Consider the following 55,464-nt stretch of genomic DNA (forward strand, 5'->3'; position numbering starts at 1 on the left):
GGGGCCAGAGCTGGAGTCTCAGGAAGATGACATGCGCAGCAGCATAGTCCACTGGCTGGAAGAGCTGAATCCCAAGCAACGTGAGGTGCTGGCTCGCCGCTTCGGCCTGCTCGGTTACGAGCCGGCCACCCTGGAAGATGTAGGGGCCGAGATTGGTCTGACCCGGGAGCGGGTGCGCCAGATCCAGGTCGAAGGGTTGCGCCGCCTGCGGGAGATACTGCTGGGGCAGGGACTCTCCATTGAGGCCCTGTTTAGAACCAATTAATCGTTAACCAACGGACGGCTATTATGCCGACGACAGACACAACAAAGGGGCCAGAGGCCCCTTTTTCATTGCGAGAGGATCCTTGGGATCACACGGGATCCAGGGTATCCAGCGGCCAGCGCGGCACCGCCTTGACGACCAGCGGCTCGAACACACCCGCTTTCAGGCGCTGCATGCCGGCATAGGCGATCATGGCGCCGTTGTCGGTGCAATACTCGGTGCGCGGATAGAACACCTCGCCCTTGAGGTTTTCCATCAGCTCGGCCAGCTGGGCGCGCAGATGACGGTTGGCGCTGACGCCCCCAGCCACCACCAGACGCTTGAGGCCTGTCTCCTTCAAGGCGCGGCGGCACTTGATGGCCAGGGTATCGACCACAGCATCCTCAAACGCCCGGGCGATATCGGCACGAGTCTGCTCATCATCGCCGTTGGCGGTTATGGTGTTGGCGGCAAAGGTCTTGAGGCCGGAGAAGCTCATGTCGAGCCCGGGTCTGTCCGTCATGGGACGGGGGAAGGTGAAGCGTCCCGTGGTGCCTTTCTCGGCCAGACGGGAGAGCAGGGGGCCGCCCGGGTAGTCCAGTCCCATCAGCTTGGCGGTCTTGTCGAAGGCCTCGCCGGCGGCATCGTCGATGGATTCCCCCAGCAGTTGATAGCTGCCGATGCCGTCGACCCGCACCAGCATGGAGTGACCGCCGGAGACCAGCAGCGCCACGAAGGGGAATTCGGGGGCCCGCTCCTCCAGCATGGGAGCCAGCAGGTGACCCTCCATATGGTGTACCGCCACGGCGGGTTTACCCCAGGCCATGGCGAGGGAGCGGCCTATGGTCGCCCCCACCAGGATGGCGCCAACCAGACCCGGCCCCGCAGTGTAGGCGATGCCGTCGATGTCATCTTTACCCAGTCCCGCCTCTTGCAATGCGGCCTGGATCAAGGGGATCGTCTTGCGGACGTGATCCCGGCTGGCGAGCTCGGGGACGACGCCACCGTAGTCCGCATGCAGCTTGACCTGGCTGTATAACTGATGGGAAAGGATCCCTTTTTGATCGTCGAAGATCGCGATCCCGGTTTCGTCACAGGATGTCTCTATGCCCAATACACGCATTGCTAAAAAATTTCACTGCTAAAATGAGACGGCTATGGTAACCTTCGCGGGTTTTTTAAACCAGAGCGATCTCTGCGGGTTTACTTTCATTCCCTGTCCAGAGTATAATTTCGCACCATTTTAAGACATGCTGATCGACTGATGGTCAGCTAACAATATATCACTGAGGTGAAAGGCACATGCCAGTAATCAAAGTCCGTGAAAATGAGCCGTTTGACGTTGCTCTGCGTCGCTTCAAGCGTTCTTGCGAAAAGGCCGGTATCCTGTCTGAAGTTCGTAGCCGTGAGTTCTACGAGAAGCCGACTACCATCCGTAAGCGCGCCAAAGCGTCTGCCGTTAAGCGTCACGCCAAGAAGCTGTCCCGCGAAAACGCACGTCGTATCCGCCTGTACTAATCGGGGGATAATGCCGTGTCTCTGAAGGATCAACTCAAGGATCAACAAAAACTCGCCATGCTTGCCAGAGATAAGGCTCGCTTGGGGGCGATCCGTTTGTTGATGGCAGAAATCAAGCAGCGTGAAGTTGATACCCGTATCGAGCTCAATGATGAGGATATCCTCGCTGTCGTGACCAAGATGGTCAAACAGCGCCGCGATTCCATCAGCCAATTTGAAGCTGCCGGTCGTCAGGATCTTGCCGACAAAGAGTCCGCAGAGATCTTGGTGCTGCAGGAATTCCTGCCGCAACAGCTGACCGCAGACGAAATTGCTGCACTGATCGAGCAAGCCATCACTGAAAGTGGTGCTGCCGTCATGGCTGATATGGGCAAGGTCATGGCTGTCTTGAAGCCGAAGATTCAGGGGCGTGCCGATGTCGGCGCCGTCAGTGCTCAGGTGAAAACCCGCTTGGCGTAACAGGCATTTCTCTTGTTAGTCGAAAGAAGCCGTGCTTCCCTGTGAATGCGCGGCTTTTTTATTTTCCGAGTAATGAAACAGGACGGTTATGGCAGGCAGGATCCCACAATCCTTTATCGATGATCTGCTCGTACGCACCGATATCGTCGAGTTGATCGACTCGCGGGTGCGGCTGAAGAAGGCCGGCAAGAACTATCAGGCTTGCTGTCCTTTTCATAACGAAAAAAGCCCCTCTTTCACCGTCAGTCAGGAGAAGCAGTTCTACCACTGCTTCGGCTGTGGCGCCCACGGCAACGCCATCGGCTTTGTCATGGAGTACGACGGACTCGAATTCCCCGACGCCATCGAAGAGCTCGCCAGCATGCAAGGCATGCAGGTGCCTCGCGAGCAGAGCCTGGGCGGTTCTGGCAGTGCCCAACCCGCCGTCAGCAAGGATCTCTTTGAGCTGATGAACCAGATCGCCCGCTTCTACGAAAGCAACCTGAAGAGCGCTCCCCATGCGGTGGAGTACCTGAAGGGACGCGGCCTGACCGGGGAAGTAGTCAAGCGCTTCAACATCGGCTATGCCCCGGGTGACTGGGATCAGGTGAGGCGCCGTTTCGGGACCAGCCGGGATCACGAGCAGTTGCTTATCTCAGGCGGCATGCTGATCCCCCGCGACAGCGGCCCCGGCAGCTATGATCGCTTCCGCGATCGCATCATGTTCCCCATCCGTGACAAGCGGGGCCGGGTCATCGGCTTCGGTGGCCGGGTGCTGGGAGATGGCACGCCCAAGTACCTCAACTCCCCGGAAACCCCCATCTTCCACAAGGGGCGTGAACTGTTCGGCCTCTACGAGGTGAAGCAGGCGCACAAGGATCCTCGCCGGATCCTGGTGGTGGAGGGTTATATGGACGTGGTGGCGCTCGGTCAGTACGACATCGACTATGCGGTGGCTGCGCTGGGTACGGCCACCACCAGCGACCATATCCACACCCTGTTCCGCACCACGGCCGAGGTGGTCTGCTGCTACGATGGCGACAACGCCGGCCGTGAAGCAGCATGGCGGGCGCTGGACAACGCACTCTCCCATCTGCAGGACGGGCGCGAACTCAAATTCGTGTTTCTGCCAGATGGCGAGGATCCCGATTCTCTGGTGCGCCAGATCGGCAAGGAGGGGTTTGAGGCCTTGCTGGACGAGGCTCAGCCCTTCGCCGATTTCATGTTCGAACGTCTCGGGCGTGATGCCGCCCTTTCTGGTGAGGCGGGCAAGTTTGAAGTGGCCAACAAGGCCGCCGAACTGATCCGTCGCGTGCCGGAGGGCTTTACTCGCGAGGGATTGATCACCCGGCTCTCCAGCATGATGCGTTGGGGGGAGAACAAGCAGCGGATCGCCGAGCTGTTTGCCCGCAATAGCCAGCCCAAGGGCGAAGTCAGCAAGCCCAAGGCCGCCAAACTGACCCCCATTCGCCGTGCACTGGCTTTGATGGTGCAATATCCGGCGGTGACGGCTGAACTGCCGGCCATGCCGGAACTGGCCGGGCTGCGGGTGCAGGGCATCAAATTCCTGTTGCAGCTGCATCAGCAGATCCTGACTCAGCCAGGGATCACCACCGGCATCTTGCTGGAGCACTGGCGCGGCACCAAGGAGGGGGAGATCCTGGCTCAGCTGGCCATGCACGACCTGTTTGAAGAGATCAAACTCGACCAGGAGCCGGATATTCTGGGAGAATTGCAGGATACCTTCGTCGGTTTCATCAACCAGTTTCTGAAGCAACGAATCGAAGAATTGCAGGCCAAGGTGGCCCAGGAAGGGCTAAGCTCTGAGGAAACACAGGAGCTGATGATGCTGATCAGAGAGGTACAGATTGAGAAAAGAAATGAGAGCGGGGCTTGATATTTGAGTGATTAGTCCCAATATGAATACCGTTGCCCGAATCGACGGGATTAAAAGCAAACATTTTATAACCGCCTGGCCCCGACAATACTGCGGGCAGGGGTTTCTCATGACCGACGCCGCAACCAGACATAGCATGTCTGGCGGTTTTCTATTAGAATTGGCTATTTGCGCAGCAGCGCACTGTACGCGCAACCTAGCAACACCAACCGGATGAGTTCTATGGAGCAAACCCCGCAGTCTCAGCTTAAACTCCTCGTTGCCAAAGGTAAAGAACAGGGCTACCTGACCTATGCCGAGGTGAACGATCACCTCCCGCAAGACATTGTCGACTCTGACCAGATCGAAGACATCATCCAGATGATCAACGATATGGGTATCCAGGTAGTGGAAAACGCCCCGGACGCCGATGATCTGATCATGGCCGAAGGTGGTACTGCCGATGAGGACGCTGCCGAAGCAGCGGCCCAGGCTCTGGCATCTGTTGAATCTGAGATTGGTCGCACGACCGATCCCGTCCGCATGTACATGCGGGAAATGGGTACCGTTGAACTGCTGACCCGTGAAGGCGAAATCGACATCGCCAAACGGATCGAGGACGGTATCAACCAGGTACAAAGCTCCGTTGCCGAGTACCCTGAAGCCATCACTTACCTGCTCGAACAGTACGACAAGTACGAAGCCGAACAACTGCGTCTTTCCGACATCATCTCCGGCTTTATCGATCCGAACGAAGCGGACGACGTGGCGCCGACCGCCACTCACATCGGCTCCGAACTCAGTGAAGACGATCTCGCTGACGAAGACGAAGATGAAGACGAGGATGAAGACGAAGACGGCGACAGCTCCGACGACGATGGAGACGGTGGTCCGGATCCGGAAGTCGCCCGCGAGAAGTTCGGTGAACTGCGTGCCCAGTACGAAGTTACCCGTCTCTCCATCCAGAAGAATGGTCGCGCCCACGACGACACCCAGGCTGCCATCGCCCAGCTGGCCGATGTGTTCCGTCAATTCCGCCTGATGCCCAAGCAGTTCGATCGCCTGGTCAACAACATGCGGGAGATGATGGAGCGGGTTCGCGTGCAGGAACGCATCATCATGAAGCTCTGCGTTGAGCAGGCCAAAATGCCGAAGAAGACCTTCGTCGCGGCCTTCACCAACAACGAGTGCGAGACTGCCTGGTTTGAATACCAGAAGCAGGCTGGCAAGGCCTGGTCTCCCCGTCTGCTCGAGATGGACGAAGAAGTGCTGCGTTCCATCGGCAAACTACAGCAGATCGAAGAAGAGACCGGTCTGTCCATCGCCCAGATCAAGGACATCAACCGTCGCATGAGCATTGGTGAGGCCAAGGCTCGCCGTGCGAAGAAAGAGATGGTTGAGGCCAACTTGCGTCTGGTTATCTCCATCGCCAAGAAGTACACCAACCGTGGTCTGCAGTTCCTGGATCTGATCCAGGAGGGCAACATAGGTCTGATGAAGGCGGTGGACAAGTTTGAATACCGTCGTGGCTACAAGTTCTCGACCTATGCCACCTGGTGGATCCGTCAGGCCATTACCCGCTCCATCGCGGATCAGGCCCGTACCATCCGTATCCCGGTGCACATGATCGAGACCATCAACAAGCTCAACCGTATCTCCCGCCAGATGCTGCAGGAGATGGGTCGTGAACCGAACCCGGAAGAGCTGGCCATGCGCATGGGCATGCCGGAAGACAAGATCCGCAAGGTACTGAAAATCGCCAAGGAGCCCATCTCCATGGAGACGCCCATAGGTGATGATGAAGATTCCCACTTGGGCGACTTCATCGAAGATACCACCCTGGCCCTGCCGGCGGATGCGGCGACCAGCGAGAGCCTGCGCAACGCTACCCGCGAAGTGCTGGCCGGTCTGACTGCCCGCGAAGCCAAGGTGCTGCGGATGCGTTTCGGGATCGACATGAACACTGACCACACCCTCGAGGAAGTGGGCAAGCAGTTCGACGTCACCCGTGAGCGTATTCGTCAGATCGAAGCCAAGGCACTGCGCAAACTGCGCCACCCGAGCCGCTCGGAAGTGCTGCGCAGCTTCCTGGACGAATAGTCCTGAGGCACTGCCTGAGCCCTGTCTCAAAAGCCCCGCCATGCGGGGCTTTGTTTTATCCGGAAGCCTGGGTGCAAAAGATTAGCGGAATAGTGGACAAAAACTCGCCAAGTGGTTGATCTGCCTATGGACGGCTCATCTCACATCCCCTATAATCCACGCCGCAAAACCAAGATTCTGGCCCCTTAGCTCAGTTGGTTAGAGCAGTCGACTCATAATCGATTGGTCGCCCGTTCAAGTCGGGCAGGGGCCACCACATTCAGACAAAGCCGCTCATCATGAGCGGCTTTGTCGTTTCTGGCGTTTACCAGCGCCTGTCGAGATCCTCGGCGTAGAGTGCCATGGCGCGCCTGTAGGGGACGAGGGCAGGATCTGCAGTCGTCTCGGCCAGCACCGCCAGCAGCGTCTCCATCCCCTCCTTGTGGTGCCCCAGGTTGTAGCAGACCATGGCACGGAACACCCTGAACTCGGTGGAGTCCGGAAAGCGAGCCAACCCCTGGTCGAAAGCGGCAAGGGCCTCTGCATATTGCCCGGTGCAGCGAAAAGAGCTGCCAAGGCCGAGCCAGGCGCCGCGCAAGGAGGCCTCGCTCAGTCCCAGCGCTATGGCCTTCTGGTAGAGGGGAATGGCCTGGGCCTCGCGCCCCTGCATGTCGTGCAGGCTGGCCACTTCATAATGCAGTTCGGCGTGTTGCGGGTGCTCGATGAGTTGCAGCAGGCCGTGCTGGCGGGCTTCTTCGATCCGTCCCTCGGCCTTGAGGGTTTCCAATAGTTTCATATGCGCTCCTGCATGGGGATGTGGAGGCAGTATGCCTGCCCGTCGGCGAACTGGGAGCGGGGGGCTGGCAGAGGGGAGGCGTGATGGCGCCATCGGGCCCATGAAAAGGCCTCCTGCCCTGTGGGAAGGAGGCCATGGGATGCCCGAAGGTCACAAGGGCGTCACGCCCCTGGGGCTTACTGGGCGCTCAGGCTGTAGGCCAGGGTCTGGTCGTTGAAGCGCACCATATAGGCACCGACCACTGCGGTGGTGATGTCGGCTCCGGCCAGCTCGGCCACGCCGTCCTTGTTGGTGTCGCCGTAGTTCTGGGTCCAGTCACCCTTGACGTCGAACTTGAAGCGCTGGCCGCCGCTGGCATCACCGGCCCCGGTGAAGGTGACGCCGGCCTGCCATTGGTGATCCCCCACCAGCATCATGGGGGTGGTGCCCCAGCCATTGGTGGTGCCACGGATGTTCAGGCTGGCGAGGTTCTTGGCATAGCCGACGCTGACCGGGGTCAGGCTGTATTGCAGGGTCTGGTCGTTGAAGCGCACCCGGTACTGGCCGCTGACCGGGGTCAGTATGTCGGCACCCCCCTGTTCGGCCACGCCATCCTTGTTGGTGTCGCCATAGTTCTGGGTCCAGTCTCCCTTGACGTCGAACTTGAAGCGCTGGTTGGCCTGGCCGTTGAAGGTGGCCAAGGCCTCCCATTGGTTGTCGGCAACCAGCGTCATGGCGAGCGAGCCCCAGGCATTGGGGGTGCCACGCAGGTGCAGGGTCGGCAGCACGCTGTTGTAGGCGCCGTTGCTGTCGGTGACAGTCACAGTTGCGCTGGCACTGGCGGTCAGCCCCTCGGCATCGGTGACTGTCAGGGTGACAATATGGGTGCCCGGGGTATCGAACTGGACTGTCTCAGTGGGGGCGCTGCCGCCGGTAGACCAGCTGTAGCTCGCCACCCCCTCATCGTCGGTGGAGGCGGAGCCATCGAACACCACGCTCTCCCCCGTCTTGACGCTGAGGACCTTGGGTGAGAGGGCGGCGACCGGTGCCTGGTTGCTGGTGAGATGGGTGACCGTATAGCGCAGATCGCCTTCGCTCAGGGTGATGCGGTAGCTGCCCGCCCCGCTGACCAGGATATCCTTGCTGCTGCCCTTGTCGGCGATGCCGTCCCCTTCGTTGTCGCCGTAGTTCTCGGTCCAGTTGCCGAAGACGTCGAACTTGAAGCGCTGGGCGCCGGTGGCGTCACCGCTGCCGGTCAGGGTCAGGGTGGCGGACCAGACGCGGTTGGTATCGACTGTCATGGGGGTGTTGCCCCAGGCGTTGTGGGTGCCGCGCAGGTTCATGCTGCTGAACTTGTTGCCCGGCAGGGCGGTGCCGCCGCAGGGGCTGGCCTTGGTGCAGCCGGCGATGATGGCGGCGGCCTTCATGGCCGGCACGTTCAGGCTGGCCTTGCCGCTGCCGTCGACGGTGACATAGCCCCCGCTGCAGTAGTCATTGCCACCCAGGAGGTTGCAGTACTCGCCCGCCGGCAGGCCGGTCTGCACTGAGGCCACCAGGCTGCCGCTCTCGTTGTTGATGGCGACGAAGCCCTTGTCTCCCCGACCGAAGGCTATCTGGTTGCTGCCGTTGTCCCACCAGTGGCTGACAGCTTGCCCCTCGGTTCTGTTGTGGAACAGGGCCATGTTCATGATGGTCGGGCGACGCTGCTCGCAGTTCCACTGGCCGTCTGTGCAGGGCGTGCTGCCCGGCGCCCCCTTGTCTGTTTCATAGGTGCCCATGTTCTCGAAGCGGTAGCCCGACATCACCTGCTTCCAGCCATAGGGCCAGGCCATCATGAAGGTGTTGGCCAGCTCGTAGCGGGCACCGCTCATGAAGGTGAGCATGCCGCCGCCCCCGTGGCCGCGCTCGCGGTCGTGGTTGACCACGAAGACGAACGCCTTGTTGGAGGGGAGCAGGCCCCAGCTCTCGCCGAGGGTCTTGAGGTTCTTGATCTGGCCGTTGAAGTTGGCGGCCAGATCCGTGCCGTATTTGAAGTCGGTGACTGTGTCTATGTAGGTGTAGCGACCCGGCTGGATGTCTGCCGACTCTCCCCCGGCACCTATCACTTCCAGATAGGCTTTGGGGCTGCCCGCCTTGTCGAGTATGGCCTTCACCTCGCCGGGGGCCATGTGCTTGGCCGCATCGATGCGAAAGCCCGCCACGCCCCAACCCAGCAGGGTCTTCATGTAGCTGGCTATCTGATCCTGCACGTAGGGAGAGCCGGTATTGAGATCCGGCATGCCGTAGAGGGCGCCGTTCCAGACGTTGTTGCTGTCGCCGTAGTTGGTGATGTCACCGCTGTGGTGGAAGTCGTTGTAGCCGAACTGGGGATACTGATATTGCCCCGAGTTGTAGCTGCCGCCGCCGGTGGCTGTCCCGGTGCCCGAGGCCAGCTGGTTGAAGACGGCGTCGGCATAGACCTTGACCCCGGCCGCATTGCAGCGGGTGATCATGCTCCTGAGCTCTGCCTCGCTGCCGCCGAAGCTGTTGAAGTTCTTGAAGCTGACGGGCTGGTAGACGGTCCACCAGACCTGGCTCCCCTGCTTGTGTTCGGCGGGTGGAGTGATCTGGACGCCCCCGAACCCCTTGGGACCGAGCACTGTCTCGCACTCGTTGGCGATGTCGTTGAACTTCCATTGGAACAGGTGGACCATGACCCCTTCGGCGGCGGCTGTGTGGCTGAATGAGCCCAGCACCGCGGCGAGCATGGCGGTTCGAAACACTGTGTTGTGCATGACGATTTTCCCTTCGATCTTGTTATTGACGTGTCACTGTCATCATGTCGAACGGACCACAAACAACCTCGTTCGGCTCTGTAGCATTGATGAAATCGAGGAGATTGAAAATCGTACAGCCGGGATTAGTTAAGAAGTGTGAATGAAAATGCTTTCATGGTGACCGGGCAAAAGAGGGGGGCATCGCGCCGTTGAGGGGGGTAAAGCCGATGCTGCCGCCTGGAAGAGGTGGCCTTGCGCTTGGACACGCGGGGAAAGTAAGACGGGCACCGAGGTGCCCGTCTGCTTTAGGAATGGGGTTCCTGCTGACGCTCTGGCACCCGGCGCCGGCGGCGGGGCAGCATCCGGGTCACCAGGTTGCTGCGCTGACGCCAGGAGGTGTAGACGATGGCGCACAGGTGCAGGGCTATCATGGCCTGCAGTGCCCAGGTACACCAGACATGCCAGTCGTCCGCTCCCAGCTCGAAGCCGGTCTCGGTATTCTGGAACCAGCCGCTGCCGGCGGTCGCCAGCACCAGCAGCCAGAGTGCCCAGACCGCCAGCTTGCCGCTGCCGTGATGGCCGGGCGCCGCGGGGGCGCGCTCGCGCAGCGCCACCGCCTGCTGGCGGAAATCGTCCCGGCTCGGGATGAGGGCGCTCAGGCGGGCATGGCCCCGTGCCAGGGTGAGCCCCCACAGCAGGCGCAACCCGATCAGGGCCATTGCGCCATAGCCCAGCCATTCATGCCACTCCTCTCCCGCCTCATTGAGCCAGAGGTTGCCGATGCAGACAGCTGCCACACCCCAGTGGGTGAGGCGGACCAGACCATCCCAGTGGAAGGGATCAGCCTTTCTGCTTGGCATATTGGTGGTACTCCTTCTTCAGGTCGTTGACCTTGGCCAGATGGGCCTGGGCCTTCTCCTGATCACCGGCCTGCAGGGCCGCCAGGCTGGCATCCAGCTCGCTCTGCACCTTGTTCATGCCCTCGAGGAACTTCTCCTTCTTGGCAGCCGGCATGTTTCTCTCCTTGGCCACATCGAGCTGGGCCTTCATCTCCTTGATGTGTTTCTCCATGGTGGCCGCATCATCTGCCTTGACGGCCTGCTTGTAGTTGAAGCCGATCTTCTTCATCGGCTGCTCCAGATCGCCGGCCATGGCGGGCAGGGTCATCAGGCCAAACATCAGGGGCAGCAGCAGGGGACGCACAGTTTTCAACATGGGATTTCCTTATGAGACGACGATATTGCAGGTTCTTATGGCACTCATTTGAGTGCGGTATCATACAGCATGATGCCATGAAAGCGGGGCAATTGTATGGGGAAAGTGCGACCAATTGTGACGAAATGTGTGCATTGTGCTGTACATATGTAGTCAGAAGGGGGTGAGCCGGGGGCGGAAAATTGGCGACAACCCGGGGTCATTCGCCCGAGGCGGAGAGCGGTGCCAAGGGGATGGATGCCGCCTTGCCACCACCACATCGGGCTTAGGGGGAAGTCTGGGCCTGACTGGGCGGTTATCCGCGCCCCCGATGGCCTGGGCAGCAAAAAGGGCCCGCAGGCCCTTGTGTTCGATGGGGGAGGCAGCCTTTACTTGGCCTGCTCGCGCTCGATGGCGCGCCAGCCGATGTCCTTGCGATAGAAGACACCGTCCCACTGGATGCGACCCGCCAGCTGGTAGGCGCGTTGCTGCGCCTCGGCGACGGTGTGGCCCAGCGCGGTGGCGCAGAGTACGCGGCCACCGGCGGTGACTATGGTGTCTCCCGCCAGCTGGGAGCCGGCATGGAATACCTTCTCGCCGCTCGCCTCTTCCACCGGCAGGCCGCTGATGGGCTTGCCCTGCTGGGTAGTCACCGGGGTAACCGCCCGCCGCCAGCACCACGCCGATAGCGACGCGGGGATCATAGATGGCTTCGACCTGATCCAGCTTGCCGGCACAGGCGGCCAGACAGAGCTCCACCAGATCGGAGCGCATCCGCAGCATGATGGGCTGGGTCTCGGGGTCGCCGAAGCGGCAGTTGAACTCGATCACCTTGGGGTTGCCCTGGGGGTCTATCATCAGGCCGGCGTAGAGGAAGCCGGTGTAGACGTTGCCCTCGGCCGCCATGCCGCGCACCGTCGGCATGATCACCTGCTCCATCACGCGTTGATGCACCGCATCTGTCACCACGGGCGCCGGGGAGTAAGCCCCCATGCCGCCGGTGTTGAGGCCGGTGTCGCCGTCGCCGACCCGCTTGTGATCCTGACTGGTGGCCATGGGCAATACGTGCTCGCCGTCCACCATGACGATGAAGCTCGCCTCTTCCCCGTCCAGGAACTCTTCGATCACCACACGGGCGCCGGCGTCGCCGAAGGCATTGCCGGAGAGCATGTCACGCACCGCCGCTTCAGCCTCTTCGAGGGTCATGGCGACGATGACACCTTTGCCGGCGGCCAGACCGTCAGCCTTGATGACGATGGGGGCACCCTTCTCGCGCAGGTAGGCCAGCGCCGGCTCCACCTCGGTGAAGTTCTGGTAGTCGGCAGTGGGGATGGCGTGGCGCGCCAGGAAGTCCTTGGCGAAGGCCTTGGAGCCCTCCAGCTGGGCGGCGGCGGCGGTCGGGCCGAAGATGGCGAGCCCTTCGGCACGGAAGGCATCCACCACCCCTTTCACCAGGGGCGCTTCCGGCCCGACTATGGTGAGACCGATCTGCTGGGCCTTGGCGAAGGCCAGCAGGGCCTGGATGTCGGTCGCCTCTATGGCGACGTTCTCTATGCTGCCCTCGTGGGCGGTGCCGGCATTGCCGGGAGCGACGAACACCCGGGTCACCATGGGGGATTGCTTGGCCTTCCAGGCCAGGGCGTGCTCACGGCCGCCGTTGCCAATGATCAGTACTTTCATCGTATCGCTCGCTTCTATTTGTGATAACCGCCTGGGGCAGCGGTTGAAAATAGTCAGTTGAAAAGAGACAACAAAAGGGCCGCCAGTGGCGGCCCTGACTCATCAGTGACGGAAATGGCGCATGTTGGTGAACACCATGCACATGCCGTGCTCGTTGGCGGCCTCGATCACCTCGTTGTCGCGCATGGAGCCACCTGGCTGGATGACGCAGGAGATGCCCGCGGCGGCGGCGGCATCTATGCCGTCACGGAACGGGAAGAAGGCGTCTGAGGCCATGACGGAGCCCGCCACTGTCAGCCCTTCATCCTCGGCCTTGATGCCGGCTATCTTGGCGGAGTAGACCCGGCTCATCTGGCCGGCACCCACGCCTATGGTCTGGCCGTCTTTGGCGTAGACGATGGCGTTGGACTTGACGAACTTGGCGACCTTCCAGCAGAACAGCAGGTCCTTGAGTTCGGCCTCGGTCGGCTGACGCTGGCTGACCACTGTCAGATCCCCCAGGGTGACCATGCCGTGATCCCGCTCCTGCACCAGCAGGCCGCCGTTGACACGCTTGAGGTCAAAGCCCTGGGCCGGGGCAGTCCACTGGCCGCACTCGAGCAGACGTACGTTCTGCTTGGCGGCCACCGCCTCGCGGGCCGCCTGGCTGATGCTGGGGGCTATGATCACCTCGACGAACTGACGGGCGACTATGGCCGCCGCAGTGGCGCCATCCAGCTCGCGGTTGAAGGCGATGATGCCGCCAAAGGCGGAGGTGGGGTCGGTCTGGTAGGCGCGATCATAGGCACCCAGCAGATCCTCACCTATGGCGACGCCACAGGGGTTGGCGTGCTTGACGATGACGCAGGCCGGCTCGGCGAACTCCTTCACGCACTCCAGCGCCGCGTCTGTGTCGGCGATGTTGTTGTAGGAGAGCGCCTTGCCCTGCAGCTGGATGGCGCTTGCCACCGAGCCAGGTGCGGCCTGCTCCTCGGCGTAGAAGGCGGCAGCCTGGTGGCTGTTCTCGCCGTAGCGCATGTCCTGCTTCTTGATGAACTGGGCGTTGAAGGTGCGCGGGAAGCGGGACTCCTCATCGCCTTCCTTGTTGTCACCGTAGGAGGGGACCAGGGTGCCGAAGTAGTTGGCTATCATGCCGTCGTAGGCGGCGGTGTGCTCGAAGGCCGCGATGGCGAGATCGAAGCGGGTGGCCAGGGTCAGGCTGTTGCCGTTGCCATCCATCTCGGCGATCACCCGGCCGTAATCGGCAGCCTTGACGACTATGGTGACGTCCTTGTGGTTCTTGGCGGCGGAGCGGACCATGGTCGGGCCGCCGATGTCGATGTTCTCGACGGCGTCTTCCAGGGTGCAACCGGGCTTGGCCACGGTGGCGGCGAAGGGATAGAGGTTGACGACGACCATGTCGATGGGGGAGATAGCGTGCTGGGCCATGATGGCGTCATCCCGATCGCGGCGGCCGAGGATGCCACCGTGCACCTTGGGATGCAGGGTCTTGACCCGGCCATCCATCATCTCGGGGAAGCCGGTGTAGTCGGAGACCTCGGTCACCGGCAGGCCCGCATCGGCCAGCAGCTTGGCGGTACCGCCGGTGGAGAGCAGGGCCACGCCACGCTCGTTGAGTGCCTTGGCAAATTCCAGGATGCCAGTCTTGTCAGACACACTCAGCAGCGCACGGCGAATGGGTCGAGCTTGTTCCATCACACTATCGTCCTCAGCATAACGGGGACCGTTCCATGGGAGGCGAGGCTCAACACAGAGAGTCCCCAAATAAATGGAAGTGGGGGATTTCGCAAACCACTCTCGCCAAAAAGACCTGCTGTTGGCAAACGCGTTTTAGGAAATGCCCGCTTGACGCGACGCTCTCTTGTGGGCGCGTATTCTACACAAAAAATGTGAGCTGTGGTGGATTTTTTAAAGAGACAAAGCCTTGTGTGGTGCGGTGTTAAACGTTTTCTGGTGATTTTTTGTGAAACGTTTGTCTTTTCAGTGTTTTGATGGGAAAAAGGGCCGGGAAGAGATGTTTGGCTGCCCCTTTTATGCCCTTGGCTGGCAATCCATGGGCAAAGGGGCGATAGTGGATTCCGGTTTTTGTTGCGGCATATATCCAAGTTTGGCGGGAGAGGGACATGTATCGGATCGGGGAACTGGCCAAGGCGTGCGGGGTGAAGGCGGACACCCTGCGCTTTTACGAGAAGAACGGACTCATCTCGCCGGGGATCCGCAACGAGTCGGGTTATCGCCTCTATGGGGAGCAGGACAGGCGGCGGCTGGAGTTCATCATCCGCGCCAAGTCGGTGGGCTTCTCCCTGGCGGACATAGGTGAGCTGCTCGCCCTCGACACCAACAAGGCCAAAGTCACCTGTCAGGAGGTGAAGGCGGTGGCCGACACCAAGCTTGAACAGGTGGAGCAGAAGATTATCGAGCTGACTCGCTTTCGGGAGAACCTGAAGGCGCTCTCCGACATCTGCTGCGGCGGCCCTCGCTCGGCGGAGCACTGCGCCATCCTGGAGACCCTGGAGTCCGGCACCTCTTCCCGTCACGAGCATCACGACCACGACCAGCATGACCCGTCTCTGTTCACGGCTGACATCGCGGGGGTACGATCTCGCCTGGCTGGACGCGTGACCGGCTAATGCGCCCTGATGGCAGCGCGATTGCTGCTGATGGGCGCAACAGCTACGATCGCGCGCCTTTGGCCCTACGGCGACAAACCTGTGGTGCTGGCACATCCGGTTGCAGGCAGGGGGCGCTGACGCAGGTGCACAGCTGTGGCTGGCGAAAACCGCCATCCTGGATGGTGGCGAGGTGGTGAGGCAGGGCCTGCAGGCCGCGCTGGTTAACGGCTGCCTGTGTATCCGGTGCTGCGGCATTCCGGCGGGGCTCCCTGAACAGCATCCGCCCGAGCGAAAACCGCCATCATGAATCAACACACCAAGAAAAGAAGAGGAGCCATCATGGCCAAAATTCCAACCCGCCCTCCCCCGTGAGGAGCATGCGCAAGGGGGCAACTATGCCCATCAGCGCGGCGAGATAAAGGATAACCATCTGCACGCCCTGCTCTGTGATCCGCTGTTTCGCAGCCGGGTCGAGCGCAACAAGAAGGGCAAGGGGAGTTACCAGCGCAAGGCCAAATTCGGCAAGCGGTGGGAGCCCGGCCAACAGCAGATGATCAGCGTCTGCTGCTGAGCGGGTTTCTACCGACCATAAACAATCAGGGCGCCAATGGCGCCCTGATTGTTTTGACAGAAGAAGCACGTCTGGCAACGCCAGACCTCAACGTGAGGATTGCGCCTCAACAGGGCTCACTCATCCATAAACAGTTCGAGCAAGCACGTTGAGATAGCGATGGCCGAGGGCGGTGAGCTGCCAGCTATCCCCCAGATCTTCGATAAGCTCCTTGCTCTGGGCGATGGCGAGTACCGTCTCCACCCGCTCCAGCTCCAGACCGGTATAGGCCTCGAACTCCGCCTTGGGGGCCGGTTCGAACAGCCGGAAGCGGTTCATAAAGTACTCGAGCGGCAGATCATCTGCCGTCACCTGCCACTGCTCGTCCAGATAGGGGCGGGCAGGGTCCAGATAACCCTTGGGGTGCTTCACCTTGGCGGTGCGCAGGATCTGCTGGTTCGCGAGATCCGTCACCTTGCCGTGGGCACCGCAGCCTATGCCCAGATAGTCGCCAAAGCGCCAGTAGTTGAGGTTGTGGCGGCACTGATAGCCCGCCTTGGCGTAGGCCGAGATCTCGTACTGCTGATAACCCTGGGCGGTGAGCATGGCGTGACCCTGCTCATAGATGTCCCACAGGGTGTCATCCTCCGGCAGCTTGGGCGGCTTGGAGGCGAACGCCGTGTTCGGCTCTATGGTGAGCTGATACCAGGAGAGATGCGGCGGCGCGCAGTCCATGGCCTGCTGCAGATCATAGAGGGCGTCCTCCAGGCTCTGATCCGGCAGGCCGTGCATCAGATCCAGGTTGAAGGTGGGCAACTTGATGGCATGGGCCAGTTCGGCGGCCTTGCGTGCCTCCTCCGGGCCGTGGATGCGGCCGAGGCGGGTCAGCTTCTCCTGCTGGAAGCTCTGCACCCCGATGGAGATGCGGTTGATGCCGGCGCGCTGGAAGCCGGCGAACTTGTCCGCCTCAACCGTGCCCGGGTTGGCCTCCATGGTGATCTCGCAATCCGGGGTCAGGGCGATGCGGGCACGCACCCCGTCCAGCAGCGCCTGCATGGCTTCCACGGAGAGCAGACTCGGCGTACCACCGCCGATAAAGATGGAGGAGAGCGGGCGCCCCTGGGCCCAGTGCAGATCCTGGCTCAGATCCTCCAGCAGGGCGGCCACGTACTCGAGGTGGGGCAGCTCCCCCTTCTGGGCGTGGGAGTTGAAGTCGCAGTAGGGGCACTTCTGGACGCACCAGGGCACATGGATATAGAGGGAGAGGGGCGGCAGTTGCAGCATGGGGTTTCCAATAATCAAAAATCAAAACGGGGGCCTGGCTGGATCCTCATGGTCAATGAGGGCCTGCGCTCGTTGAGCCGGGAGGCCATAAGCAACACGGGGGCCGACGGCCCCCATTGTAGATGAAATGCGTGCCGGCGTATCCCGGAGCCCGGTCGGGTCTCAGTGCGCCGCGGCCAATGCGGCCTTGAGCTTGGCCAGGGCCTGGCCACGGTGACTGAGCTGGTTTTTGAGCTCAGCCGGCATCTGGGCCGAGGTGCAGTCGTGATCCGGCACGAAGAACACGGGATCATAGCCAAAGCCGTGCTGACCACGGGGCTCGTCGATGATCATCCCCTCCCAGCTCGCCTGGCAGATGATGGGGGTGGGATCGTCGGCGTGGCGCATATAGACCAGCACGCACCAGAAGCGGGCGCTCTTGAGGTAGTCGGGGGCACCTTGCAGCTCGGCCAGCAGCTTGTCGATGTTCTCCTTGTCGCTGGCACCGGCACCGGCAAAGCGGGCGGAGTAGACGCCGGGGCGACCGTGCAGCAGGTCCACTTCGAGGCCTGAGTCATCAGCGACGGCGGGCAGGCCTGTGATGCGGGCGGCGTGGCGTGCCTTGATGATGGCATTCTCGACGAAGGTGGTGCCGGTCTCGTCGGCATCGGAGACCGCAAACTCGCTCTGTGGGATCACCTGGATCTTCATATCGGCCAGCATGGCGGCCAATTCCTTCACCTTTTTCTGGTTCCCTGTTGCCAGGACAAGCTTGTTCATCGCACACCTCCGCAAAAAATAATCTGCGCATTCTATGCGGGGCAGGGGTTTAGTAAAAGCGCCAATTGCCTGCAATCCGGCACCGGATGAGGGCTGCCTTGGTCTTGCTGAGAGGCAGATAAAATACATCTTTCCTCATAGGAATAACCAAAGTGATTAAATACCATTTCAATTCATTACTCTGAGTCAGTAGACTCGCGCACCAATCGATTTTCCCCCTAGGGCTTGAGGTGACTGATGCCATTGATTCTTCTGCTTGTACTCCTGGTGCTGTTCAGCCCGCTGGCCATCGACATCTATCTGCCCGCCATCCCGCAGATGGCCGAGCAGCTGGGGGCCGAGGTGACCCTGATGCAGGGCACCATCACCTGGTTCCTGTTCAGCATGGGATTGGGTCAGCTGCTGGTAGGGCCGCTCGCCGACCGCTACGGCCGCAAGCCTATCGCCCTTGGCGGCGTGCTGCTCTACGGGCTGAGCGCCCTGGCCGCCGGCTTTGCCGCCAGCCTGGGCGAGCTGATGCTGGCGCGGGTGCTGCAAGGCTTCGGTGCCTGTGCCACCTCGGTCGCCGCCTTCTCGGTGGTGCGTGACAGCTATGGCCCCAAAAAGAGCGGTCAGATGATCTCCTACCTGAACGGCGCCATCTGCTTCATCCCCGCCCTGGCCCCCCTGCTCGGTGGCTGGCTCACCGCCAAGGCGGGCTGGTCGGCCAACTTCTGGTTTATGGCCGGGTACGCCGTTGTGGTCGGCAGCTGGCTGCTGTGGCGCATGCCGGAGACTCGCCCGGAGGAGACCAGCAGCAGCGGCCCGCTCATCAGCTGGTCCCGCTACAGCCCTGTGCTGCGCTCCCCGAGCTTCCTGTTCAACGCGGCGCTCTGCATGCTGGCGATGGCGGTGATCCTGGCCTATGTCACGGCGGCGCCGGTACAGCTGATGGTGAAGCTGGGTCTGGACATGAACGGCTTCAGCTACTGGTTCACCGCCAATGCGGCGCTCAACATCCTCGCCTGCTTCCTGGCGCCGCGCTTCATCGCAAGAGTGGGACCGCGACGCACCCTGCGTATCGGCCTGCTGGTGCTGCTGCTGTCGGCCATCCTGCTGACGCTGACCATGCACCTGGCTCATCCGCTGGCGATGATGGGGCCCGTGTTCCTCTCCAGCATCGGCTTCGCCATGATACTGGGTGCCGCAGCCGGCATGGCGCTGGCCCCCTTCGGCCACTGCGCCGGCACCGCCGCCGCCCTGCTTGGCCTGTTCCAGATGAGCGGCTCCGGCGCCCTGGTGGGGATCACCGGATGGCTGATGCCGGATCCCCTGAGCCAGTTGGCACTGCACATGTGGCTGCTGCTGCCCCCCTTGCTGATGCTGATGACGCGGCAGGGTCGTCGCCTCTGCCTGCAGCCTTGATGCGCGGGGGCACAACCCCCGGCATTGATGGATAACGTCGCTTGCACAGGCAATAAATCCTGTGCTCTGATGAACGAAACGGGGGCTTTAGGCCCCCTTCTTTTTTGGGCGCAACCTCGCCAGGTGCCTATCATATTGGACAGTTCAGCGGAGAATCCCATGAATCAGACAATCAACGCCGCCCTGGTGGGCTATGGCTTTGCAGGACAGACCTTCCACGCCCCCTTCCTGACAAGCACCCCGGGGCTTGCCCTGCGCTGGGTAGTGAGTCGGGATGCCGCCAAGGTGCAGGCCGAGCTGCCCGGTTGCTGCGTCGGCTCGCTGGACGAGGTGCTGGCCGACAGCACTGTCGATCTGGTGGTGATAGCGACCCCCAACGATACCCATGCCCCCATCGCCCGTCAGGCACTGCTGGCGGGCAAGCACGTGGTGATCGACAAGCCGTTCGCGCTGGATCTGGCCGAAGCAGAGGCGCTCGTCGAGCTGGCCGAGAAGCAGCAGCGGCTGCTCAGCATCTTCCACAACAGACGCTGGGACGGCGACTTTCTCACGGTACGCCGCCTGCTGGCGGAAGGGGTGCTGGGCAAAATAGCTCAATTTGAATCCCATTTCGATCGCTACCGCCCACAAGTCCGTCAGCGCTGGCGCGAGGCGGGCGGCCCGGGTTCCGGGCTCTGGTTCGATCTCGGTCCCCACATCCTGGACCAGGCGTTGCAGCTGTTTGGCCAGCCTGACTGGATCCAGGCGGATTTGGCCGCCCAGCGCCCGGGGGCACTGAGCGATGACTACTTCCATGTGGTGCTGGGCTACGGCGCGCTTAGGGTGATACTGCACGGCAGCTGTCTGGTCTCTGCCACCATGCCGCGCTTCGTCATCCACGGCAGCGAAGGATCCTTTATCAAGTTCGGCATGGATGTGCAGGAGGAGCAGCTCAAGCTCGGCCTGCGCCCGCCCGCGGTGAACTGGGGCCAGGATCCCGAACCCGGCCAGCTCAGCCGCATGGTGGAGGGGCAGCCCCTGGTGCAGGCGGTGAGCGGGGAGGCCGGGGATTACGGCGCTTACTACCGCGGTGTCTGCGCCGCCATCAGGGGGGAGGCGAGCAACCCTGTGCCCGCGGTGGAGGCCCTGGCGGTGATGGCGCTGCTGGATCTGGCCAGAGAGAGCGACAGCCAGGGGCGGCGGCTGATTTGTCAGAAGCTGTCTGATTGAGGTCACTTTCACTATCTGGGTGATGGCTGCCGAAATGGCAACGATTGACTGACAATCGTTCTCTTGTTGGTGTTTAATTGTGCTGTCTTGCGTCAATAAAGGCGTATTGTATTAATATTTGTCGTTGCAGTAGTTCTTTTTATCTAGCCAACGAGAAAATATCATTGTGATACGCGTTTTCATTGGCCGCATATGGGGATATATTTCGCGCGCCTCCTGACTCCCGGTGGCTCGCTGTTTTACCGGGGGCGAAGACGCACAGTGATGGTTATTGACACCATCTCTCCATCTTTTTTTGAGGGTATGCACATGAACAAAGTACTGGTAGCCGGTATCCTGGGTCTGATGTTGACCGCCTGTGGTCAGAAAGAAGAAGCCGCCGCTCCGGCTGCTACTCCGGCCGCCGACGTTGCTGCAACTGTTAGCGAAGCTGCCTCTACCGTAGAGAAGGCTGCTTCCGAAGCGTCTGCTACCGTCGAGAAGGCTGCTGCTGACGTGGCCACCAAGGCAGAAGCTGCTGTGAGCGATGCCAAGGCCAACTAAGCCTGCACCTCATAAAAAAAACGGGCCCGGCGGTAACGCCGGGCCCGTTTTTTTATGGCCACTGCGGGGGCTGATGCTGCCCAGTCAGGGCAGCGGCTCCACCAGCAGAATGTGGGAGTCGGCCCCCACCACCTTGACCCGGCTGCCTGCCGGCAGCGGCACAGGGCAGCGCACAGTCCAGACGGTGTCATCCAGATGCACCCGGCTTGTTCCCTGGCTCACCTCATCCAGCAGGGTCAGCTCCCGCCCCAGATAGCTCTGCATCCGCTCGTTGATGGGGGCGGCCGCATCGCGGCTCGAGCGGTCGCGCTTGTGCTGCCAGCGCCACCAGGCCCAGGTGGTCACCAGGGACTGCGCCGCAAACAGCAGCAGCTGGGCCTGCCAGCCGAAGGGCCAGAGCAGCAGGATCAGCCCGACTTCTAGCGCGGCTATGCCGGTCCAGAGCAGAAAGCCCACCGACCCCAGCACCTCTATGGCCAGCAGCACGAAACCGAGCCCCAGCCAGTGCCAGTGGGTCAGCCCCTCGAACAGGGCTGTCATGACTTGCCGACCTTGCCATCTTTGTTGAACAGCTCGGCCATGCCCGCCACCGAGCCAATCAGGCTGCCCGCCTCCAGCGGCATCATGATGATCTTGCTGTTGGGCCCCTCACCTATGCGGGCCAGGGCCTCTGTGTATTTCTGGGCCACGAAGTAGTTGATGGCCTGCATATCCCCCTCGGCGATGGCTTTGGAGACCATATGAGTCGCCTTGGCTTCCGCCTCGGCGGCACGCTCCCGCGCCTCGGCGGCAAGGAAGGCGGCCTGGCGTTCCCCCTCGGCCTTGAGGATTTGGGACTGCTTCTCCCCTTCCGCTTTCAGGATCTTGGACTGGCGCACCCCTTCGGCCTCCAGCACCTCGGCCCGCTTCTGCCGCTCGGCCTTCATCTGGGCGTTCATGGCTTCCACCAGGGCCAGCGGCGGGCGCACATCCTTGATCTCGATCCGGGTCACCTTGATGCCCCAGGGGGCGGTGGCCGCATCCATGGTGCGCAGCAGCTTCTCGTTGATGGTGTCGCGCTGGGAGAGCATTTCGTCCAGCTCCATGGCGCCGAGCACTGTCCGCATGTTGGTCATGGTGAGATTGCGGATGGCGCTGGTGAGATCGTTGACCTCATAGGCTCCCTTTCGGGCATCCACCACCTGCACGAAGCTGATGGCGTCTATGGTGACGTTGGCGTTGTCCCGGGAGATCACCTCCTGGGCCGGGATGTCCAGCACCTGTTCCATCATGATGATCTTGTGGCCGACTCTGTCCACATAGGGGATCAGCAGGTTGAGACCGGGGGAGAGGGTACGGGTGTAGCGGCCGAAGCGCTCCACAGTCCAGTTGAAACCCTGGGGCACTATCTTGATGCCCGCGCTCAGGGTGGCCAGCACCAGGAACACGAAGATCCCCAGCACAATCAATGACTCATTCATGGTAAAGCTCCTTATGAAACACTTTCACTAGCCTAGAGTCTGGTGCGAACCACCACAAGGACATTCGCTCCCCTTTGCCACGACATGGTTTTGCTAATTACTAAAACGCATTAAAGAGCATTTTTTATTATTTTGAGGGATAAGAACTCCTGCCTATAGTCGCCCCAGATGTCGTCGTATGCCGAGGAGTGGGCCCTGATGGATTATTTACCTATGTTTGCCAGGTTGGAAGGCCGCCCGGTATTGCTGGTGGGCGGGGGCGAGGTTGCCCTGCGCAAGGCGCGGCTGCTGCTGGCGGCAGGTGCCCGGCTGACCCTGGTCTCCCCCGAGCTCGAGCCCGACTTCCATGAATTTGCCGGTCGCTTCACCCATCTGGCGGCGCGCTTCGACCCGGCCCATCTGGCCGGCCAGATCCTGGTGGTGGCTGCCACCGACAGCCTCGAGGTCAATGCCCTCGTCTATCAGAGCGCCAATCAGCTCGGGCTCTTTGTGAATGTGGTGGACGACCCCGAGCGCTCCAGCTTTATCTTTCCCTCGATCATCGACCGCTCGCCCCTAATGGTGGCCGTCTCCAGTGGCGGCAAGGCCCCTGTGCTGGTGCGCCTGCTGCGCGAGCGACTGGAGAGCCTGCTGCCCCGCCATCTGGGTGGACTGGCCGAGCTCTCGGGCCGGGTGCGGGTCAAGGCCAAGCGGGTGCTTGCCTCCCTCTCGGATCGTCGCCGCTTCTGGGAGCGGGCATTTGCCTCCAACACCCTCGCCGGTCTGATTGAGAAAGAGGATTGGCAGGGGGCAGAGGGCTGGCTCAATGAGGGGCTCGACAAAGCCCAAAGCGAAGTGGGCGAGGTGGTGCTGGTCGGTGCGGGCCCAGGGGATCCTGGCCTGCTGACTCTCAAGGCGCTGCAACAGATCCAGCAGGCCGAAGTGGTGCTCTATGACCAGCTGGTCTCCCCGGAGATCCTGGACCTGGTGCGCCGTGACGCCACCCTGGTGTCGGTCGGCAAGAAGGCCGGTGCCCACAGCGTGCCCCAGGAGGAGACCAATCGCCTGCTGGTGCAATACGCCAGGGCGGGCAACCGTGTGGTGCGCCTCAAGGGAGGGGATCCCTTCATGTTCGGCCGTGGCGGCGAGGAGCTGGAAGTGCTGGCAGAAGAGGGCATTCCCTTCTCGGTGGTGCCCGGCATCACGGCCGCCGCCGGCGCCACCGCCTATGCGGGCATACCGCTCACCCACCGTGACCATGCCCAGAGCGCCGTCTTCATCACAGGCCACTGCCAGAAGGAGGGCAAGGAGCCCGACTGGCAGCAGCTCGCCGCCACCAACCAGACCCTGGTCATCTACATGGGGCTGATGCGCTCCGAGCATATCCAGCAACAGCTGGTGAGCCATGGCCGAGGCCAGGGCACCCCCATAGCCATCATAGAGCGGGGCACCACCGCCCGTCAGCGCGTGCTGACCGGCACCCTGGCTGACCTGGCCGTACTGGCCGAGCAGGCGGTGAGCCCCTCCCTTATCGTCATCGGCGAGGTGGTGGCTCTGCGCAAGCAGCTCGCCTGGTTTGGCGAGCAGGGTGGCGAACAGGCCGAAACAGAGGCGAGCCGCCACGAACTGAAGCTGGTGAGCCTGGCCTGAGGGCAGGCCGCGACAGCAACCGATTTGACGGTGCGGCCAAGGCGGCACCGAACTGAACCAGAACTGCGCCCCGAGCAGGCGCGATAGCAATGAACCGAGGACCCAGACATGGACCGTGAAAGACTGACACACCTGCAACAGCTGGAAGCCGAGAGCATCCACATCATCCGCGAGGTGGCTGCCGAATTTGAAAACCCGGTGATGATGTACTCCATCGGCAAGGACTCCTCCGTCATGCTGCACCTGGCCCGCAAGGCCTTCTACCCGGGCAAGATCCCCTTCCCCCTGCTGCACGTGGACACCAACTGGAAGTTCAAGGAGATGATCAAGTTCCGGGACGAGACCGCCAAGAAGTACGGGCTGGATCTTATCGTCCACAAGAACCCGGATGGCCTGGCCATGGACATCAACCCCTTCGTGCACGGCAGCGGCAAGCACACCGACATCATGAAGACGGAGGGGCTCAAGCAGGCGCTCAACAAGTACGGCTTCGATGCCGCCTTCGGCGGGGCGCGCCGGGACGAGGAGAAATCCCGGGCCAAGGAGCGGGTCTACTCCTTCCGTGACAAGTCCCATCGCTGGGATCCGAAGAACCAGCGCCCGGAGCTGTGGCGTGTCTACAACAGCCAGGTCAACAAGGGGGAGAGCATCCGTGTCTTCCCGCTCTCCAACTGGACCGAGCTGGACATCTGGCAATACATCTATCTCGAGAACATCGACATAGTGCCGCTCTATTTCGCGGCCATGCGCCCCGTGGTGGAGCGCAGCGGCATCAAGATCATGGTGGATGACGAGCGCATGCCCATAGGCCCGGAAGACGAGGTGAAGCAGGAGCTGGTGCGCTTCCGCACCCTGGGTTGCTACCCGCTGACCGGGGCCATCGAATCCAATGCCACCACACTGCCCGAGATCATCGAAGAGATGCTGCTCACCACCTCGAGCGAGCGGCAAGGGCGGCTCATCGACCACGATCAGGCCGGCTCCATGGAGCAGAAGAAGCGTCAGGGATATTTCTAAGGAATCGCATCATGAACAACCACATTCAGACCGCCATCAGCGAACAGGGCATTGAAGCCTACCTGCACGCCCAGCAACACAAGAGCCTGCTGCGCTTTCTCACCTGCGGCAGCGTGGACGACGGCAAGAGCACCCTCATCGGCCGCCTGCTGCACGACTCCCAGCAGATCTATGAAGATCAGTTGAAGGCGCTGGAGTCCGACAGCCAGAAGCTCGGCACCACGGGCGAGAAGCTGGATCTGGCACTGCTGGTGGACGGCCTGCAGGCCGAGCGCGAGCAGGGCATCACCATAGATGTGGCCTACCGCTATTTCTCTACCGCGAAACGCAAGTTCATCATCTCGGACACCCCGGGCCACGAGCAGTACACCCGCAACATGGCCACTGGAGCCTCCACCTGCGATCTCGCCATCATATTGATCGATGCCCGCAAGGGGGTGCTGGATCAGACCCGTCGCCACAGCTTTATCGCCAGCCTGCTCGGCATCAAGCAGTTCGTGGTGGCTGTCAACAAGATGGATCTGGTGGAGTTCAGCCAGGAGGTGTTCGATCGCATCAGTGCCGAATACCGCGAATTCGCCAAGAAGCTCAGCGTCGACACCATCCACATAGTGCCGGTCTCGGCCCTGGACGGTGACAACGTGGTCAACCAGAGCGACAAGCTGGCCTGGTATCAGGGCGAGACCCTGCTCGCCCTGCTGGAGAGCGCCGAGGTGGAGCGCGAGCTGGAACGCCACCCGGTGCGCCTGCCGGTGCAGTACGTGAACCGCCCCAACCTGGATTTTCGCGGCTTCGCGGGCACCCTGGCCTCCGGCATCCTGCGGGTCGGCGACCGGCTTGCGGTACTGCCGTCCGGCAAGGAGAGCACTGTGACCCGCATCGTCACCTTCGACGGTGATCTGGACTACGCCCTGCCGGGTCAGGCCATCACAGTCACCTTCGCGGACGAAATCGACATCAGCCGGGGCGACCTGCTGGTGGATGCGGCGAAAAAGCCCCAGGTGACCCAGAACCTGCTGGCTCACATCGTCTGGATGGGGGAGGAGTCCCTGCAACCGGGCCGGGTCTATGACGTCAAGCTGGCCACCAAGAAGAGCCGTGGCCAGGTGGAGGCCATCCGCCATCGCATCGAGATCAACAAGCTGGATGAGTTGCCCGCCTCCGAGCTCAAGCTCAACGAGATCGGCCTGTGCGAATTCAGCCTGACCGACCCGGTGGCGTTCGACCCCTATGCGGATATCCGCGACACCGGCAGCTTCATCCTGATCGACCGGCTGACCAACGTCACCGTGGGCGCGGGCATGATAGTGGAAGGGCTGGCCGCAAAAGCGGTGGCAGGGCAGTACAGCGAGTTCGAGATCGAGCTCAACGCCCTGGTGCGCAAGCATTTCCCCCACTGGCAGGCGCTGACCATCAGCAACGATTCCGGCAAGGAGTAAGCCTATGACCTGGCAACAATCCCTGGTGCTGGGTCTGCTGGCTGCCCTCGTCGCCCTGCTGATCCAGGGCAAACTCCGGCCGGCGCTGCTCTTCTCGGGCGCCGTGCTCATCACCTATCTGAGTGGCCTGGCGGACATCAACGCCGTGGTGGCGGGCTATACCAACAGCGCCCTGCTGACCCTGGTGTTGTTGCTGCTGGTCTCCTTGGCGGTGGAGAAGACCCGGATCATGAGCTGGTTCGCCAACCTGGTGGGCACCGGCTCCTTCAACAAGGTGCTGGTCAAGGTGTGGTTCTCCACCGCCTTCCTGTCGGCCTTCGTCAACAACACCGCCGTGGTGGCCTCCATGCTGGGGGCGGTCAAGCGCAACCCCAACCATGCCCCCTCCCGGCTGCTGCTGCCCATGTGCTTCGCCGCCACCTTCGGCGGCGTGCTGACCCTGATCGGCACCTCCACCAACCTCATCGTCAACAGCTTCCTCATCAAGATGGGGGCGCCGCCGCTTGGCATGTTTGACTTCTTTATGGTGGGTGCTGGCACATTATTGACAGGGCTGGTGGCCGTGCTGCTGTTTGCCCGTCACCTGCCGGAGCAGGACACAGAGATGAGCCGCGAATCCGGCTACTTTCTCGAGGCCAAGGTGGGGGCCGGTTCCCCCATGGCCGGGCGCAGCGTCAAGGAGAATGGCCTGCGCAGCCTCAAAAGCCTCTATCTTGCGGAGATCATCCGGGGCGATCAGGTGATCTGCCCGGTGCAGCCGGAACACGAGCTGCACGAGGGGGACATGCTGCTGTTTTGCGGCGACGTGGAGAGCGTCGGCGTGCTGCAGGAGCTCAAGGGGCTGGATCTCTACGGCCAGCACCGCCTCAACGGCCAGCATCTGGTGGAGGTGATCGTCAGCCACAGCTCGCGGCTGGTGGGTCAGACCATCAAGGATGCGGAGTTTCGCACCCACTTCGATGCGGTGGTGCTGGCGGTGCGCCGTGGCGAGACCCAGCTCACCGGCGGTCTCGGCCAGATTGAGCTGCATGCGGGCGACACCCTGCTGCTGGCCCCGGGCCCCAAGTTTGCCAGCAACAAGTCCCTCTCCCGGGAGTTCGTGGTGGTGAGCGGGCTCGAAGCCTCCACCCGGCTCGATGGCAAGCGCAGCGCCGCCGTGGTGCTGGGCTTTCTCGGGGTGCTGGCGCTGTCGGTGTTCGATCTGGTGCCGCTCTTCAAGGGGCTGCTGGTGATGCTGGTGGTGCTGCTCTTCTCCCGCATCCTGACCCTGGACGAGATCCGCCGCCGCTTTCCGCTGGATATCTGGCTAGTGGTGGGCGGGGCCCTCGCCATTGCCGATCAGCTGGAGAAGAGCGGCCTGGCCAGGTTGATTGCCGACTGGTTGATGGGGGAGTTCAACGGTTCCAGCCCCCTCATCGCTTTTATCGGCATCTATGTGTTTACCCTGGTGCTGACCGAGCTGATGAGCAACAACGCCGCCGCGGCCCTGGCCTTCCCCATGGGCTACCAGCTGGCCCTCAGCATGGATGTCTCCACCATGCCGTTCATCCTGGCGGTGCTGTTTGGCGCCAGCTCCAGCTTCATACTGCCCTACGGCTACCAGACCAACCTCATGGTCTATGCGGCGGGCAACTACAAGATGCCGGACTACCTCAAGCTGGCGGTGCCTGTCTCCCTGGCCTACAGCCTGGGGGTGATTGTCATGGTGCCCCTGCTGTTTCCGTTTTAAGGCGCAACCCTCTTCGTTTTGGGGCCCTGATGCCTCGCAAGGAGTTTGAATGAGCAATACCATGGCATCAGCAAGTTATCGGCTGACAGTCCGAGTCGGCTCCCCGTGGTTGTGGACAGTTTCAGTGTTGAGGCGTGATCGCCAATCAAGGAGTGTTGGATGAGCAATATCGTGTGGCATGCCCATGCCGTCGACAAAGAGAGCCGGGCTGAGCAGAAGGGACAGAAGCCCCTGGTAATCTGGTTTACCGGGCTCTCCGGGGCGGGCAAGTCCACCCTGGCGGGAGCACTGGAGCAGGCGCTGGCCGCGCAAGGCAAGCACACCTATCTGCTGGATGGGGACAATGTGCGCCACGGCCTGTGCGGGGATCTCGGCTTCGACGATGCGGCCCGTCAGGAGAATATCCGCCGGGTCGGCGAGGTGGCGAAACTCATGGTGGATGCGGGCCTTATCGTGCTCACCGCCTTTATCTCGCCGTTCCGTGCCGAGCGGGATCTGGTGCGCAATCTCCTGGGTGCCGACGAGTTTGTCGAGGTGTTCGTGGATGCGCCGCTCGCCGTCTGTGAAGAGCGCGACCCCAAGGGGCTCTACAAGAAGGCACGGGCAGGGGAAATTCGCAACTTTACCGGTATCGACTCTGCCTACGAGGCCCCCGAGCAGCCGGAGATCCATCTGCTGAATGCCGGTAAACCGGTGGAAGCGCTGGTGGATGAGTTGATTATTGCTTTAAGGCAGCGGGGGCGGATCGACTTAAGTTGACCACTACACAATGGGACTGGAAACGCCACGCGTTGACAGTCCCTCTTGAGGCGTTTGTTAGGCATTTCCCATGTAGTTACACGAACCAATTTCACCCGATAACAGCCCATAACCCTTAGCCTCATAAATTTCAAAAACCGCGCGTATTACATAAAGAGGAATAACCAATTCTTCTTTTAGAACTTTGCCATTAAGCCATTGACCAACGGGGCATTCGTCTACAGTTTTTACCATGCGTTCCATAGTTTTGCTATCGCCGGCGATGGCGCACATATAAAGAATAAATGACGGATCAATTAGATTTACACCCAAAGGAATCCTCGACCCTAGTACGTTATTTTGAGATATGTAACCTGATTTAGTTAATGCGGCGAGTGGGCGCGAATACTTCACATAAAAATCATCGTCAAAATCGATATTTACAGAGTCACACGTAACTAATTGAGCATAAATTAGCTTTGATACCTCTTGGATATTTTCATGAAGATAGCTAATTGGATCTTCGAGTTTTTCAATTCGTTTAGACATCTTCACACTATCAAGTTCAGCTTGGAACTGAACAAGCGATGCTGCGCCCGGGAAGTTAACACCGGCAACCCTTACTATCTTGCAGAACCAATCTATCGATTTACTCATTTTTCCTCCTGATGCCTAACGACAAGCTTTGGGACGGCTGGAGCAAAGCGTAAGCCGTCCCAGCCGCGATAGCGGCGACAACGCGCCTTGTTAGGCTGAATCACTGGAATGCATCCATAAGCAGAAAGGTTCCAAGCGACCTCTGATACTGATCTATCAGCGGCACCAGCCTTTTGAAATGCTCGGTGTTGCAGTGCGCGTCCAAAGCTGCACGATCAGGCCACTCCTCGATGAACACGAAGTGCCCCGGGTCTTTCTGGTTGATGTGAAGATCGTAAGACACACAGCGGTTCTTTTTTGGTTTTTTCCACGAGCTCCCTATATAGAGGCATAACGTCCTCAATGTGTTCCGGCTTGATGAAGTATTGAGCAATTACTTTGAGCATGAAGGGGATATCCGATTATTCAGACTAACGCCTTGCTCACCGGAAAATTAGGAGCGAAGCAAGTAATTTTTCCGAGTGCAGCAACTTGTTATATTTAAAAACCACCAAACTCTATTTTCTCAATTCCTTTACTAACCAGTATTTCATTTAGAAATTCAATTGTTTCTAAGCGAATGTTGTTCAATTGTTCACAAACAGCATGATCTCGTATTTCTATCACAGTCGGATGCTCAACAATAATGCCTTTTGACAAGGCATTAGCTGCGATATCTCGGCATTTTTGTAGCCGATTTGATATTTTGGTTAAGCCTTTGGGTTTTGGAGTTGGCAAACGTACTTGATCTATAACTCTGTCACTACGGTCAACTAGCCGACCAGTAGACACAGCTTGTTGAGTCGCTGATATGGCCGAGATGAAATCAGTAGCTCTACTTTCACAATGAAATGGTGTTCTAAGTGCAGGCCTATCAAAAGCCATTGATAGCAAGTGCAGATAGTGCTTTGTGCTATCGTATTCACTTCTATATTTCAGGATATTCTCATAATAGCGGTACATTAATTCAGGATGGTCATTGAGAAAATCAACGTAGTCCTCCCAAAATTTGATGGCAACTTTAATATTGGGTTCATTCCTATTTATAGTTGTAACATGCTTTTGAAGTTCTGCATCTCTAGGGCCTGAAGTGGCAATAATAAAACGATCCAAATTATGTTTAGAGGATTTGATTTTTTTTAGTTCTTCATCAATCTCTTGAATGGTCAAGGTGTTTGATGGTGACTCATGCGAGGGCTTAGTCTTTGGTGCCCTTTTTTTACACTGTATGCCTGTATGCTCACTAGCACTATGGTTGTAACCTAAAACATCGATGCCGCCTTGAGCCTGTCCTTCTCTTCCATGTCTTTCGGCATAGTCATCTTTCCACTGGATTTTGACAATATCTAGAGTCAGTCTTTCAAAGTCTTGCCAGTATGCAGGAGGAAAAATATCTACCGCTATGTTACCCATGATGATCCTTCTTTAAATATAACGTTTGGTTAAGGGGCCGGCTTTAGCCGGTCCCGAGTGAGCGAAGCGAACGACTTGAACCATTTGTTAGGGCTGCCCTACGGTACTTTTTTATAAAGTTTTGGGTCTTCTAAGCATTGTTTCAAAAGTAATTGCTGGCCGCTGTAGACTTTTAATATCTCAAGTTTTTCTTTATCCGTTTCTACGGTTAGACAGACGCAGGAGAAGCCGTAGTGGCCATTTCGACGAACAAATTCTTTGTCGTCAATCTCTGGCATGTTGTCTGTTGTTTCGTCGTTGGCAAATTTCCTGCCCTGGGTAGAAATGGTCCAGTCAGAGTCGGCGTCAATTAACCATAAATTTGCAGGCGAGGGGTTATCAAGCCAACCGCAGCGCTTTTCAGCGGAGATGGCACTAAGTGGAGTTGCTATAAGAGCTATTAGGAGCAGTCGGCGCAATTGTGTCTTCCCTAACGCCCGCATTTGCGGCTGGTTTGGAGCGCTGCGGAAAACCAGTCCGGCAACATGCGCTTATTAGCGCTTTTATCACTACTAAGATGGACCACTACAACCCCTGCTTATCGTCTGCTTGAGTTCTGGTTTAAGCTCCAACTTTGGCTCAAGAGTTAATTCTCTAGCTTTGCTTAAATCGCAGGCAACAAAATTAATTTCCGAATTTTTCTCATTGTAATTGATTATGAGAGATGACATTTCTTGAGCTCTTTTCGCTTTCGCGACTGATGATGCACCACCACCTCCCGAGCCGGAAGAGGTGAATGCTGAAGCCAATAAATCGATATACTTTCCAAGCTCATGATCAGCGAGTCCCCATTTATCATCCATAACAACTTTAAAGATAAAGTCTGAAAGTGTCACCCTATCGTCAGTTTGCGCTTCACCATCTTGGATTTTATGGTATTGAGAGAAGTACAAGCCCGTTTTATCTTCGTTTAATTCAAAATCACCATACCCAATAAAGTGACCGCGAGAAGCTAGTGCTTTAACTATATTGTCATTGCCTTCTTCACGCAGTTGGCGAATAAGCTCTTTTTTGTGATCTTTCCCAAACTCACTTCGAATACTCTTTTTATTACGTTTGAATTCTATAACGAAGTTCTTGCCACCCCAGCCAGATATTAAATCTGCAACAATCTCATCACCTACATTTTGCGCCATTAAAGCAGCACCTTGTGAGCTCAGAGTTATTCCCTTTTCTTTCGTGAGGTAACCTAAGGTAAAAATAAAGTTACCGACATAGATACTTTCGTATGGCTCCACGATTATCTCCTAGAGTGCTAACAGTGATTATCTCGTATGTTGGGCTAAAAATCGTAGGTTGGTGCTGAACGAAGTGAAGCCCAACGTTTAACTTGAAACGTATCTGAAAATTATTACCGATCGACCCAATCCATATTTATCCGGCGCTGGTTGACGTGATAATGCTCGTCTGTTGGGCTTTGCTACGCTCTGCGTCAACCGACAAAAACCACGCTACCGCCCCTGAATCACAGCCTCCAGTCTGCTGGTATTTAATTGGGATTTTGCTCTGGTCTGGCTCATTGCTGACTCCGACGAGACATTACCAAGAACGACTATGTTACCGAACGGAGCTGGTGTGGGAAGCAGGAGAGGGTGGTTTTATGGGCAAGATCAAGAAATGAGTCACGCTCACGCTGACCTTGTCATGCCCATGGGCCCGGTATCTGTGACGATACCGGGCCCATGGCCTTTGTCGGTCGCTGGGCAGTCAGGGGGAAGCCTGTGGGCCCCGCCAGCCTCAGGCGGGCAGATCCGGCTCGCTGACCGGGGCCGGCATCTGGGTCTCTATCTGCAGGTGGGTGGAGAGCAGGGTCTTCAGATCCTGCAGGTACTCCTCCAGGGGGGGCTCGTCCAGCAGCAGGGCAAGCTCGTTGCCGATGGGGGTGAGCCGGTAATAGAGCAGGGTGAGGTTGCTCTGGCGTTGGCGCAGGCGCCAGCGCTGGTTGCCAAAGGCCAGCTCGACCCCGTCCGCAGGCAGGGGGCCGGATTCCAATTCGCCGCGGTGCATCAGGCCGAGATCGCACAACAGCAGCAGGGCGCTGTAGGGGACCCGGTATTTGCCGAGCCCCATCCGGGTGACCTTGGCGCGACTGAGGAGGCCAGCCCCCTTGTGCATGCCCAGCAGCAGGCGCTGCTCGTCGCTGCCCTCGTAGTGGCAGGAGAGGGCACAGATGCGCTGGAACAGCTGGGCTTCGCGCTGGGTCATCTCCTTGAGGGTGTTGAGGGCCCGGATGGAGAAGCGCCCCGGGGTCGCCACCTCCAGGGCGAAGATCCGCCCCCACAGCTGCTGCATGGGCACCATGCTGATGTCTTCGGCCAGTTGCAGGAAGCGGGTCAGCCAGTCGCTGTCCATCTCGCCGCCGGCCGCCGTCTCTTCGCAGTGACGGGCGGCCATCACCATGATGGCCTCCAGATTACGCTGACGGGCGGCCTGATCCGCCAGATGGCGGAAGGTGGCGCGCTGTTCGAAGGTGCTGTCGCTGTTGCGGGTCAGCATGCCGTCTATGCCGCGACTGCGGGCCAGGCGCAGGGTCTGCTCCTGGCTGCTCAGGATGGCACTCTCTTTCTTGGGGGGCAGGTCAGCCATGCTGGCTCCGTGATCGCAGGGTCTGGTGTTGAATGTTACTCCAACCTGGCCCATGAACAATCCCTCAGGCGGGGACGACGTCAGCTGGCTGTCACCGGATAAAAAAATGGCCTCCCGCAGGAGGCCATTGGCGTGGCTTACTCTTCGTAGACGCTGACCTCGACCGCCTCCATGGAGTAGGAGGCGGTGGCCATCTCGTGGCTGGAGCTGACGGTGTGCATCTTGCCCTTGACCCAGATGGCGTCCCAGAGATCGTCCACAGGTGCTCCCTTGGGGTAGCTCACGTAGATCACCTGGTTGGTGGGGGGTGGCGGCACATGGATGCAGGCACCGAAGTAGGGCACCAGCAGGAAGGCGGTGATGGTCTTGGCATCCCCCTCCAGCGGCACCACGAAGCCGGGGATCCGCACCTCCTGATTGTCCAGCTTCTTGTTGACGCCCCCCACGGGCTGCGGCACCGACATGGGGTCTTCGTGATTGACCTGGGGCGGTGGCAGCAGCTTCTCCCCCTCCGGGATCAGCACATCCCAGTCGATGGTCTTGTAATCGGCAGCCATGGCAGGCAGCACCAGCAGGCTGGCCAGCAGCGCCACTATCTTCCACTTCATCATCTGTCCTTCTCTATTTTGTCAGGGGCCGAGGCGTTAGACGCGGATGCTCATGCCATCACTCAGGCTGTAGCGGTAAGCGCGGGCGGCGGGGAGCAGGCCTATCACCATGCCCGCCAGCCACACCAGCCCCAGCAGTTGCCACTCGTAGGCGCTCGGCAGCCCCAGGCTCAGTTGCAGGCCATAGTGGCTGAGCAGCCAGGGGGTGGCAAGCCCCTGGCCGAGATAGAGCACGGCCACCCCGAGGGCGATGCCGAGGGTGGTCAGCGCCATCGCCTCCAGCGCCAGCAGCAGGAAGAGGTGGGAGGGACCCGCGCCCAGGGATCTCAATATGGCGAGCTCGCGGCGCCGCTCGTTGAGCCCCGCCAGCAGGGTGGTCAGCATGCCGATGAGGCCAGCCACCACCACGAAACCGGCGATGACCGACAGTGCCGTCTCCGCCACGCTCATCAGGCTCCACAGCTCCTGCAGGGCGGCCCCGGGCAGTATGGCCATCAGCGGCTCCCTGGGGTAGGTGTTGATGCTGCGCTGCAGCTGGAACGCCAGAATGCGGTTGCTCAGCCCCACCATAAAGGCGGTGATGGTCTTGGGGGTGAGATCCAGTGCCAGCGCCTGCTCCGGGGTCACATTCTTGCTGTGACGGCCGGTATCCCAGCCCAGATGGATCGCCTCTATCCCCGCCAGCGGCACATGTATGGTGCGATCTATAGGCGTGCCGGTCGGTGCCAGTATCCCCACCACCTTGAACGGCAGGTTGTCGTGTTGGCTGAAGGAGGTGTTGCCGGCGCCGTGGGCGATGACGATGGCTTGATCCAGCTTGTAGCCGAGCTTCTGTGCCACCTGGGCGCCGAGCACCGCCTCGAACGGCGTGTCGAACGGCCGCCCTTCGCGCACTTGCAACGATTGCTGCTGGCCGTACTTCAGATGGGTGAAGTAGTCGCCGTTGGTGCCGAGCACCCTGAACCCCTTGTGGGAGTCACCGAGAGAGAGAGGAATGGTCCAGGCGACGCCAGGTTTTGTCTTGATGGCCTGATAGGAGTCCCAGCCCACGTTGTTGGTGGGGTTGCCGATGCGAAACACCGAGTAGAGCAGCAGGTTCACCTGACCAGAGCGGGCGCCGACGATGAGATCGGTACCCGAGACAGTGTTGGAGAAACTCTCCCGGGCTTGCATTCGCACCCGTTCCACCCCGAGCAGCAGGGTGACGCTGATGGCGACAGCCAGCAGGGTAAGCCCGGCGGTGAGGCGTCGGGCCCAGAGACTTTGCAGGGCGAGTTTCAGCATGATGCCCTCCGTTTTTGAGCTTGTGATCTACCCAACCTTGCGGGGCTGGCCGGGCAGAGGCGCTGGTTTGCGGCTGTCATCATGCGGCCCTCCGGTTGAGCAGTTGCAGGTTCTCCACCCGGGGGAAGAGGGGCTCCAGATAGGGGTCGTGGCTGACGAAGACGAGGGTCGAGCCCTGCTTGTCGCACTCCTCGAAGAGCAGCTTGATGAAGGCTGCCCTGTTGTCGGTATCCAGGGCAGAGGTGGGCTCGTCGGCGATCACCAGCGGCGGTGAGCCGATCAGCGCCCGGGCGGCGGCGACCCGCTGCTGCTGGCCGATGCTGAGGGCGTGAACGGGACGATGCAGCGCCTCGTCCGGCAGTTGCAGCTCCCCTAGCAGGCGGCGCGCCTCCTGTTCCGGGCTCCCCTGCAGGCGGGCGCGCTTTTCGGGGGAGAAGGTGAGGGCGGCGGTGACGTTGTCCAGCACCGAGAGAAATGGCAGCAGATTGAACTGCTGGAAGATGTACCCCAGATTGGCCGCCCGGAAGTGGTCACGGGCACGGCCGGAGAGCCGGGCCAATGGTTGGCCCAGCACCTCCAGGGTGCCGTGGTTGGCGGTCTGGATCCCGGCCAGCAAGCCAAGCAGGGTGGACTTGCCAGAGCCCGACGGCCCCTTGATAAACACCCGCTCCCCCTCGCTGATGCGCAGGGCGGGCAGATCGAGTACAGCCTCGCCACCTGGCCAGGCAAAGGCCAGATCGCGGATCTCAACCACGGCGTTTTTCATGGCGTTACCAGCTCAGCTTGTTGGCGGACGGGGTCAGCTCGGCCGCGGTCTGGCCGGTGGGCAGTATCCCCTGCACGCTCAGCTTCTCCAGGCTCGGGTAGAGGCTGAACAGGGTCGCCTCAAGGCCATTGAGCTTGGCCGGGGTGGCGCAGGTGTAGGTATACATGGCTCCGAGATCGGCGTGACCCGCTTCGTCATGATGGTGTTCATGCTCGTCGCTGGCAGCCTTGTCATGGTCATGGTCATGGTCATGGTCATGGTCGTGATCATGCTCTTCCTTGGCGGCCTGCAGCGCTTGCTGGGTCAGCTTGCAGCCGGCGGCCGGGTCCAGGCGGAACAGGGCGTCAGGCTGCTGGAGGCGGGCCACTGCCTTGGCGTATTGCGCCTTCTCTTCATCGCTCTTGGCGGCGTGCTCGAAACCCACCAGATCGGCGGCGGGGGCCTGCAACTCGATCATCAGCTGGTCGCCGTCGACCACCAGATTGAGGTGGCCGTGGCCGTGCTCGTGGGCGCCATGGCTGTGACTTTCGTGTTCGTCGTGATTTGCCTGGGCGCCAAAGGCGGCTGCGGCCAGCAACAGGGTGACTGCTTTCATCGTTAATCCTTTTGAAAAATTGATAAGAAACTGATTCAACGGAAGAAACAATGAAGGTGTGGCGGGGCTCTGATGCGGCTATGGCCTGCGGTGGTGGGGGTGACACTCGGCAAGGTGGCGCCGATAAACAGCGCTATGGCAGAGGACGGAGTGGGGACAAAGGGGGTCGGGGTCAGTGCCAGCTTGCCATCCAGATGCAGGGCGCAGAGGGTGCAGGCATGGCTATGGTCGGGCAGGTCGGCTTCAAGCGGGTGTTGTGCCAGCGCCGGTTGCATCCACAACCAGCCCAGCAGCAACACCCAGATTGTCAACGTGGAACGACCCATAGACCCTTATGGAAAGGGCGCCATCAGCGCCCTTCTCTCTGATTCAGAGATGGGACTGGATGAGCCCCATCACCTTGGTTATCTCGGTGGCATCGAGCTGGCCATCTTTGGCAAACAGCACCTTGCCCTCTTTATCCAGCACTATGATGGCCGAACTCTCCGGCGCCAGATCCCAGGCGTTGCGGGCCATGCCCTTGGCATCCAGCACCATGGCGGACCAGGGGAACTCTTTCTTGCTGTCTTCGGCGCTGCTCTTCACAAAAGCGGAGGTGCCCCAGATGGCGTCATTGCTGTTGATGATGGTGACTGTCTGGTACTTGTCATGGGGCAGCTTGGCCGCCTTGATCGCCTCTATCATGGGGGCGTTGAGCTCCTTGGCGCTGGAGCGACCCGCGATATGCTGGATCAGAAAGACCTTGCCGGTCAGTACCTTGCTTTGCCAGGGCTGGTAGCTGATCTCTTTCTCTTTCAGCACAAGCTCGCCCTTGTCGCCGATGTTGACCAGCGGCACCTGGGCCGACTCCTTGATGTTGTGGGCCAGAACCAGGGTTGGCAGCAGCGCCAGGGTAAGTACGAGATGTTTCATCCGTATGACACTCCTTTGTTATGTTATAACGATTTTGGGATCGAGGGAATGGGACAACCCACATCCTAAACTGATCGGATCTGTTTAAAAAGTGTTAAATAAACTCGAGGGTTGATCCGGTCGCAGAAGCAACCTGCCCCTTAACTTGCGAATGGGGGCGGCAAGGATGGCATGGAGTCGATAAAAATCAACTGCTTGCCCATACACTCTGGCTGTGGACTCAATAGAGTGGCTCACTGATCAGGGGGATCTGGGCCATGGTCATCTGCTGGGCCAGCAGGGGGGAGCCGGTCAGCAGCACGTGGCGCTGGTTGTCTATCACCAGGGTATCCCCTTCCAGCCCGCTGTCGGCTGTGATGGCGAGCCAGGCCGGCGAGACGCTGCCGATGCTGATGCCCGGATAGATGATGCTGAGGTTGTATTGCGGTGCCAGCTCGGCCAGCAGGCTGGCCATCAGCAGCGCCTTCTCGTCGCTGTCGGCCTTGTTGTCCTGCAGGGCCTGCAGGGGAGGGGCGAAGTGATCCATCTGTTCGGGCGGGGTGGGGATGGCGCTTAACCACTCCTGCAACAGGTTGACGCTGGTGGCCAGATCCTTGGCCGAGAACTGCCTGGCCAGGGGCTTGAGATCCCCCTTGAACTGGTAGAACAGTTGGGAGTAGTTGGGTCTCACGCAGGGGAGCTGGCGATTGGCCGGGTGCACGCAGGGTAGCACCCGCATCTCGTAGAAGGCATCTTCCTGATACTGCTCATAGGCCTGCCAGAACTGGGTGGATTCGAGGCTGTTGTCATGCAGGGTGAAGGCCTGCTCCAGATTGCGAAACTTGGTCGCCGTCTCCGGGCTGTTCTGGTTGATCTGGTTGATGCTGTTGTAGAGCCTGGGGCTGATGTAGGAGTAGAGGGTCTCCAGCGGGTAGTTGAGTGAGGCATCGAGCAGCGTCATCTCGTGGCGACTGGCCGAGAGGACCCGCTCGTCCGTGCTCAGTTGCAGGTGCTTGCGTTGACCGTCGGCTGATTGCCACTGCCAGCTCAGGTTGACCTCGTTGGCCATAGCCGCGGAGCCGAAGAGTAGACTCCACATCAGGCCTTGTGCCAGTTTCATGGTGTGCATCCTGCTTGGGTGATACTAAACAACTAGGTGAGCCGACGGAATTTGGATTGGTCTAGTGATGACGATATTGGTAATTATCTGATCCAGCTTTAAATTTAATCAGGGAAATAAGTCATGCGGGAAATAACCATGAAGCCTGTTTCAATGTGTTTGCTGATATTGCTCTCTCTGCCGGCACTGGCGGGTCAGGTGATCGTCAATCAGGGCATGTCCACGGCAGATACCTTCGCCCTGCGGGATCAGCTGGCGCGGGAACATGAATGGCAGGAGTGGTTGCGGTTCCAGCAGGCTATCAAGTGGCTGGAGGTGCTGCCGGTCAACTGCGATCTGGTGGGGGGCGCCGGGCAGGAATATCGCTGTGGTGACAACTATTACCGCCCCTATCGGCAGAACGGGCGCGACCTCTATATCCAGGGGGATCCCCCCGGCCAGTCCCCGCAACGGCCAATAAAAAAGGCGCCATAAGGCGCCTTTTTTGCGAGGGAGACGCTTACTTGGCAGCGTAACGCTCGGCAGAAGTCAGGATTTCGGCTTCGGCAGCGGCCTTGTCGCCCCAACCTTCCACCTTGACCCACTTGCCCGCTTCCAGCTCTTTGTAGCGCTCGAAGAAGTGCTGGATCTGGGCTTTCAGCAGCTCGGGCAGGTCGTTCACATCCTGGATGTGATCGTACTGCTTGGTCAGCTTGGAGTGCGGCACGGCCACGATCTTGGCATCTTCGCCAGATTCATCGGTCATCTTCAGCACGCCAACCGGACGGCAGCGAATGACGGAGCCGGCCAGCAGCGGGTAGGGAGTCGGCACCAGCACGTCGACGGGATCCCCGTCCAGGGACAGGGTGGCGTTCACGTAACCGTAGTTGCACGGGTAGAACATAGGGGTGGACATGAAGCGATCAACGAAGATGGCACCGCTGTCCTTGTCGACTTCGTATTTGATCGGGTCGGCATTCTGCGGGATTTCGATGATGACGTAGATGTCGTCAGGCAGGCTCTTGCCAGCCGGTACCAGGTTCAGGCTCATGACGTTTCCTTTGAGTGTTGGAGTCAAGTTTGCAGGCCGACATTATAGCGATGTCCCGTCAAATGACCATATTTCGCGGGCAGGGGAGCGTGCTGGTGGATGTCGCGTCGCCTGAGGCCGTCCGATTTCTGTCGCCTTGCCGGGCCTGGCTGCGCTCTGGTCATGGTCGCGGCTTGTGCCACCGGGTCAAGAGACCCTAGAATGCGCACTCCCTTACTGGAAAAGGCAGCGGTATGCACATTCACATTCTCGGGATCTGCGGCACCTTCATGGGTGGTCTGGCGGTGTTGGCGAAACAGCTGGGCTATCGAGTCACCGGCTCGGATGCCAACGTCTATCCCCCCATGAGCACCCAGCTCGAGCAGCAAGGTATCGAGTTGACCGAGGGCTATGACCCGTCCCAGCTCGATCCGGCGCCGGATCTGGTGGTGATAGGCAACGCCATGAGCCGTGGCAACCCTTGCGTGGAGTATGTGCTGGATCGCAACCTGCCCTACATCTCCGGCCCCCAGTGGCTGCTGGAGCATGTGCTGCAGGATCGCTGGGTGCTGGCCGTGGCGGGCACCCATGGCAAGACCACCACCGCCAGTATGCTGGCCTGGGTGCTGGAGTACGCCAAGCTGGCACCTGGCTTCCTCATCGGTGGTGTGCCGGGTAACTTCCCTGTCTCCGCCCGCCTGGGCTCAGCCCCCTTCTTCGTCATCGAGGCGGACGAGTATGACTGCGCCTTCTTCGACAAGCGCTCCAAGTTCGTCCACTACCATCCGCGTACCCTGGTGATGAACAACCTGGAGTTCGACCACGCGGACATATTCCCGGATCTCGCCGCCATCCAGCGCCAGTTCCATCACCTGATGCGCACAGTACCGAGCAACGGCCGGGTGCTCTTCCCCCAGGCCGATGACAACCTCACCGCCGTGCGCAAGATGGGCTGCTGGAGCGAGGTGGAGCTGGTGGGTCAGGACGACGCCAAGTGGAAGGCGGTCAAGCTGGCGGATGACGGTTCCGTGTTCGAGGTATGGCTGGATGGCGTCAAGCAGGGCGAGGTGCACTGGGAGTGCATAGGCGAGCACAACGTCAACAACGGCCTGATGGCCATCGCCGCCGCCCGCCATGCCGGTGTCATGGTGGAGCACGGCATAGCCGCCCTCTGCCAGTTCAAATCCCCCAAGCGGCGGATGGAGCTCAAGGGCGAGGTGGCGGGCATCAGCGTCTATGACGACTTTGCCCACCACCCTACCGCCATCGAGACCACCCTCGGCGGCCTGCGCGCCAGGGTTGATGCCATGGGAGGGCAAGCCCGCATCCTGGCGGTGCTGGAGCCCCGCTCCAACACCATGAAGCTGGGGGTGCACAAGGAGGAGCTGGCTGGCTGCTTCGACGGCGCCGACGAGGTGTTCTTCTTCCAGCCGGCGAACATCGGTTGGGATCTCGGCGAGGTAACCGCCCACATGACGCGTCCGGCTCAGGTGTTTGACGATCTGGAGGCCCTGATCAACCGGCTGGTGGCCGAGAGCCGCGCGGGGGATCATATTCTGATCATGAGCAACGGCGGCTTCGGCGGCATTCACGACAAGCTGATAGCCCGCCTCAGGCAAGGCACATCATGAGCAAACAGATCACCCTGGCGCTGACCGGCGCCTCCGGCGCTCCCTATGCCCTGCGCCTGCTCCAGTGTCTGGTGCAGGCGGACTACAGGGTCTACCTGCTCGCCTCTTCGGCCGCCCGGGTGGTGCTCAAGACCGAGCAGCAGCAGGAGTGGCCGGGTTCGCCGAAAGAGCTGTCGGCCTATCTCTGTCGCCAATATGGCGCCAGAGAGGGGCAGATAGTCGCCTGCGGCAAGGAGGAGTGGTTCTCGCCGGTGGCCTCCGGCTCGGCGGCGCCGAAACAGATGGTGGTCTGTCCCTGCTCCATGGGCACCGTCTCGGCTATCGCCAACGGCGCCTCTGACAACCTGCTGGAGCGGGCGGCGGACGTGGTGATCAAGGAGCGCGGCCAGCTCATTCTGGTGCCCCGTGAGAGCCCCTTCTCGGCGATCCATCTGGAGAATATGCTGAAACTGGCGCGGCTCGGGGTGACCATAATGCCCGCCGCACCGGGGTTCTATCATGAGCCGAAAAGCATCGAGGATCTGGTGGACTTCATGGTCGCCCGCATCCTGGATCATCTGGGGGTCGAGCATGCGCTGACCCGCCGCTGGGGCTATGCCAAGTCCTGAGTCAGCGAGACGAAAGAGAGACAAACAAAAGCGGCGCCGACCTGAACAGTCCGGCGCCGCTTTTTATTGGCAGGGAGGATCAGACCACCTGGAGGGGGGCCGTCACGTACTTGAACAGAAAATCGGTCACTTCTTCCCGGCTCGGGCGCTGTGGCTGATTGATCATCTGCATCATGACGTAGCCGAACCCGGTCAGGGAGCGGGCCAGATCCTGCGCCGACAGCACGCTCTGGATCTCGCCGCTGTCCATGGCCGCTTGCAGGTGGGGGGCGATGCGCTCCAGCGCCTTGTCCAGCAGGCGGGTGTAACGGGGCCAGACCTCTTCCCGTACCGATGAGCTCCATTCCAGCCAGATGCTGGCGTGGTCCGGTTTGTCATAGGCGGCGTCAACGAACAGCTTCACATGGCGGTGGATGCTGTCCCTGACCGAGCCCTGGCCGTTGTACGCCTGCTCGAGGATCTGCTGCACAAAGCCTTCAATCTCGGCCAGCACTTCATCGACCAGATCTTCACGGGTGTTGAAATAGTTGAACACGGTGGCAACCGAGACTTTGGCCTGCTCGGCAATTTCGGCATGTCCCGCACGGCCAATGCCGCGACGGGAAAATACCTCGATGGCACATTCCATCAATTGATCACGACGAGCCTCCGGCGACAGCCGGGTCCGACGTCTTATTTCTGCGCGTGGTTCCATAGTTTTTTCATCTAATAGTTATTGATTATGGTGTTTATAGTATTGTCACCGATAATGCCCGAAGGCTTGCTAACTCTATCAATTAAAATAAGCCGATAAAAGCATCACGTATGCCTGACGCCTTCCGGTTGGAGTGGTAGAATCATCGGTTTTGATGTTAATGAACGGCCAATAACCCTTTGGCCATTATTGGAGTATGTGATGAAACACAACGTCGAGGTGATGATCTCCGAGGCTGACGTCGCCGCCCGGATCGCCAAACTGGGTGAAGAGATCACCGCCCGTTACCAGGGCTCCGATGAAGTCGTGATGATTGGCCTCTTGCGCGGCTCCTGCGTCTTCCTGGCCGATCTCTGCCGTCAGTGCCAGCTGCCCATCACCCTGGATTTTATGACTGCCTCCAGCTATGGCTCCGGCATGCACAGCACCCGTGACGTGCGCATCCTCAAAGATCTGGATGACGACATCAAAGGCAAGGACGTGGTGATTGTCGAGGACATCATCGACACCGGTTACACCCTCAACAAGGTGCGCGAGATCCTCTCCCTGCGCGAACCTAAATCCCTTGCCATCTGCACCCTGCTGGACAAGCCGTCCCGTCGTGAGGTCCAGGTGCCGGTGGACTGGATTGGCTTCGCCATCCCGGACGAGTTCGTGGTGGGCTGTGGCATCGACTACGCCCAGAAGTACCGTAATCTGCCCTTCATCGGCAAGGTAGTTCCGCAAGAGTAAGCAAGGCTCAGGAATATCACGGGTGAAGCGGAGCATGACCCTTTCTGTCTGCAGGCGGCCTTAGCCGCCTTTTCTGTCTCGAGATGGGCTCATCCATCACAGGGGTTGCAATGAACGCATTGGAAATCAGCGGTCTGAAGAAGACCTATCAGGGGGGCGTCGAAGCCCTCAAGGGCATAGATCTCACCGTCAAGCAGGGAGATTTCTTCGCCCTGCTCGGCCCGAACGGGGCGGGCAAGTCCACCACCATCGGCGTGATCAGTTCGCTGGTGAACAAGAGTGCCGGCAAGGTCAAGGTGTTCGGTTACGACATCGACACCGATCTGGAGCTGGCCAAGGCCCAGCTCGGGCTGGTGCCCCAGGAGTTCAACTTCAGCCAGTTCGAGAAGGTGAGCCAGATTGTCACCCACCAGGCCGGTTTCTACGGCGTGCCAAGTGCCGAGGCCAAGGTGCGCGCCGAGAAGTACCTGCGTCAGCTCGATCTGTGGGACAAGCGCGACATGGCGGCCCGTACCCTCTCCGGCGGCATGAAGCGCCGGCTGATGATAGCCCGCGCCCTGATGCACGAGCCCAGGCTGCTGATCCTGGATGAGCCGACCGCCGGGGTGGACATCGAGATCCGTCGTTCCATGTGGAGTTTCCTCAAGGATCTGAACGAGCAGGGTGTCACCATCATACTCACCACCCATTACCTGGAAGAGGCCGAGATGCTGTGCCGCAACATCGGCATCATCGACAAGGGGCGCCTCATCGAGAACACCAGCATGAAGAACCTGCTCGGCAAGCTGGGGCGGGAGACCTTCCTGCTGGATCTGGTGCCCGGCAGCCAGGTGCCGACCCTGCCCGAGTTCAACGGTCGCATGCAGGATGAGCACACCCTGGAGGTGGAGCTGGACAAGAGCCAGTCCCTCAACAGCCTGTTCGAGCAGCTCTCCGCCCAGGGGGTGCAGGTGCTGAGCATGCGCAACAAGGCAAACCGGCTGGAAGAGCTGTTCGTCAACCTGGTAGAGGAGGGTCGCAAAGCATGAATCCCATGACCTATTACATCGCCTTCAAGAGCATACTGGCCAAGGAAGTGAGCCGCTTTACCCGGATCTGGATCCAGACCCTGGTGCCGCCGGCCATCACCATGAGCCTCTACTTCGTCATCTTCGGCAACCTCATAGGGTCGCGCATCGGTGACATGGGCGGTTTCAGCTACATGGAGTTCATCGTGCCCGGCCTCATCATGATGTCGGTCATCACCAACTCCTACTCCAACGTCGCCTCCTCCTTCTACAGCGCCAAGTTCCAGCGCAACGTGGAGGAGCTGCTGGTGGCGCCAGTGCCCAACTACATCATCATCGCGGGCTACGTGGGCGGCGGCGTGGCCCGGGGCCTCTGTGTCGGTCTCATCGTCACCCTGGTCTCCCTGTTCTTCGTGCCGCTGCAGATCCACCATCTGTTCAGTGTCTGCTTCACCGTGCTGCTGACCTCGATCCTGTTCTCCCTGGGGGGGCTGATCAACGCCGTGTTCGCGAAGTCGTTCGATGACATCAGCATCATCCCGACCTTCATCCTGACGCCGCTCACCTATCTGGGGGGAGTCTTCTACTCCATCAGCCTGCTGCCGCCCTTCTGGCAGGGGGTCTCCCAGGTGAACCCCATCATCTACATGGTGAACGCGTTCCGCTACGGCTTCCTCGGCATCTCCGACGTGCCGCTCGGCACCGCCTACCTCATCATCATCGGCTTCATCGTCGCCCTCTACGGGCTGGCCTGGTGGCTGATCTCCCGGGGTACCGGGCTGCGCCACTGAGTTGCAACCATGAAAAAGGCGCCGAAAGGCGCCTTTTTATGTGCTGAGGATCTGCCTCAGAGGACAGGGGCGTCATAGTCCGCCGGCTCGTCGCTGTAGACGCAGACGTTCCACTTGGCCGCCAGACCCTCTTCGGCCAGACAGTAACGCTCGAAGAAGGCCTTGATCTCGGCGCGCTGGCAGTGGGCCTCGAAGCTGGCCATGTCTTGCCAGATCTCGTTGAAGACGATGGGGAAGCTCTCCCCCTCGGCGAAGGGGCTCGGGATATGGCGGGTGACTCTGTACTGCAGGCAGCCGTCTTCCCTCAGGGTGTTGGGCTCCAGCCCCTGCAAGACCTGGAACAGGGCCTGCTCCTTGCCCGGCTTGGGCTGGAACTGGGCGATGCAATAAACCTTCTTGGACATCTGTTTCTCCTTGCCGTGTCTCAACCCTGAAGGGTGACGACGCTATTGTCGATAAGGCGGGCCTTGCCCAGATACGCAGCCATCAGGATCACCAGCCGCTTGCTGGCAGCGGTGGAGGATTCCAGGGTATCGGCGTCGACGATGTCGATGGCGTCCGTCCTGAATCCGGCGTTGTCGAGACGCTGGCTGGCCTGGGCCACCAGGGAGGGCAGGTGGTGGTTCCCCGCCTCAATCTGCTCGGCAATCCAGTTCATGGTGCGCGCGAGCTCGGGGGCCAGGGCCCGCTCGGCGGCGGTCAGGTAGCCGTTGCGCGAGGAGAGCGCCAGCCCGTCCTCGGCCCGCACAGTGGGCACGCCGACTATCTCGACCGGCATGGCCATGTCGGCCACCATCTTGCGAATGAGCGCCAGCTGCTGGTAATCCTTCTGGCCGAAGCAGGCCACGTCGGGCTGCACCAGGTTGAACAGCTTGGTGACGACAGTGCTGACACCACGGAAGTGGCCAGGGCGCAGCGCCCCTTCCAGCAGGCTGGAGAGACCCGGTACCTCGACGAAGGTCTGGCTGGCCAGCCCCTGGGGATACATCAGCTCCGGGGTCGGGGTGAACACCAGATCCACGCCGGCGGCCTGCAGGGCGGCGCAGTCCTGCTCCAGGGTACGGGGATAGTTGGCGAGATCCTCGGCCTTGTCGAACTGCAAGGGGTTCACGAAGATGCTGACCACCACCTTGTCGCCGTGGCTGCGGGCCTCATCGACCAGGGTCAGATGGCCCTGGTGCAGATTGCCCATGGTGGGCACGAATGCGATGGCGCGGCCTTCGCGGCGCCATTGGCCGATCTGTTCACGCAGAGCGGCAGGATTGTTCACAACCAACATCAACAGTTCACCTTCGGATAGGTCAAAGAAACAGAAATTGAAAGGGCCAGCGTGGATGGCACCGGGATAGTTCACGAGCAACATCACCAACAGTTCACCTTCGGATAGGTCAAAGAAACAGGAATTGAAAGGGCCAGAGAGGGATGCGAAACGGGGGCTGAGCCCCCGTTTCGGTTCATGGGGCCTGGATCAGTTGAAGCAGTGCTCGGGACCGGGGAAGGTGCCCTCGCTGACCTGCTGCACATAGAGGCGGATGGCGGCGCGCATGTCACCCGTCTCGGCCAGGAAGTTCTTGGTGAACTTGGGCACATAGCCGGAGGTGATGCCGAAGGCGTCGTGCATCACCAGGATCTGGCCATCGGTGGCCGGGCCCGCGCCTATGCCGATCACCGGGATGCGCAGCGCCTTGCTGATGCGCTCGGCCAGGGCGACCGGCACGCATTCGAGCACCAGCAGCTGGATACCGGCCGCTTGCAGCTCCAGGGCCTGACGGTAGATCTCCTGGGCGTGGAACTCGTCGCGCCCCTGCACCTTGAAGCCGCCAAACACGTGGACGGATTGCGGGGTCAGCCCCAGGTGACCGCAGACAGGCACGCCGTTGCGGGTCAGGTGGCGAATGCTCTCGCACAGCCAGTCGCCCCCTTCCATCTTCACCATGCGGGCGCCGGCGGCCATCAGCCGGGCGGCGTTATGGTAGGTCTGCTCGGGAGTGGCGTAGCTCATGAACGGCATGTCGGTGACCACCAGCGCCTTGCTGGCGCCACGCACCACGCAGCGGGTGTGATAGACCATCTCATCCATGCTGACGGCCAGGGTGTCGTCCCCTCCCTGCAGCACCATGCCGAGGGAATCACCGATGAGCAGCACCTGGGCGCCTTCGTCGTCGAACAGCTTGGCGAAGGTGGCATCATAGGCGGTGATGGCGGTGATTTTTTGTCCGTCCTGCTTCATCTTCTGCAGGTCGGTGATGGTGATCTTGCTCATTGCGTTGCTCCTACTCGTCTACTCGCCCGTGACGGCGGCAAGGATCTCGAGACCATTGCGCGGACAGCGGGCAACCAGTTCGGTGAGCGGGGTGCCGCAGGGCAGCACCAGGGCGGGGGCGATTTCGGCAAGGGGCAGCAGGACGAACTCCCGCTCCTTCATGCCGTAGTGGGGAACGATCAGGCGTTCATGCTGGATGACTTGCTCGCCGTACAGCAGCAGATCCAGATCCAGGGTTCTTGGACCCCAACGCTCGTCCTTGCGCACACGTCCCTGTTCCCGCTCGATTTTCTGCAGTTGATCCAGCAAAGCCAGGGGGCCGAGCCGGGTATGAAGCCGCACCACGGAATTGACGTAGTTCGGCTGATCCGCAGGGCCCATGGGGCGGCTGCCGTAAAGCTGCGAGGCCTGTTGCAATTCGGATTCCGGCAGCCTGCCCAGGGCGGCGACAGCCTGTCTGGCCTGGGCGACGGGATTGCCCAGGTTGGATCCGATGGCAACGAAGACCTCGATCATCGGGTGGCCTTTATTCTGCCGCTTTCGGCTTGCGACGACGGGGGCGGCGGCGGTTGCGGCTGTTGCTGCTGCGTTTCTCACCGTCTCCGCGCGGCTCGGCCGCCGGGGCACGCTCACCGCTCGCCGGGCGGCGGGTCGCTTCCCGTTGCAGTTGTGGACGCACATCCGGGTTGGAGGCCACATAGCGCTCCCACCAGCTGGCCAGCTCGCCGAGGCCACGCTCGACCCGGTTGCGCAGCAGCAGGAAGTCAAAGGCTGCACGGAACTTCGGATGCTCCATGGCGCGCTCGGGGTGACGACCCTGACGACGGGTCAGGCGCTGTTGCAGGGCCCAGATGTCGCGTACGTCCGTGGTGAAGCGGCGCGGCACGGCGATGATCCGCACCTGGGCATCCAGCACCTCGTTGATGGCCAGCATGAAGGCGTCGTGCCAGGGCAGGCCGCTCTCGTTTTCCAGCACCCGGGCACGGGCCTCGACGGCGCCCCACAGCAGGGTGGCATAGAGGAAGGCCGGGGTGACGCGCTTGTCTTCACGGACCCGGGTATCGGTGTCCATCAACGCTAGCTCGATGAACTGCTCGTAAGGCGAGTTGCCGTTGGGCGTAAACAGGGCGGCGACCTGGGGGAACAGGGGCTGGAACAGCCCGTATTCGCGCAGCAGCTTGTAGGTGGCGAGACCGTCACCGGCCAGGAACAGCTTGAGAGTCTCCTCGAACAGACGGGCGGCCGGAATGTCCTGCAGCAGCGGCGCCAGTTCCCGGATGGGGGCGGCGGTGCGCGGGCTAATGGTCATCTCCAGCTTGGCGGCGAAGCGCACGGCGCGCAGCATGCGCACCGGATCTTCCCGGTAGCGGGTCTCGGGGTCACCGATCAGCTCCAGCTTGCGCTCGGCAAGATCCTCGATGCCACCCTCGAAGTCGTGCAGGGTGAAATCCTTGGCGCTGTAGTAGAGGGCGTTGACGGTAAAGTCACGGCGCTCGGCATCCTCTTCGATGGTGCCGTAGACGTTGTCGCGCAGCAGCATGCCTTCATCAGACTGGGCCGACACGTGCTTGCTGGTATTGACCTGATGGTGGTGACCACGGAAGGTAGCCACTTCGATCACGTCACGACCAAAGACGATGTGGGCCAGGCGGAAACGACGGCCGATCAGGCGGCAGTTGCTGAACAACGCCTTGATCTGCTCCGGCGTGGCATCGGTGGCGATGTCGAAATCCTTTGGCGTTCTCCCGAGTAGAATATCCCGGACGCCACCACCCACCAGGTAGGCTTCGTAGCCCCCCTTGTTCAGGCGGTAGAGCACCTTGAGCGCATTCTCGCTGATCTCTTTGCGCGAGATGGGGTGCTGGTCACGGCTCAAGGTTCGGCGTTGACCGGCGACACGGGCTGGAATGGGAGACTCCATCGACTGCTCGCCGTCTTCCTTGCCGAGCACCTTGCGGCAAAAGTTTGCGATCTGGGAAAAAATGGTACACCTCTTCATGACTTCAAATTGACGGGAGGCCAAAAAATAGCGGCCTATCATAGCTCAGGCCCGACCAAATGAGAAACGCTGCGGTCTGCTTCCCCGATTCGGGCCAGGTCGTACAAGGAACGACGCTTTCAGTTCCCCAGATTCTGGCCTGCTCAAATGAGAAACGCGGCGGCCTGCTTTTGCTCCGGGGGCCTGCTTATCTGGCCCCCAGCACTATCTTCTGCTGGCGGGGGGACCCGGGCCAGCTGCCAGTGGGCAATGCCCCAGGCGATGATCTCGTCGACGGTATTTTCTCTTAAGCAAGGCGGCGGGCACTGGCCGAGGAACGCGAGGGCCTGCCACAGGGCGGGCCTGACGTCATCCTGTGCCAGCGCCGGCGCATGGTTCTGCTTCGACAGCTTGTTGCCATCCGCCAGCACCGCCAGCGGCAGGTGCACCCAGGCGGGGACGTCAGCCCCCAGGGTCTGGTAGAGGGCAATCTGGCGCACCGTGGGCTCCAGCAGATCGGCGCCGCGCACTATCTCTGTGATGCCGCTGTCCATGTCATCCACCACCACCGCCAGGTTGTAGGCATAGAGGCCATCCCGGCGGCGCACGATGAAGTCCTCCTCGGCGAGCGCCGCAGGCACCGCAATATGGCCCTGCAACTCATCCTCGAAGTGGTAGACGGGATTATGCTGGCGCAGGCGTGCGGCGCAGCCCTCTGCCGTCAGTCCCAGGGTGCGGCAGTGGCCGTTGTAGAAGCCGCCCGCCGCCATGATCTCGCGCCGGGTGCAGCGGCACCAGTAGAGATCCCCGGCCCGATAGAGCTGATCGATGATCTCGTCATAACGGCCGTGGCGCGCGCTCTGGAACATCACCTCCCCATCCCAGCCGAGGCCATGGGCCTCCAGGGGTATGGAGGATGAGCCCGCTGGCCCCGGCCATCTCCCGCGGCGGATCTATGTCCTCGATGCGCACCAGCCAGCGCCCCTGCTGCGATCTCGCCTGCAAGAAGCTGCCAAGGGCGGCGACCAGGGAGCCGAAGTGGAGCGGACCGGACGGGGAGGGGGCGAAGCGACCAACATGGGGTCGAACAGGGGAGGAGGGAGTCATGGCCATGGAAATTCGGGTAGACGATGCATTGAGGCTGCATTCTGGGATATGGTCGTGGGAAAAGCTCAATAAAAAAGGGAGCCTGCGAGCTCCCTTTTTTTGTCCATGTCGATGGGCGGCATCAGCCAGCCATCTGTTTTTCCTTGATTTCAGCCAGCGTCTTGCAGTCGACACAGAGGTCGGCGGTCGGACGGGCTTCCAGACGACGAATACCGATTTCGATACCGCAATGTTCGCAGTAACCAAAGTCGTCTTCTTCGAGCAGCAGCAAGGTCTTTTCGATCTTCTTGATCAGCTTGCGTTCACGGTCGCGGGTGCGCAGTTCGAGTGCGAACTCTTCTTCCTGCGCGGCGCGATCGACCGGATCCGGGAAGTTTGCAGCCTCATCCTTCATGTGGTCGACGGTGCGGTCAACTTCCTGCATCAGTTGGTTGCGCCAGGCTCCCAGGATCTTGCGAAAATGTACCTTTTGTTGGTCATTCATGTACTCCTCACCGGCTTTTACCTGGTAAGGCTCTACACCCGCAATGGCCAGGGGGCCCAGAGATTTCCTGTTTTCGCCTGTTGGCATGCCCTGTCTCCTAATTCAGCACGCTACCCGTGCCATCCATAAATTGAGGGCGGTATCTATAGCAGAAGGGTCAACGGGAGGCAAACAAGCCTTGTCAATAATGTTACCCACTCCAGCATTTATTCTCAGCCCTCGGGTAGCAGATGGTCAGATTCAAATGGAATAAAATCTTGAGCCACCATGCCCTGCACCCCAACATGGGGGCGATAGCATAAAATTTCAACCCCTGCCGCCATCGCCTGCTCAACAAGCTGACTATAGTGCGGATCTATATGGGCTGCAGGGCGCATTCTCGCGATGCCGGAGTGCAAAACCATGAACAGCAGCACGGCTCTGTGCCCGGCCGCCTTCATGGCCATCAATTCACGCAAATGCTTGGCGCCACGGGCGGTGACCGCATCGGGGAAGTAGCCCATGCCCGCCTGTTCCCGCTCGTCGAGCAGGGTGACGGATTTCACCTCTATGTAACAACTTGGCCTGTGATCGTCTTCCAGCAGCAGGTCGATGCGGCTGTTCTCCTCCCCGTATTTCACCTCGGTTCGCAGCTTGGCATAACCCGCCAGCGGCGCCAGCGCCTTTTGCTCGATGAGCTCCCGGGCGATCTGGTTGGCCCGCGCCGTGTTGACGCAGATGAAGTGGCCCGCCGGGCTCTGGGCTATCTCCCAGCTGTGGGCCAGCTTGCGCTTGGGGTTGTTCGAGGTGGAGTACCAGACCCGGGTGCCCGGATCGGCACAGCCCGTCATGGCGCCGGTATTGGCGCAGTGGATGGTGATGGTCTCACCATCGGCCAGCTGCACATCGGTGAGGAAGCGCTTGTAGCGGGCGATGAGCAGACCGGATTGCAAAGGGGGATCGAAGATCATGGGGTCAGCTCCTCGCTGTTGGTCTCTTTGATGCGGGCACGCAAGGGCCAGCAGGCGATGGGTTCATAGCTGACCCCCTGCGGGGTGCTGACGGACTGGTAGAGGCAGAAGCTGTCCGCCTGCAGCACAAGATCGGGGGCGGGCAGCGCCTCCGGGGCCTCGCCGGCCTTGCGCGACAGGGTGACATGGGGGCGGTAGCCCTGTTCCCCGTTGCCCAGCCCCAGCTTCTCGCCGTGGCGACGCAGGGCCCTGGCCAGCACGTTCAGCTCGTTTGGCCACTCGTTGGGCCCCACCCAGGCAGCCCTGGCACGCTGAAACCAGCCGGTCTGATCCAGATGGACGCTGAAAGGGGGACAGCGCTGCTGTGCGGCGGCGGCGATCAGCCTGTCCCGAGTGGCCTCGTCGGCCTCACCGAGAAAGGCCAGGGTCAAATGCAGATTGCGCTCGGGCACCGGCAGGCCGGGCCAGGGACGCCGTTCGCGCCAGTCGATCAGGGCGGGGGCAAGCTGGTGCAGGGGCAGGGCAAAGAAGAGTCTGGGCATGCGCAGCGTCGGTCCTCGTGGTACTCACATGAAAGGGCCATTCTATGGCAGCTCGTCTGCGGATGTCTCCTGGTCGCGTCTCGCGCTTGTCCGGGCGGGCTGAGAGCTCCCCGGGTCTACCCCAACCGGTTGGCGCGCATCCGGCACGGCTGCTGACGGTGGGTGGCTGGCTGTGGCAGAATGGGCGCCGTTTTCCTGGTCATCACAGAAGGTCTTCGCCGTTTTGTCCCAACTCCCCATAGTCTCTGTGCTGCCCGAGCTGTTTGATGCCATCGACAGCCACGCCAGCGTGATACTGCAGGCCCCGCCGGGGGCGGGCAAGTCGACCCTGCTGCCCCTGGAGCTGGTGCGCCTAAACCGGCTGCCCGGCCGCATCATCATGCTGGAGCCCAGAACGCCTCGCGGCCCGCAACATAGCGGGCTTCTTGGCGCGCCAGCTCGGGGAGAAGGTGGGGGAGCGCATCGGGCTGCGGGTGCGAGGGATGAGCCGTACCAGTGCCGCGACCCGGCTCGAGATAGTGACCGAGGGGGTGCTGACCCGGATGTTGCAGCAAGACCCCGAGCTGACCGGCGTCTCCCTGGTGATCTTCGACGAATTCCACGAGCGCAGCCTGCATGCCGATACCGCCCTGGCCTTTGCCATCGAGAGCCAGCAGGGGTTGAGGGAGGATCTCAAGCTGCTCATTATGTCCGCCACCCTGGAGGGCATGGCGCTGGAGGCCCTGTTGCCGGACGCCCCTGTGATCCGCTCCGAGGGGCGCGGCTTTCCCATCGACTACCACTACCGCCCCGCCAATCGCCAGCAGTGGCTGGAGCCCCAGGTGGGCGCCGTGGTGCTGGAGGCGCTGGCGGCCCACGGGGGCAGTGCTGGTGTTCCTGCCGGGGCAGGGGGAAATAGAGCGGCTCGCCCAGTGGCTGGAGGGGCGCCTGCCGGATGACGTGCGCCTTGCCCCCCTCTACGGTCGCCTCGACATGGCGGCCCAGCAGGCGGCCATAGAGCCCGCCCCGGCGGGGAGCCGCAAGCTGGTGCTCACCACCAATGTGGCGGAGACCTCCCTCACCATAGAGGGGGTATCCGTGGTCATCGACAGCGGGCTGGAGCGGCGCGCCACCTTCGATCTGAGAAGCGGCGTCACCCGGCTGGAGACCCGTCAGATTGCCAGGGCCTCCGCCACCCAGCGGGCAGGCCGTGCCGGCCGTCTCGGCCCCGGGGTCTGCTACCGGCTCTGGAGCAGCGAAGTGCAGGAGCGCCTCGCCGAGCAGAGTCCGCCGGACATCCTCACCCAGGAGCTGACCGGTCTGCTGCTGGACGCCGCCCAGTGGGGCGCCAGGGTGGAGAGCCTGCCGCTGCTCGACATGCCCCCTGCGGCGGCGCTGGCGAGCGCCCGGCGCCTGCTGGTGGCCCTGGGGGCCATGAAGGCGGAGGGTGAGCAACAACTCACCCCGGCCGGCCGCACCATGGCCGCCTTCGGCACTCATCCCCGTCTGGCGCGCATGTTGTTGCGGGCCCGGGAGCTGGAGGCCGAGGGTCTGACAGGGATTGTCGCCGATGGGGCTTTCCTGGTGGCGCTGCTGGAAGAAGATCTGCGAGGATCCGAGCGCCTTTCCGTGCTCTTCCATCGTCGTCTGGGGGCCCTGCGTCAGGGGGCAGCCCGCTGGTTCGAGCGCCTTGGCGCAAGGCCTGCGGCCGCCCAGGGTCAGTGGCTGGGGCTGCTGTGCGCCCTCGCCTGGCCGGACCGGATCGGCAAGCTGCGCAGTGGCAGCCGCTATCAACTCAGTGGTGGGATCGGCTGCGATCTGGTAGAAGGTCACCCATGTCAGGGACAAGGGGCCCTGATCGCCATAGAGATGGGGCAGAACGATCGCGGCAGCCGCATCTTCATCGCCGAGCCGGTGGCGCTGGACGAGCTGGTGCGCCAGCTGCCGGAGCTGGTGAGCGAACGCCAGTGGTTCGACTGGGACGAGCGGGAAGAGCGGGTCCGCGCCGAGCGCCAGCAGGTGATCGGCGAACTGGTGCTCGGCCAGCGACCGCTGACGGATCTCTCTGACGAGCAGAAGGGGCGCTGCCTGTTGCAGGGCATTCGTCGCAAGGGGCTGCACGTGCTGCCCTGGGACGAGGGCAGTGAAGGCTTGCTGGCCCGATTGCGCTGCGCCCGCGACTGGTTGCCCGACGAGGGCTGGCCCGCCATGGACGACGAGAGTCTGCTGGCCCGGCTGGAGGAGTGGCTCTTGCCTGCCCTGAGCGGCATGACCCGGCTGGAGCAGCTCAAGAGGCTCAACCTCTCCGATCTGCTGCGCCAGTCCCTGCCCTGGCCCTTGCCAAAACGGCTGGACGAGGCGCTGCCGAGCCACTTCAGCGCGCCGACCGGCAGCCGGGTGCGGATCCGCTATCAGCCGGGGCAGGCCCCGGTGATCCCGGTGCGCATTCAGGAGATGTTCGGGCAGGGCACGACCCCCTGCGTGGCCGATGGCCGGGTGCCCCTGGTGGTGGAGCTACTCTCTCCGGCCCAGCGACCGCTGCAGATCACCGCCGATCTCGCCGCCTTCTGGGCGGGATCCTACGAGCAGGTGAAGAAAGAGATGAAGGGTCGTTACCCCCGCCACTACTGGCCGGACAACCCCCTGGAGGCCATGCCGACCAAAGTCACCAAGAAGAAGATGGGGATCTAGGTTGGTGCTGAGCCTAGCTAAGCCCAACTCCAGCAGACGGCCCTGGCCCTCTCCCAGAGGGAGAGGGAACCGATCGAGCTTGGTGTTTGCTCCCTTCTCCCCTTGTGGAAGAAGGGTTGGGATGAGG

The 55,464-nt window shown here is 61.0% G+C and carries 53 protein-coding genes, 1 tRNA gene and 4 pseudogenes (1 of these 58 running past the window's edge); 23 read left to right on the forward strand and 35 right to left on the reverse strand.

Annotated features, from left to right (window positions below):
* Window positions 1-265: the end of an RNA polymerase sigma factor RpoS gene (gene rpoS / locus ACF2JD_RS14505; protein ID WP_043131996.1), read on the forward strand. The gene continues 719 nt to the left of window position 1, outside the view; the window shows 265 of its 984 coding nt (coding positions 720-984); its start codon lies off the left edge, out of view; it ends in the stop codon at window positions 263-265.
* 88 nt (window positions 266-353) lie between these two features.
* On the opposite strand, the gene tsaD is transcribed toward rpoS, so the two are convergent.
* Entirely contained in the window at window positions 354-1,367 is a 1,014-nt protein-coding gene (tsaD, locus tag ACF2JD_RS14510) for a tRNA (adenosine(37)-N6)-threonylcarbamoyltransferase complex transferase subunit TsaD (protein WP_394293916.1), read from the reverse strand.
* Window positions 1,368-1,546: 179 nt separating this feature from the next.
* Here tsaD and rpsU point away from each other — a divergent pair, with 179 nt between their 5' ends.
* The 5 genes from rpsU to ACF2JD_RS14535 all read left to right on the forward strand — a co-directional run bounded on the left by rpsU (window position 1,547) and on the right by ACF2JD_RS14535 (window position 6,432).
* Window positions 1,547-1,762: a 30S ribosomal protein S21 gene (gene rpsU / locus ACF2JD_RS14515; protein ID WP_005309452.1), complete on the forward strand. Its 216-nt coding sequence runs from the start codon at window positions 1,547-1,549 to the stop codon at window positions 1,760-1,762.
* Between the two features lie 15 nt (window positions 1,763-1,777).
* Window positions 1,778-2,221 carry a GatB/YqeY domain-containing protein gene (locus ACF2JD_RS14520; RefSeq protein ID WP_106885839.1) on the forward strand — a complete coding sequence of 148 codons (444 nt, stop codon included), beginning with the start codon at window positions 1,778-1,780 and terminating at the stop codon, window positions 2,219-2,221.
* A gap of 88 nt (window positions 2,222-2,309) precedes the next feature.
* Window positions 2,310-4,097, forward strand: coding sequence for a DNA primase (gene dnaG / locus ACF2JD_RS14525; RefSeq protein ID WP_394293915.1), 1,788 nt, complete (start codon window positions 2,310-2,312; stop codon window positions 4,095-4,097).
* A gap of 183 nt (window positions 4,098-4,280) precedes the next feature.
* Complete coding sequence (rpoD, locus tag ACF2JD_RS14530; protein WP_289976629.1) at window positions 4,281-6,176, forward strand: RNA polymerase sigma factor RpoD; 1,896 nt, start codon at window positions 4,281-4,283, stop codon at window positions 6,174-6,176.
* A 179-nt stretch (window positions 6,177-6,355) separates the two neighbouring features.
* A tRNA-Ile gene (locus ACF2JD_RS14535) sits at window positions 6,356-6,432 on the forward strand.
* A gap of 48 nt (window positions 6,433-6,480) precedes the next feature.
* Here ACF2JD_RS14535 and ACF2JD_RS14540 read toward each other — a convergent pair.
* The 6 genes and pseudogenes from ACF2JD_RS14540 to purH all read right to left on the reverse strand — a co-directional run bounded on the left by ACF2JD_RS14540 (window position 6,481) and on the right by purH (window position 14,255).
* On the reverse strand, window positions 6,481-6,951 hold the full coding sequence (locus ACF2JD_RS14540; RefSeq protein WP_440987663.1) for a tetratricopeptide repeat protein: 471 nt from the start codon (window positions 6,949-6,951) through the stop codon (window positions 6,481-6,483).
* Between the two features lie 176 nt (window positions 6,952-7,127).
* Window positions 7,128-9,704, reverse strand: coding sequence for an alpha amylase C-terminal domain-containing protein (locus ACF2JD_RS14545; RefSeq protein ID WP_440987664.1), 2,577 nt, complete (start codon window positions 9,702-9,704; stop codon window positions 7,128-7,130).
* A gap of 287 nt (window positions 9,705-9,991) precedes the next feature.
* Window positions 9,992-10,546 carry a cytochrome b/b6 domain-containing protein gene (locus ACF2JD_RS14550; RefSeq protein WP_139745777.1) on the reverse strand — a complete coding sequence of 185 codons (555 nt, stop codon included), beginning with the start codon at window positions 10,544-10,546 and terminating at the stop codon, window positions 9,992-9,994.
* A complete protein-coding gene (locus ACF2JD_RS14555) occupies window positions 10,527-10,901 on the reverse strand; it encodes a cytochrome b562 (protein WP_025328232.1) in 375 nt (124 codons plus the stop codon). Before ACF2JD_RS14555 ends, ACF2JD_RS14550 begins: the two co-directional genes overlap by 20 nt.
* A gap of 368 nt (window positions 10,902-11,269) precedes the next feature.
* Window positions 11,270-12,560, reverse strand: a pseudogene (gene purD / locus ACF2JD_RS14560) (phosphoribosylamine--glycine ligase).
* Window positions 12,561-12,662: 102 nt separating this feature from the next.
* On the reverse strand, window positions 12,663-14,255 hold the full coding sequence (purH, locus tag ACF2JD_RS14565) for a bifunctional phosphoribosylaminoimidazolecarboxamide formyltransferase/IMP cyclohydrolase (RefSeq protein WP_106885846.1): 1,593 nt from the start codon (window positions 14,253-14,255) through the stop codon (window positions 12,663-12,665).
* A 428-nt stretch (window positions 14,256-14,683) separates the two neighbouring features.
* On the opposite strand from purH, the gene zntR reads away from it, so the two are divergent.
* Both zntR and ACF2JD_RS14575 read left to right on the forward strand, forming a co-directional pair.
* A complete protein-coding gene (gene zntR, locus ACF2JD_RS14570) occupies window positions 14,684-15,190 on the forward strand; it encodes a Zn(2+)-responsive transcriptional regulator (protein ID WP_440987665.1) in 507 nt (168 codons plus the stop codon).
* Window positions 15,191-15,479: 289 nt separating this feature from the next.
* Window positions 15,480-15,743 (forward strand): alternative ribosome-rescue factor A, encoded by a 264-nt coding sequence (locus tag ACF2JD_RS14575; protein ID WP_440987704.1) that lies wholly within the window; start codon window positions 15,480-15,482, stop codon window positions 15,741-15,743.
* Between the two features lie 116 nt (window positions 15,744-15,859).
* Here the strand turns inward: ACF2JD_RS14575 and hemW are convergent.
* Together hemW and rdgB are read right to left on the reverse strand one after the other, a co-directional pair.
* Window positions 15,860-17,006, reverse strand: a pseudogene (hemW, locus tag ACF2JD_RS14580) (radical SAM family heme chaperone HemW).
* 162 nt (window positions 17,007-17,168) lie between these two features.
* On the reverse strand, window positions 17,169-17,765 hold the full coding sequence (gene rdgB / locus ACF2JD_RS14585; protein ID WP_025328225.1) for an RdgB/HAM1 family non-canonical purine NTP pyrophosphatase: 597 nt from the start codon (window positions 17,763-17,765) through the stop codon (window positions 17,169-17,171).
* Between the two features lie 237 nt (window positions 17,766-18,002).
* Here rdgB and ACF2JD_RS14590 point away from each other — a divergent pair, with 237 nt between their 5' ends.
* The 3 genes from ACF2JD_RS14590 (at window position 18,003) to ACF2JD_RS14600 (ending at window position 20,921) form a co-directional block, all read left to right on the forward strand.
* Window positions 18,003-19,169, forward strand: a complete 1,167-nt coding sequence (locus ACF2JD_RS14590) for a multidrug effflux MFS transporter (RefSeq protein ID WP_162519103.1) — start codon at window positions 18,003-18,005, stop codon at window positions 19,167-19,169.
* Between the two features lie 159 nt (window positions 19,170-19,328).
* The gene (locus ACF2JD_RS14595; RefSeq protein ID WP_440987666.1) at window positions 19,329-20,378 is read left to right on the forward strand and encodes an oxidoreductase; all 1,050 of its coding nucleotides are present in this window, start codon (window positions 19,329-19,331) and stop codon (window positions 20,376-20,378) included.
* Between the two features lie 309 nt (window positions 20,379-20,687).
* The gene (locus tag ACF2JD_RS14600) at window positions 20,688-20,921 is read left to right on the forward strand and encodes a hypothetical protein (RefSeq protein WP_025328222.1); all 234 of its coding nucleotides are present in this window, start codon (window positions 20,688-20,690) and stop codon (window positions 20,919-20,921) included.
* An 84-nt stretch (window positions 20,922-21,005) separates the two neighbouring features.
* On the opposite strand, the gene ACF2JD_RS14605 is transcribed toward ACF2JD_RS14600, so the two are convergent.
* A complete protein-coding gene (locus tag ACF2JD_RS14605) occupies window positions 21,006-21,461 on the reverse strand; it encodes an NfeD family protein (RefSeq protein ID WP_106885852.1) in 456 nt (151 codons plus the stop codon).
* Window positions 21,458-22,381, reverse strand: a complete 924-nt coding sequence (locus tag ACF2JD_RS14610) for an SPFH domain-containing protein (RefSeq protein ID WP_025328220.1) — start codon at window positions 22,379-22,381, stop codon at window positions 21,458-21,460. The genes ACF2JD_RS14605 and ACF2JD_RS14610 overlap by 4 nt, the downstream gene beginning before the upstream one ends.
* Before the next feature lie 198 nt (window positions 22,382-22,579).
* Between ACF2JD_RS14610 and cysG the strand changes: the two genes are divergently transcribed.
* From cysG to cysC, 5 genes are all read left to right on the forward strand, one after another.
* Window positions 22,580-24,010: a siroheme synthase CysG gene (gene cysG, locus ACF2JD_RS14615; protein WP_440987667.1), complete on the forward strand. Its 1,431-nt coding sequence runs from the start codon at window positions 22,580-22,582 to the stop codon at window positions 24,008-24,010.
* Between the two features lie 108 nt (window positions 24,011-24,118).
* The gene (gene cysD / locus ACF2JD_RS14620; protein WP_139745786.1) at window positions 24,119-25,027 is read left to right on the forward strand and encodes a sulfate adenylyltransferase subunit CysD; all 909 of its coding nucleotides are present in this window, start codon (window positions 24,119-24,121) and stop codon (window positions 25,025-25,027) included.
* A gap of 11 nt (window positions 25,028-25,038) precedes the next feature.
* Window positions 25,039-26,466 (forward strand): sulfate adenylyltransferase subunit CysN, encoded by a 1,428-nt coding sequence (gene cysN, locus ACF2JD_RS14625; RefSeq protein WP_440987668.1) that lies wholly within the window; start codon window positions 25,039-25,041, stop codon window positions 26,464-26,466.
* Window positions 26,467-26,470: 4 nt separating this feature from the next.
* A complete protein-coding gene (locus tag ACF2JD_RS14630) occupies window positions 26,471-28,195 on the forward strand; it encodes an SLC13 family permease (protein ID WP_440987669.1) in 1,725 nt (574 codons plus the stop codon).
* A 159-nt stretch (window positions 28,196-28,354) separates the two neighbouring features.
* On the forward strand, window positions 28,355-28,954 hold the full coding sequence (cysC, locus tag ACF2JD_RS14635; protein WP_440987670.1) for an adenylyl-sulfate kinase: 600 nt from the start codon (window positions 28,355-28,357) through the stop codon (window positions 28,952-28,954).
* 57 nt (window positions 28,955-29,011) lie between these two features.
* Here the strand turns inward: cysC and ACF2JD_RS14640 are convergent, their stop codons facing one another.
* The 13 genes from ACF2JD_RS14640 to ACF2JD_RS14700 form a co-directional block, all read right to left on the reverse strand.
* Window positions 29,012-29,590 (reverse strand): hypothetical protein, encoded by a 579-nt coding sequence (locus ACF2JD_RS14640; protein WP_440987671.1) that lies wholly within the window; start codon window positions 29,588-29,590, stop codon window positions 29,012-29,014.
* A 100-nt stretch (window positions 29,591-29,690) separates the two neighbouring features.
* Window positions 29,691-29,873, reverse strand: coding sequence for an antibiotic biosynthesis monooxygenase (locus ACF2JD_RS14645; protein WP_440987672.1), 183 nt, complete (start codon window positions 29,871-29,873; stop codon window positions 29,691-29,693).
* 197 nt (window positions 29,874-30,070) lie between these two features.
* Complete coding sequence (locus ACF2JD_RS14650) at window positions 30,071-30,982, reverse strand: hypothetical protein (RefSeq protein WP_440987673.1); 912 nt, start codon at window positions 30,980-30,982, stop codon at window positions 30,071-30,073.
* Window positions 30,983-31,080: 98 nt separating this feature from the next.
* Window positions 31,081-31,440, reverse strand: a complete 360-nt coding sequence (locus tag ACF2JD_RS14655; protein WP_440987674.1) for a DUF4087 domain-containing protein — start codon at window positions 31,438-31,440, stop codon at window positions 31,081-31,083.
* A 93-nt stretch (window positions 31,441-31,533) separates the two neighbouring features.
* Window positions 31,534-32,259, reverse strand: coding sequence for a hypothetical protein (locus ACF2JD_RS14660; RefSeq protein ID WP_440987675.1), 726 nt, complete (start codon window positions 32,257-32,259; stop codon window positions 31,534-31,536).
* A 499-nt stretch (window positions 32,260-32,758) separates the two neighbouring features.
* A complete protein-coding gene (locus ACF2JD_RS14665; protein WP_440987676.1) occupies window positions 32,759-33,607 on the reverse strand; it encodes a TIGR03899 family protein in 849 nt (282 codons plus the stop codon).
* A 137-nt stretch (window positions 33,608-33,744) separates the two neighbouring features.
* Window positions 33,745-34,218 carry a DUF3299 domain-containing protein gene (locus ACF2JD_RS14670; RefSeq protein WP_025328211.1) on the reverse strand — a complete coding sequence of 158 codons (474 nt, stop codon included), beginning with the start codon at window positions 34,216-34,218 and terminating at the stop codon, window positions 33,745-33,747.
* A gap of 33 nt (window positions 34,219-34,251) precedes the next feature.
* On the reverse strand, window positions 34,252-35,499 hold the full coding sequence (locus tag ACF2JD_RS14675) for an FtsX-like permease family protein (RefSeq protein ID WP_440987677.1): 1,248 nt from the start codon (window positions 35,497-35,499) through the stop codon (window positions 34,252-34,254).
* Window positions 35,500-35,578: 79 nt separating this feature from the next.
* The gene (locus tag ACF2JD_RS14680; protein WP_163155865.1) at window positions 35,579-36,265 is read right to left on the reverse strand and encodes an ABC transporter ATP-binding protein; all 687 of its coding nucleotides are present in this window, start codon (window positions 36,263-36,265) and stop codon (window positions 35,579-35,581) included.
* A gap of 4 nt (window positions 36,266-36,269) precedes the next feature.
* Window positions 36,270-36,860, reverse strand: coding sequence for a DUF2796 domain-containing protein (locus ACF2JD_RS14685; protein WP_289986070.1), 591 nt, complete (start codon window positions 36,858-36,860; stop codon window positions 36,270-36,272).
* 35 nt (window positions 36,861-36,895) lie between these two features.
* Window positions 36,896-37,186, reverse strand: coding sequence for a hypothetical protein (locus ACF2JD_RS14690; protein ID WP_106885862.1), 291 nt, complete (start codon window positions 37,184-37,186; stop codon window positions 36,896-36,898).
* Window positions 37,187-37,229: 43 nt separating this feature from the next.
* Window positions 37,230-37,772: a YtfJ family protein gene (locus ACF2JD_RS14695; protein ID WP_163147216.1), complete on the reverse strand. Its 543-nt coding sequence runs from the start codon at window positions 37,770-37,772 to the stop codon at window positions 37,230-37,232.
* A gap of 220 nt (window positions 37,773-37,992) precedes the next feature.
* Window positions 37,993-38,871, reverse strand: coding sequence for a hypothetical protein (locus ACF2JD_RS14700; RefSeq protein WP_106885864.1), 879 nt, complete (start codon window positions 38,869-38,871; stop codon window positions 37,993-37,995).
* A 123-nt stretch (window positions 38,872-38,994) separates the two neighbouring features.
* Here ACF2JD_RS14700 and ACF2JD_RS14705 point away from each other — a divergent pair, with 123 nt between their 5' ends.
* Window positions 38,995-39,345 carry a hypothetical protein gene (locus ACF2JD_RS14705; protein WP_289976591.1) on the forward strand — a complete coding sequence of 117 codons (351 nt, stop codon included), beginning with the start codon at window positions 38,995-38,997 and terminating at the stop codon, window positions 39,343-39,345.
* A gap of 25 nt (window positions 39,346-39,370) precedes the next feature.
* Here ACF2JD_RS14705 and ppa read toward each other — a convergent pair whose 3' ends face one another.
* A complete protein-coding gene (gene ppa / locus ACF2JD_RS14710) occupies window positions 39,371-39,901 on the reverse strand; it encodes an inorganic diphosphatase (protein ID WP_005329022.1) in 531 nt (176 codons plus the stop codon).
* A 233-nt stretch (window positions 39,902-40,134) separates the two neighbouring features.
* Between ppa and mpl the strand changes: the two genes are divergently transcribed.
* Together mpl and ACF2JD_RS14720 are read left to right on the forward strand one after the other, a co-directional pair.
* Window positions 40,135-41,511, forward strand: a complete 1,377-nt coding sequence (mpl, locus tag ACF2JD_RS14715) for a UDP-N-acetylmuramate:L-alanyl-gamma-D-glutamyl-meso-diaminopimelate ligase (protein ID WP_440987678.1) — start codon at window positions 40,135-40,137, stop codon at window positions 41,509-41,511.
* On the forward strand, window positions 41,508-42,119 hold the full coding sequence (locus ACF2JD_RS14720; protein WP_440987679.1) for a UbiX family flavin prenyltransferase: 612 nt from the start codon (window positions 41,508-41,510) through the stop codon (window positions 42,117-42,119). The genes mpl and ACF2JD_RS14720 overlap by 4 nt, the downstream gene beginning before the upstream one ends.
* 79 nt (window positions 42,120-42,198) lie before the next feature.
* Here ACF2JD_RS14720 and ACF2JD_RS14725 read toward each other — a convergent pair whose 3' ends face one another.
* A complete protein-coding gene (locus ACF2JD_RS14725) occupies window positions 42,199-42,813 on the reverse strand; it encodes a TetR/AcrR family transcriptional regulator (protein WP_025328201.1) in 615 nt (204 codons plus the stop codon).
* A 201-nt stretch (window positions 42,814-43,014) separates the two neighbouring features.
* Between ACF2JD_RS14725 and hpt the strand changes: the two genes are divergently transcribed.
* The 3 genes from hpt to ACF2JD_RS14740 all read left to right on the forward strand — a co-directional run bounded on the left by hpt (window position 43,015) and on the right by ACF2JD_RS14740 (window position 45,343).
* Window positions 43,015-43,545, forward strand: a complete 531-nt coding sequence (hpt, locus tag ACF2JD_RS14730) for a hypoxanthine phosphoribosyltransferase (protein ID WP_025328200.1) — start codon at window positions 43,015-43,017, stop codon at window positions 43,543-43,545.
* A 110-nt stretch (window positions 43,546-43,655) separates the two neighbouring features.
* Window positions 43,656-44,573, forward strand: a complete 918-nt coding sequence (locus ACF2JD_RS14735; RefSeq protein ID WP_106885867.1) for an ABC transporter ATP-binding protein — start codon at window positions 43,656-43,658, stop codon at window positions 44,571-44,573.
* A complete protein-coding gene (locus tag ACF2JD_RS14740; protein WP_139745436.1) occupies window positions 44,570-45,343 on the forward strand; it encodes an ABC transporter permease in 774 nt (257 codons plus the stop codon). Before ACF2JD_RS14735 ends, ACF2JD_RS14740 begins: the two co-directional genes overlap by 4 nt.
* A 56-nt stretch (window positions 45,344-45,399) precedes the next feature.
* Here ACF2JD_RS14740 and ACF2JD_RS14745 read toward each other — a convergent pair whose 3' ends face one another.
* The 9 genes and pseudogenes from ACF2JD_RS14745 to thpR form a co-directional block, all read right to left on the reverse strand.
* Window positions 45,400-45,747, reverse strand: coding sequence for a putative quinol monooxygenase (locus ACF2JD_RS14745; protein WP_290028990.1), 348 nt, complete (start codon window positions 45,745-45,747; stop codon window positions 45,400-45,402).
* A 20-nt stretch (window positions 45,748-45,767) separates the two neighbouring features.
* On the reverse strand, window positions 45,768-46,622 hold the full coding sequence (panC, locus tag ACF2JD_RS14750; protein WP_408793678.1) for a pantoate--beta-alanine ligase: 855 nt from the start codon (window positions 46,620-46,622) through the stop codon (window positions 45,768-45,770).
* Window positions 46,623-46,811: 189 nt separating this feature from the next.
* Window positions 46,812-47,606 (reverse strand): 3-methyl-2-oxobutanoate hydroxymethyltransferase, encoded by a 795-nt coding sequence (panB, locus tag ACF2JD_RS14755; RefSeq protein ID WP_408858431.1) that lies wholly within the window; start codon window positions 47,604-47,606, stop codon window positions 46,812-46,814.
* An 18-nt stretch (window positions 47,607-47,624) separates the two neighbouring features.
* On the reverse strand, window positions 47,625-48,122 hold the full coding sequence (gene folK / locus ACF2JD_RS14760) for a 2-amino-4-hydroxy-6-hydroxymethyldihydropteridine diphosphokinase (RefSeq protein WP_440987680.1): 498 nt from the start codon (window positions 48,120-48,122) through the stop codon (window positions 47,625-47,627).
* A gap of 10 nt (window positions 48,123-48,132) precedes the next feature.
* The gene (pcnB, locus tag ACF2JD_RS14765; RefSeq protein WP_162520155.1) at window positions 48,133-49,605 is read right to left on the reverse strand and encodes a polynucleotide adenylyltransferase PcnB; all 1,473 of its coding nucleotides are present in this window, start codon (window positions 49,603-49,605) and stop codon (window positions 48,133-48,135) included.
* Window positions 49,606-49,748: 143 nt separating this feature from the next.
* Window positions 49,749-50,697: pseudogene (gene gluQRS, locus ACF2JD_RS14770) on the reverse strand (tRNA glutamyl-Q(34) synthetase GluQRS).
* A 115-nt stretch (window positions 50,698-50,812) separates the two neighbouring features.
* Complete coding sequence (gene dksA / locus ACF2JD_RS14775; RefSeq protein ID WP_005329052.1) at window positions 50,813-51,262, reverse strand: RNA polymerase-binding protein DksA; 450 nt, start codon at window positions 51,260-51,262, stop codon at window positions 50,813-50,815.
* Between the two features lie 125 nt (window positions 51,263-51,387).
* On the reverse strand, window positions 51,388-52,125 hold the full coding sequence (gene sfsA / locus ACF2JD_RS14780; RefSeq protein WP_290028987.1) for a DNA/RNA nuclease SfsA: 738 nt from the start codon (window positions 52,123-52,125) through the stop codon (window positions 51,388-51,390).
* Entirely contained in the window at window positions 52,122-52,667 is a 546-nt protein-coding gene (gene thpR, locus ACF2JD_RS14785) for an RNA 2',3'-cyclic phosphodiesterase (RefSeq protein ID WP_163155888.1), read from the reverse strand. The genes sfsA and thpR overlap by 4 nt, the downstream gene beginning before the upstream one ends.
* 223 nt (window positions 52,668-52,890) lie before the next feature.
* On the opposite strand from thpR, the pseudogene hrpB reads away from it, so the two are divergent.
* Window positions 52,891-55,337: pseudogene (gene hrpB / locus ACF2JD_RS14790) on the forward strand (ATP-dependent helicase HrpB).
* Window positions 55,338-55,464: the final 127 nt, after the last annotated feature.

This window comes from Aeromonas ichthyocola, from assembly GCF_046087985.1.
Taxonomy (GTDB): Bacteria; Pseudomonadota; Gammaproteobacteria; order Enterobacterales; family Aeromonadaceae; genus Aeromonas; species Aeromonas rivipollensis.

Excerpts from the sequence above, each read along its gene's own strand:
- tsaD (WP_394293916.1), bottom strand. The coding sequence starts at position 1,367 with ATGCGTGTATTGGGCATAGAGACATCCTGTGACGAAACCGGGATCGCG.
- rpsU (WP_005309452.1), top strand. The coding sequence starts at position 1,547 with ATGCCAGTAATCAAAGTCCGTGAAAATGAGCCGTTTGACGTTGCTCTG.
- dnaG (WP_394293915.1), top strand. The coding sequence starts at position 2,310 with ATGGCAGGCAGGATCCCACAATCCTTTATCGATGATCTGCTCGTACGC.
- ACF2JD_RS14540 (WP_440987663.1), bottom strand. The coding sequence starts at position 6,951 with ATGAAACTATTGGAAACCCTCAAGGCCGAGGGACGGATCGAAGAAGCC.
- ACF2JD_RS14545 (WP_440987664.1), bottom strand. The coding sequence starts at position 9,704 with ATGCACAACACAGTGTTTCGAACCGCCATGCTCGCCGCGGTGCTGGGC.
- ACF2JD_RS14550 (WP_139745777.1), bottom strand. The coding sequence starts at position 10,546 with ATGCCAAGCAGAAAGGCTGATCCCTTCCACTGGGATGGTCTGGTCCGC.
- ACF2JD_RS14555 (WP_025328232.1), bottom strand. The coding sequence starts at position 10,901 with ATGTTGAAAACTGTGCGTCCCCTGCTGCTGCCCCTGATGTTTGGCCTG.
- purH (WP_106885846.1), bottom strand. The coding sequence starts at position 14,255 with ATGGAACAAGCTCGACCCATTCGCCGTGCGCTGCTGAGTGTGTCTGAC.
- zntR (WP_440987665.1), top strand. The coding sequence starts at position 14,684 with ATGTATCGGATCGGGGAACTGGCCAAGGCGTGCGGGGTGAAGGCGGAC.
- rdgB (WP_025328225.1), bottom strand. The coding sequence starts at position 17,765 with ATGAACAAGCTTGTCCTGGCAACAGGGAACCAGAAAAAGGTGAAGGAA.
- ACF2JD_RS14590 (WP_162519103.1), top strand. The coding sequence starts at position 18,003 with ATGCCATTGATTCTTCTGCTTGTACTCCTGGTGCTGTTCAGCCCGCTG.
- ACF2JD_RS14595 (WP_440987666.1), top strand. The coding sequence starts at position 19,329 with ATGAATCAGACAATCAACGCCGCCCTGGTGGGCTATGGCTTTGCAGGA.
- ACF2JD_RS14600 (WP_025328222.1), top strand. The coding sequence starts at position 20,688 with ATGAACAAAGTACTGGTAGCCGGTATCCTGGGTCTGATGTTGACCGCC.
- ACF2JD_RS14605 (WP_106885852.1), bottom strand. The coding sequence starts at position 21,461 with ATGACAGCCCTGTTCGAGGGGCTGACCCACTGGCACTGGCTGGGGCTC.
- ACF2JD_RS14610 (WP_025328220.1), bottom strand. The coding sequence starts at position 22,381 with ATGAATGAGTCATTGATTGTGCTGGGGATCTTCGTGTTCCTGGTGCTG.
- cysG (WP_440987667.1), top strand. The coding sequence starts at position 22,580 with ATGGATTATTTACCTATGTTTGCCAGGTTGGAAGGCCGCCCGGTATTG.
- cysD (WP_139745786.1), top strand. The coding sequence starts at position 24,119 with ATGGACCGTGAAAGACTGACACACCTGCAACAGCTGGAAGCCGAGAGC.
- cysN (WP_440987668.1), top strand. The coding sequence starts at position 25,039 with ATGAACAACCACATTCAGACCGCCATCAGCGAACAGGGCATTGAAGCC.
- ACF2JD_RS14630 (WP_440987669.1), top strand. The coding sequence starts at position 26,471 with ATGACCTGGCAACAATCCCTGGTGCTGGGTCTGCTGGCTGCCCTCGTC.
- cysC (WP_440987670.1), top strand. The coding sequence starts at position 28,355 with ATGAGCAATATCGTGTGGCATGCCCATGCCGTCGACAAAGAGAGCCGG.
- ACF2JD_RS14640 (WP_440987671.1), bottom strand. The coding sequence starts at position 29,590 with ATGAGTAAATCGATAGATTGGTTCTGCAAGATAGTAAGGGTTGCCGGT.
- ACF2JD_RS14650 (WP_440987673.1), bottom strand. The coding sequence starts at position 30,982 with ATGGGTAACATAGCGGTAGATATTTTTCCTCCTGCATACTGGCAAGAC.
- ACF2JD_RS14665 (WP_440987676.1), bottom strand. The coding sequence starts at position 33,607 with ATGGCTGACCTGCCCCCCAAGAAAGAGAGTGCCATCCTGAGCAGCCAG.
- ACF2JD_RS14670 (WP_025328211.1), bottom strand. The coding sequence starts at position 34,218 with ATGATGAAGTGGAAGATAGTGGCGCTGCTGGCCAGCCTGCTGGTGCTG.
- ACF2JD_RS14675 (WP_440987677.1), bottom strand. The coding sequence starts at position 35,499 with ATGCTGAAACTCGCCCTGCAAAGTCTCTGGGCCCGACGCCTCACCGCC.
- ACF2JD_RS14680 (WP_163155865.1), bottom strand. The coding sequence starts at position 36,265 with ATGAAAAACGCCGTGGTTGAGATCCGCGATCTGGCCTTTGCCTGGCCA.
- ACF2JD_RS14685 (WP_289986070.1), bottom strand. The coding sequence starts at position 36,860 with ATGAAAGCAGTCACCCTGTTGCTGGCCGCAGCCGCCTTTGGCGCCCAG.
- ACF2JD_RS14690 (WP_106885862.1), bottom strand. The coding sequence starts at position 37,186 with ATGGGTCGTTCCACGTTGACAATCTGGGTGTTGCTGCTGGGCTGGTTG.
- ACF2JD_RS14695 (WP_163147216.1), bottom strand. The coding sequence starts at position 37,772 with ATGAAACATCTCGTACTTACCCTGGCGCTGCTGCCAACCCTGGTTCTG.
- ACF2JD_RS14700 (WP_106885864.1), bottom strand. The coding sequence starts at position 38,871 with ATGAAACTGGCACAAGGCCTGATGTGGAGTCTACTCTTCGGCTCCGCG.
- ACF2JD_RS14705 (WP_289976591.1), top strand. The coding sequence starts at position 38,995 with ATGCGGGAAATAACCATGAAGCCTGTTTCAATGTGTTTGCTGATATTG.
- ppa (WP_005329022.1), bottom strand. The coding sequence starts at position 39,901 with ATGAGCCTGAACCTGGTACCGGCTGGCAAGAGCCTGCCTGACGACATC.
- mpl (WP_440987678.1), top strand. The coding sequence starts at position 40,135 with ATGCACATTCACATTCTCGGGATCTGCGGCACCTTCATGGGTGGTCTG.
- ACF2JD_RS14720 (WP_440987679.1), top strand. The coding sequence starts at position 41,508 with ATGAGCAAACAGATCACCCTGGCGCTGACCGGCGCCTCCGGCGCTCCC.
- ACF2JD_RS14725 (WP_025328201.1), bottom strand. The coding sequence starts at position 42,813 with ATGGAACCACGCGCAGAAATAAGACGTCGGACCCGGCTGTCGCCGGAG.
- hpt (WP_025328200.1), top strand. The coding sequence starts at position 43,015 with ATGAAACACAACGTCGAGGTGATGATCTCCGAGGCTGACGTCGCCGCC.
- ACF2JD_RS14735 (WP_106885867.1), top strand. The coding sequence starts at position 43,656 with ATGAACGCATTGGAAATCAGCGGTCTGAAGAAGACCTATCAGGGGGGC.
- ACF2JD_RS14740 (WP_139745436.1), top strand. The coding sequence starts at position 44,570 with ATGAATCCCATGACCTATTACATCGCCTTCAAGAGCATACTGGCCAAG.
- ACF2JD_RS14745 (WP_290028990.1), bottom strand. The coding sequence starts at position 45,747 with ATGTCCAAGAAGGTTTATTGCATCGCCCAGTTCCAGCCCAAGCCGGGC.
- panC (WP_408793678.1), bottom strand. The coding sequence starts at position 46,622 with ATGTTGGTTGTGAACAATCCTGCCGCTCTGCGTGAACAGATCGGCCAA.
- panB (WP_408858431.1), bottom strand. The coding sequence starts at position 47,606 with ATGAGCAAGATCACCATCACCGACCTGCAGAAGATGAAGCAGGACGGA.
- folK (WP_440987680.1), bottom strand. The coding sequence starts at position 48,122 with ATGATCGAGGTCTTCGTTGCCATCGGATCCAACCTGGGCAATCCCGTC.
- pcnB (WP_162520155.1), bottom strand. The coding sequence starts at position 49,605 with ATGAAGAGGTGTACCATTTTTTCCCAGATCGCAAACTTTTGCCGCAAG.
- dksA (WP_005329052.1), bottom strand. The coding sequence starts at position 51,262 with ATGCCAACAGGCGAAAACAGGAAATCTCTGGGCCCCCTGGCCATTGCG.
- sfsA (WP_290028987.1), bottom strand. The coding sequence starts at position 52,125 with ATGATCTTCGATCCCCCTTTGCAATCCGGTCTGCTCATCGCCCGCTAC.
- thpR (WP_163155888.1), bottom strand. The coding sequence starts at position 52,667 with ATGCCCAGACTCTTCTTTGCCCTGCCCCTGCACCAGCTTGCCCCCGCC.